At 30.9% G+C, this 57671-nt stretch carries 57 protein-coding genes, 2 pseudogenes, 1 riboswitch and 1 other annotated feature (1 of these 61 running past the window's edge); of the genes and pseudogenes, 9 read left to right on the top strand and 50 right to left on the bottom strand.

The features are described from left to right. Positions 1-85, bottom strand: partial view of a lantibiotic dehydratase gene (locus tag HMPREF9131_RS08880; RefSeq protein ID WP_009345567.1) — the start only. 146 nt of this gene lie to the left of the window's left edge; only the first 85 of its 231 coding nucleotides appear in the window; it begins with the start codon at positions 83-85; the stop codon falls past the left edge of the window. A 564-nt stretch (positions 86-649) separates the two neighbouring features. Continuing rightward, positions 650-877: a binding site (T-box leader), on the top strand. Positions 878-960: 83 nt separating this feature from the next. On the opposite strand from HMPREF9131_RS08880, the gene HMPREF9131_RS04070 reads away from it, so the two are divergent. Then, on the top strand, positions 961-1506 hold the full coding sequence (locus HMPREF9131_RS04070; protein WP_009345504.1) for a tryptophan transporter: 546 nt from the start codon (positions 961-963) through the stop codon (positions 1504-1506). A gap of 200 nt (positions 1507-1706) precedes the next feature. Here the strand turns inward: HMPREF9131_RS04070 and HMPREF9131_RS04065 are convergent, their stop codons facing one another. The 16 genes from HMPREF9131_RS04065 to rplU all read right to left on the bottom strand — a co-directional run bounded on the left by HMPREF9131_RS04065 (position 1707) and on the right by rplU (position 20394). Then, positions 1707-2522, bottom strand: coding sequence for a class C sortase (locus HMPREF9131_RS04065; RefSeq protein WP_036744363.1), 816 nt, complete (start codon positions 2520-2522; stop codon positions 1707-1709). Beyond that, positions 2512-3408, bottom strand: coding sequence for a class C sortase (locus HMPREF9131_RS04060; RefSeq protein WP_036744350.1), 897 nt, complete (start codon positions 3406-3408; stop codon positions 2512-2514). The genes HMPREF9131_RS04065 and HMPREF9131_RS04060 overlap by 11 nt, the downstream gene beginning before the upstream one ends. Beyond that, positions 3395-4279 (bottom strand): class C sortase, encoded by an 885-nt coding sequence (locus tag HMPREF9131_RS04055; protein WP_009345597.1) that lies wholly within the window; start codon positions 4277-4279, stop codon positions 3395-3397. Before HMPREF9131_RS04055 ends, HMPREF9131_RS04060 begins: the two co-directional genes overlap by 14 nt. An 88-nt stretch (positions 4280-4367) precedes the next feature. Beyond that, entirely contained in the window at positions 4368-5564 is a 1197-nt protein-coding gene (locus tag HMPREF9131_RS04050; RefSeq protein WP_009345512.1) for a collagen binding domain-containing protein, read from the bottom strand. 18 nt (positions 5565-5582) lie between these two features. Continuing rightward, entirely contained in the window at positions 5583-7364 is a 1782-nt protein-coding gene (locus HMPREF9131_RS04045; protein ID WP_009345523.1) for a SpaH/EbpB family LPXTG-anchored major pilin, read from the bottom strand. A 176-nt stretch (positions 7365-7540) separates the two neighbouring features. Further along, positions 7541-14503, bottom strand: a complete 6963-nt coding sequence (locus tag HMPREF9131_RS04040) for a SpaA isopeptide-forming pilin-related protein (protein ID WP_009345633.1) — start codon at positions 14501-14503, stop codon at positions 7541-7543. 454 nt (positions 14504-14957) lie between these two features. Beyond that, positions 14958-15332, bottom strand: a complete 375-nt coding sequence (locus tag HMPREF9131_RS04035) for a RidA family protein (protein ID WP_009345543.1) — start codon at positions 15330-15332, stop codon at positions 14958-14960. A 1-nt stretch (position 15333) separates the two neighbouring features. Then, positions 15334-15702 carry a ribosome silencing factor gene (gene rsfS, locus HMPREF9131_RS04030; RefSeq protein ID WP_009345634.1) on the bottom strand — a complete coding sequence of 123 codons (369 nt, stop codon included), beginning with the start codon at positions 15700-15702 and terminating at the stop codon, positions 15334-15336. 13 nt (positions 15703-15715) lie between these two features. Then, positions 15716-16588, bottom strand: a complete 873-nt coding sequence (locus HMPREF9131_RS04025) for an LCP family protein (protein WP_004825585.1) — start codon at positions 16586-16588, stop codon at positions 15716-15718. Further along, positions 16585-17151 (bottom strand): bis(5'-nucleosyl)-tetraphosphatase (symmetrical) YqeK, encoded by a 567-nt coding sequence (yqeK, locus tag HMPREF9131_RS04020; protein WP_009345614.1) that lies wholly within the window; start codon positions 17149-17151, stop codon positions 16585-16587. The genes HMPREF9131_RS04025 and yqeK overlap by 4 nt, the downstream gene beginning before the upstream one ends. A gap of 1 nt (position 17152) precedes the next feature. Further along, complete coding sequence (gene nadD / locus HMPREF9131_RS04015) at positions 17153-17755, bottom strand: nicotinate-nucleotide adenylyltransferase (protein WP_009345493.1); 603 nt, start codon at positions 17753-17755, stop codon at positions 17153-17155. Between the two features lies 1 nt (position 17756). Next, positions 17757-18050 (bottom strand): ribosome assembly RNA-binding protein YhbY, encoded by a 294-nt coding sequence (gene yhbY / locus HMPREF9131_RS04010; RefSeq protein WP_004825470.1) that lies wholly within the window; start codon positions 18048-18050, stop codon positions 17757-17759. Positions 18051-18059: 9 nt separating this feature from the next. Beyond that, positions 18060-19325: a GTPase ObgE gene (gene obgE / locus HMPREF9131_RS04005; RefSeq protein ID WP_009345487.1), complete on the bottom strand. Its 1266-nt coding sequence runs from the start codon at positions 19323-19325 to the stop codon at positions 18060-18062. 148 nt (positions 19326-19473) lie between these two features. Continuing rightward, positions 19474-19770: a 50S ribosomal protein L27 gene (rpmA, locus tag HMPREF9131_RS04000; RefSeq protein WP_004825429.1), complete on the bottom strand. Its 297-nt coding sequence runs from the start codon at positions 19768-19770 to the stop codon at positions 19474-19476. A gap of 1 nt (position 19771) precedes the next feature. Beyond that, a complete protein-coding gene (locus tag HMPREF9131_RS03995; protein WP_009345596.1) occupies positions 19772-20089 on the bottom strand; it encodes a ribosomal-processing cysteine protease Prp in 318 nt (105 codons plus the stop codon). Continuing rightward, the gene (gene rplU / locus HMPREF9131_RS03990; RefSeq protein ID WP_009345513.1) at positions 20089-20394 is read right to left on the bottom strand and encodes a 50S ribosomal protein L21; all 306 of its coding nucleotides are present in this window, start codon (positions 20392-20394) and stop codon (positions 20089-20091) included. Before rplU ends, HMPREF9131_RS03995 begins: the two co-directional genes overlap by 1 nt. A 157-nt stretch (positions 20395-20551) precedes the next feature. Here rplU and HMPREF9131_RS03985 point away from each other — a divergent pair, with 157 nt between their 5' ends. After that, a complete protein-coding gene (locus HMPREF9131_RS03985) occupies positions 20552-21550 on the top strand; it encodes an ornithine cyclodeaminase (protein ID WP_009345526.1) in 999 nt (332 codons plus the stop codon). A 51-nt stretch (positions 21551-21601) separates the two neighbouring features. Here the strand turns inward: HMPREF9131_RS03985 and brnQ are convergent, their stop codons facing one another. From brnQ to HMPREF9131_RS03965, 4 genes are all read right to left on the bottom strand, one after another. Beyond that, on the bottom strand, positions 21602-22912 hold the full coding sequence (gene brnQ / locus HMPREF9131_RS03980) for a branched-chain amino acid transport system II carrier protein (protein ID WP_009345630.1): 1311 nt from the start codon (positions 22910-22912) through the stop codon (positions 21602-21604). 104 nt (positions 22913-23016) lie between these two features. Next, on the bottom strand, positions 23017-23667 hold the full coding sequence (locus HMPREF9131_RS03975) for a TrkA family potassium uptake protein (protein ID WP_009345602.1): 651 nt from the start codon (positions 23665-23667) through the stop codon (positions 23017-23019). 3 nt (positions 23668-23670) lie between these two features. Further along, on the bottom strand, positions 23671-25032 hold the full coding sequence (locus HMPREF9131_RS03970) for a TrkH family potassium uptake protein (RefSeq protein WP_009345541.1): 1362 nt from the start codon (positions 25030-25032) through the stop codon (positions 23671-23673). Positions 25033-25262: 230 nt separating this feature from the next. Then, a complete protein-coding gene (locus HMPREF9131_RS03965; RefSeq protein ID WP_009345611.1) occupies positions 25263-25775 on the bottom strand; it encodes a folate family ECF transporter S component in 513 nt (170 codons plus the stop codon). Between the two features lie 36 nt (positions 25776-25811). Beyond that, positions 25812-25905, bottom strand: a riboswitch (THF riboswitch). A 51-nt stretch (positions 25906-25956) separates the two neighbouring features. On the opposite strand from HMPREF9131_RS03965, the gene HMPREF9131_RS03960 reads away from it, so the two are divergent. After that, positions 25957-27225 (top strand): folylpolyglutamate synthase/dihydrofolate synthase family protein, encoded by a 1269-nt coding sequence (locus HMPREF9131_RS03960; RefSeq protein ID WP_009345550.1) that lies wholly within the window; start codon positions 25957-25959, stop codon positions 27223-27225. A 139-nt stretch (positions 27226-27364) separates the two neighbouring features. Here HMPREF9131_RS03960 and HMPREF9131_RS03955 read toward each other — a convergent pair whose 3' ends face one another. Genes HMPREF9131_RS03955 through HMPREF9131_RS03945 form a run of 3 tightly spaced genes read right to left on the bottom strand, consistent with a single transcriptional unit; the run spans position 27365 to position 29843 of the window. Next, a complete protein-coding gene (locus HMPREF9131_RS03955) occupies positions 27365-28000 on the bottom strand; it encodes a hypothetical protein (RefSeq protein ID WP_009345495.1) in 636 nt (211 codons plus the stop codon). Beyond that, positions 28000-28992 carry a flotillin-like protein FloA gene (gene floA, locus HMPREF9131_RS03950; protein WP_009345632.1) on the bottom strand — a complete coding sequence of 331 codons (993 nt, stop codon included), beginning with the start codon at positions 28990-28992 and terminating at the stop codon, positions 28000-28002. The genes HMPREF9131_RS03955 and floA overlap by 1 nt, the downstream gene beginning before the upstream one ends. 14 nt (positions 28993-29006) lie before the next feature. After that, on the bottom strand, positions 29007-29843 hold the full coding sequence (locus HMPREF9131_RS03945; RefSeq protein WP_009345499.1) for a serine peptidase: 837 nt from the start codon (positions 29841-29843) through the stop codon (positions 29007-29009). A gap of 333 nt (positions 29844-30176) precedes the next feature. Between HMPREF9131_RS03945 and HMPREF9131_RS03940 the strand changes: the two genes are divergently transcribed. Beyond that, positions 30177-30635 (top strand): VOC family protein, encoded by a 459-nt coding sequence (locus HMPREF9131_RS03940; RefSeq protein ID WP_009345571.1) that lies wholly within the window; start codon positions 30177-30179, stop codon positions 30633-30635. A gap of 36 nt (positions 30636-30671) precedes the next feature. Here the strand turns inward: HMPREF9131_RS03940 and HMPREF9131_RS03935 are convergent, their stop codons facing one another. The 12 genes from HMPREF9131_RS03935 to HMPREF9131_RS03880 all read right to left on the bottom strand — a co-directional run bounded on the left by HMPREF9131_RS03935 (position 30672) and on the right by HMPREF9131_RS03880 (position 41314). Continuing rightward, positions 30672-31115, bottom strand: coding sequence for a GatB/YqeY domain-containing protein (locus HMPREF9131_RS03935; RefSeq protein ID WP_009345559.1), 444 nt, complete (start codon positions 31113-31115; stop codon positions 30672-30674). A gap of 12 nt (positions 31116-31127) precedes the next feature. After that, positions 31128-31307 carry a 30S ribosomal protein S21 gene (rpsU, locus tag HMPREF9131_RS03930; RefSeq protein WP_004825452.1) on the bottom strand — a complete coding sequence of 60 codons (180 nt, stop codon included), beginning with the start codon at positions 31305-31307 and terminating at the stop codon, positions 31128-31130. A gap of 118 nt (positions 31308-31425) precedes the next feature. Then, positions 31426-32832 carry a sodium:alanine symporter family protein gene (locus tag HMPREF9131_RS03925; RefSeq protein ID WP_009345548.1) on the bottom strand — a complete coding sequence of 469 codons (1407 nt, stop codon included), beginning with the start codon at positions 32830-32832 and terminating at the stop codon, positions 31426-31428. An 85-nt stretch (positions 32833-32917) separates the two neighbouring features. Further along, complete coding sequence (locus HMPREF9131_RS03920; RefSeq protein WP_009345566.1) at positions 32918-33544, bottom strand: V-type ATP synthase subunit D; 627 nt, start codon at positions 33542-33544, stop codon at positions 32918-32920. After that, a complete protein-coding gene (locus HMPREF9131_RS03915; RefSeq protein ID WP_009345546.1) occupies positions 33534-34922 on the bottom strand; it encodes a V-type ATP synthase subunit B in 1389 nt (462 codons plus the stop codon). Before HMPREF9131_RS03915 ends, HMPREF9131_RS03920 begins: the two co-directional genes overlap by 11 nt. Next, positions 34919-36691: a V-type ATP synthase subunit A gene (locus HMPREF9131_RS03910; protein WP_004825514.1), complete on the bottom strand. Its 1773-nt coding sequence runs from the start codon at positions 36689-36691 to the stop codon at positions 34919-34921. Before HMPREF9131_RS03910 ends, HMPREF9131_RS03915 begins: the two co-directional genes overlap by 4 nt. Next, on the bottom strand, positions 36688-37308 hold the full coding sequence (locus HMPREF9131_RS03905; RefSeq protein ID WP_009345506.1) for a V-type ATP synthase subunit E: 621 nt from the start codon (positions 37306-37308) through the stop codon (positions 36688-36690). The genes HMPREF9131_RS03910 and HMPREF9131_RS03905 overlap by 4 nt, the downstream gene beginning before the upstream one ends. A gap of 10 nt (positions 37309-37318) precedes the next feature. Beyond that, positions 37319-37624, bottom strand: coding sequence for a V-type ATP synthase subunit F (locus HMPREF9131_RS03900; RefSeq protein WP_004825552.1), 306 nt, complete (start codon positions 37622-37624; stop codon positions 37319-37321). Beyond that, the gene (locus tag HMPREF9131_RS03895; protein ID WP_009345532.1) at positions 37624-38046 is read right to left on the bottom strand and encodes an ATP synthase subunit C; all 423 of its coding nucleotides are present in this window, start codon (positions 38044-38046) and stop codon (positions 37624-37626) included. Before HMPREF9131_RS03895 ends, HMPREF9131_RS03900 begins: the two co-directional genes overlap by 1 nt. An 11-nt stretch (positions 38047-38057) precedes the next feature. Further along, positions 38058-39992, bottom strand: a complete 1935-nt coding sequence (locus HMPREF9131_RS03890; protein ID WP_009345593.1) for a V-type ATP synthase subunit I — start codon at positions 39990-39992, stop codon at positions 38058-38060. 4 nt (positions 39993-39996) lie between these two features. After that, positions 39997-40998 (bottom strand): V-type ATPase subunit, encoded by a 1002-nt coding sequence (locus HMPREF9131_RS03885; protein ID WP_009345496.1) that lies wholly within the window; start codon positions 40996-40998, stop codon positions 39997-39999. Further along, the gene (locus HMPREF9131_RS03880) at positions 40991-41314 is read right to left on the bottom strand and encodes a hypothetical protein (protein WP_009345629.1); all 324 of its coding nucleotides are present in this window, start codon (positions 41312-41314) and stop codon (positions 40991-40993) included. Before HMPREF9131_RS03880 ends, HMPREF9131_RS03885 begins: the two co-directional genes overlap by 8 nt. A 243-nt stretch (positions 41315-41557) precedes the next feature. On the opposite strand from HMPREF9131_RS03880, the gene HMPREF9131_RS03875 reads away from it, so the two are divergent. Further along, positions 41558-41887 carry an Abi family protein gene (locus HMPREF9131_RS03875; protein ID WP_009345610.1) on the top strand — a complete coding sequence of 110 codons (330 nt, stop codon included), beginning with the start codon at positions 41558-41560 and terminating at the stop codon, positions 41885-41887. A gap of 257 nt (positions 41888-42144) precedes the next feature. On the opposite strand, the gene HMPREF9131_RS03870 is transcribed toward HMPREF9131_RS03875, so the two are convergent. From HMPREF9131_RS03870 to HMPREF9131_RS03820, 11 genes and pseudogenes are all read right to left on the bottom strand, one after another. Next, the gene (locus HMPREF9131_RS03870) at positions 42145-42558 is read right to left on the bottom strand and encodes a DUF5301 domain-containing protein (protein WP_009345599.1); all 414 of its coding nucleotides are present in this window, start codon (positions 42556-42558) and stop codon (positions 42145-42147) included. A gap of 129 nt (positions 42559-42687) precedes the next feature. Beyond that, positions 42688-44235, bottom strand: coding sequence for a hypothetical protein (locus HMPREF9131_RS03865; RefSeq protein WP_009345505.1), 1548 nt, complete (start codon positions 44233-44235; stop codon positions 42688-42690). Continuing rightward, positions 44232-44942, bottom strand: a complete 711-nt coding sequence (locus HMPREF9131_RS03860; RefSeq protein WP_009345518.1) for an ABC transporter ATP-binding protein — start codon at positions 44940-44942, stop codon at positions 44232-44234. Before HMPREF9131_RS03860 ends, HMPREF9131_RS03865 begins: the two co-directional genes overlap by 4 nt. 66 nt (positions 44943-45008) lie before the next feature. Then, positions 45009-45317 carry a DUF1648 domain-containing protein gene (locus HMPREF9131_RS03855; RefSeq protein ID WP_009345621.1) on the bottom strand — a complete coding sequence of 103 codons (309 nt, stop codon included), beginning with the start codon at positions 45315-45317 and terminating at the stop codon, positions 45009-45011. After that, on the bottom strand, positions 45314-45898 hold the full coding sequence (locus HMPREF9131_RS03850) for an SdpI family protein (RefSeq protein WP_009345530.1): 585 nt from the start codon (positions 45896-45898) through the stop codon (positions 45314-45316). Before HMPREF9131_RS03850 ends, HMPREF9131_RS03855 begins: the two co-directional genes overlap by 4 nt. Further along, positions 45888-46163: an autorepressor SdpR family transcription factor gene (locus HMPREF9131_RS03845; protein ID WP_004825167.1), complete on the bottom strand. Its 276-nt coding sequence runs from the start codon at positions 46161-46163 to the stop codon at positions 45888-45890. Before HMPREF9131_RS03845 ends, HMPREF9131_RS03850 begins: the two co-directional genes overlap by 11 nt. 142 nt (positions 46164-46305) lie before the next feature. Then, a pseudogene (locus tag HMPREF9131_RS03840) lies at positions 46306-48148 on the bottom strand (DUF4368 domain-containing protein). A gap of 92 nt (positions 48149-48240) precedes the next feature. After that, positions 48241-48858, bottom strand: coding sequence for an ATP-binding protein (locus tag HMPREF9131_RS03835; protein ID WP_009345552.1), 618 nt, complete (start codon positions 48856-48858; stop codon positions 48241-48243). Between the two features lie 632 nt (positions 48859-49490). Next, positions 49491-49829, bottom strand: coding sequence for an SdpI family protein (locus tag HMPREF9131_RS03830; protein ID WP_009345627.1), 339 nt, complete (start codon positions 49827-49829; stop codon positions 49491-49493). A gap of 307 nt (positions 49830-50136) precedes the next feature. Next, positions 50137-50307, bottom strand: a complete 171-nt coding sequence (locus HMPREF9131_RS08465; protein WP_009345494.1) for a hypothetical protein — start codon at positions 50305-50307, stop codon at positions 50137-50139. Positions 50308-50574: 267 nt separating this feature from the next. Continuing rightward, positions 50575-51840, bottom strand: a complete 1266-nt coding sequence (locus HMPREF9131_RS03820; protein WP_009345600.1) for a Glu/Leu/Phe/Val dehydrogenase — start codon at positions 51838-51840, stop codon at positions 50575-50577. Between the two features lie 307 nt (positions 51841-52147). Between HMPREF9131_RS03820 and HMPREF9131_RS03815 the strand changes: the two genes are divergently transcribed. After that, the gene (locus HMPREF9131_RS03815; protein WP_009345486.1) at positions 52148-53029 is read left to right on the top strand and encodes a YitT family protein; all 882 of its coding nucleotides are present in this window, start codon (positions 52148-52150) and stop codon (positions 53027-53029) included. A gap of 131 nt (positions 53030-53160) precedes the next feature. Here the strand turns inward: HMPREF9131_RS03815 and HMPREF9131_RS03810 are convergent, their stop codons facing one another. After that, the gene (locus HMPREF9131_RS03810) at positions 53161-54480 is read right to left on the bottom strand and encodes a hemolysin family protein (protein ID WP_009345616.1); all 1320 of its coding nucleotides are present in this window, start codon (positions 54478-54480) and stop codon (positions 53161-53163) included. Between the two features lie 127 nt (positions 54481-54607). Here HMPREF9131_RS03810 and HMPREF9131_RS03805 point away from each other — a divergent pair, with 127 nt between their 5' ends. Together HMPREF9131_RS03805 and HMPREF9131_RS03800 are read left to right on the top strand one after the other, a co-directional pair. Then, positions 54608-54979, top strand: coding sequence for a zinc ribbon domain-containing protein (locus HMPREF9131_RS03805; protein WP_009345585.1), 372 nt, complete (start codon positions 54608-54610; stop codon positions 54977-54979). A gap of 10 nt (positions 54980-54989) precedes the next feature. Beyond that, the gene (locus tag HMPREF9131_RS03800) at positions 54990-55586 is read left to right on the top strand and encodes a DUF4230 domain-containing protein (protein ID WP_009345508.1); all 597 of its coding nucleotides are present in this window, start codon (positions 54990-54992) and stop codon (positions 55584-55586) included. Positions 55587-55625: 39 nt separating this feature from the next. On the opposite strand, the gene HMPREF9131_RS03795 is transcribed toward HMPREF9131_RS03800, so the two are convergent. Together HMPREF9131_RS03795 and hpf are read right to left on the bottom strand one after the other, a co-directional pair. Further along, entirely contained in the window at positions 55626-56504 is an 879-nt protein-coding gene (locus HMPREF9131_RS03795) for a DMT family transporter (protein WP_009345622.1), read from the bottom strand. A 91-nt stretch (positions 56505-56595) separates the two neighbouring features. Beyond that, positions 56596-57126, bottom strand: coding sequence for a ribosome hibernation-promoting factor, HPF/YfiA family (gene hpf, locus HMPREF9131_RS03790; RefSeq protein ID WP_009345580.1), 531 nt, complete (start codon positions 57124-57126; stop codon positions 56596-56598). 165 nt (positions 57127-57291) lie between these two features. On the opposite strand from hpf, the pseudogene HMPREF9131_RS03785 reads away from it, so the two are divergent. After that, positions 57292-57671, top strand: a pseudogene (locus tag HMPREF9131_RS03785) (hypothetical protein); the annotation flags it as partial.

Genomic DNA, 57671 nt, shown 5'->3' with positions numbered 1-57671 from the left:
TTGCTTGATCTTTTTTATCATCTTGTCCTATTTTTAAAATTGCATGATATAAAGATGGACTAGATATATAAAGTGCCTCAAGCATATACTCATCAAGACCTAATTTTTTTATAATTCCATACTTCTTTTTTATCTACAGTATATAAATTTTCAGCTACACTTAGTGGGAGTGCTGGTGTTCTGATCATAAATATATCATGGCATAAGTAAGTCATATAAATCCCTCTTTTTTTATAAATAATAAATATTTTTTTTGAAATTGTTTTATAAATATTATTTGCTATTTAATCATTTATTAAATTTTTAGTCTATCTCTTGCTAAGAATAAAATGTTTTTAATGATCCATTATATTTTTAATATTTTTGAAAACCTTTTATCATAACTTAATCCGAATGTACTTACCTTTTTGAATAATTATATAGGCATCATCTAAAAAATCAGATGCAAAATTATATACTTGGAAATAATAATTTTTTATACATAACAGTACACTAATAAATTATCAAGTCCAATATACACCTCTATATTTTTTTGTCAATATTTTTTATAAGAATTTTTTTCCAATAAGGGGACTTAAACAGTTAAAAAAATTAATTTCTCATAAAAATATATTGACATTTTGAAATAATAAGGTAAAATGTATGTAAGTAAAAAATGTTGATTAGAAAATAGTAGCTTTAAGTTGATTTTTAGAGAGACAATGGTTGGTGAAAATTGTTATGATGCTTTTAGTGAATGGGTCTATGAGTGCAAGGCGAATTATAGTAGCCGAGACGGGTTTCTCCCGTTACAGAGATAGGATATGAATGTATCTGAAAGAGGTCTATATTTTTATAGAAATAGGATGGCACCGCGAATTCACCATTTGCTCCTATATTAGGAGTAAATGGTTTTTTTATTGCCTTCGTTAAATCTTAAATCAAATTTTTACTAATTTATAAATAAGATAGGAGAAAATTATGATGACAACAAGTAAATCTTCAACAAAAGTATTAGTGACAAGTGCAATTCTTATGGCTTTGGGAACAGTCCTACACACAATTATACCTTCATTGGGAATTAAACCAGATTTTATGCTGGCTTGTATGTTTGTATCTCTCATACTTACAAACACCAATAAGGAAATGGCTGTTATAGGAATTGTAGCAGGAATAATAACTGCAATGACAACAGGATTTCCTGCTGGGCAAATACCTAATTTAGTAGATAAAGCTTTAACAACAATTGTTTTTGGTATATTTCTTAGAGCTTTGCAAAAAAGAGGGGAATTAAAATTCTATCATTATGGCATACTATTTTTCTTAGGAACTATGTTTTCAGGAAGTGTATTTTTAACAGTGTGTCTACTGATGGGAAGACTGTTAGGTTTATCAGAAGTAATACAAATATTCCAAGGCGGATTAATACCAATGTTTGTTGCCGTAGTATTCCCTACAGCCTGTGCAAATGTAGTTTTCGGAACACTTATGGTAAAAATAATTCAATTAATGAAAAAGACAAGATGAAATAAAACACTTAAAACTATTTTTAAATAAATTTAATAAATTTTTTAGATATAAAACTAAGACTATAGGCTCAATGCTTATAGCCTTTTTTACTTTATTTTTATTATAATACATATATTGACTTCCACACAAAAAGAAAGACTCGAATTAACGAGCCTTCATGTATTTGATATAATTTCCAAAATGTCGACATAATAAATCTATTTACTTTTTCTCAAATAAATTGCAAACTTGACTAAACTTATGCACAAAGAAATGACAAGAACCCCTGTAATAAATAATATAGAATTGTTGAGTTTTTTTACATTAGGAGATACTTTAGTATCATCTGTTATAAGATCAGCTTCTTTCTCTTTTTCCAAAAGTTCCGCATTAACAAGAAGTCTTTTTGGTCTTGGTGGCAAAAGCGGATCACAGGTTAAAAGAGTCAAAATATTTTTACTCTCCACCGGATCTAGTTTATCCCATTCCCATGGGCTTATAATTTCCTTTGATGTTACTTTATACTCCAAGGTCCTATCCTGCCATTCTAGATAAATTTTATCTCCCTCAAAAAGCTCATCCAAGTGTAAAAACATTATAGCATCATAATAGCCTCTGTGTCCCGCTATTACCGAACGAATCCCCTTTTTCACTCCAGGTAAGTCCGTTCCCTCAATATGAGCCACTCCCATCGCCATATGCTTATTAGATGCATCCATATACACAGGCTGAACAAGGTCAAGCTTTGGAATCTTCAAGTAACAGAAAATAGCATCGGGATCTTCCATAAAAGAATAGTTTGAAGTATACTCTTCGGTGGCAAATGGGTCTACAATAACACTTTCTTTTCCAATAGAATTATTATATCCTTCCATTTTATCTTCCAATTTCGGGTCAACTTCACTTGCCATAAACTTTCTATACTCTCTTTTGTCAAGAACTATCCCCCTACTTAGTCCAAAAAATCCGTATAGTGGTAATAGTATCCCTATGATGATTAAAATATAACCAAAAACAATTCTTCTATTCTTCATGATATCTGTCCTTAAATTTTTTAAAATAATTAAGCTTTTTAAGTTTCTTTTTTTTCTTTCTGTAGTCATTATTGAAGTATATCATAAAAATAAATACCAAAACTGCAAGAGGAAAAGCAAAGGTTAATGCATCTTTATAATTTAAGTTAACAAAATTAAGGGTTTTGGACTCTTCCTTTACAGGTGGTACATAGTCAATCCTATGCCCGCGCACCAATAACCTGTGGGAATTAATCATATAGGGTGTACAAGTCAAAAGAGTAGCGTAATCCTGTCCTTCAACTACCAAAACTTTTTCAAAATCCGAAGGTTCTACAGTAAGAATCTGATCCACTTCATAAGCAAGTACCGTTTCAATATTATGAATATAAAACACATCTTTGAGTTTCAACTTATCCAAATCTCTAAAAAGTTTTGCCGTGGGTAGCCCTCTATGAGCAGTTAAGACAGTGTGGGTACTTAATCCTCCTATAGGAAGGCTAGTACCTTCCAAATGGCCTACACCCTTTTGCAAAACATTTTCTCCTGTACCTGCATAGATAGGTAAGACTTCATCAATCTTCGGTATCTCAACAAATCCGATTTTTTCAGCCACTTCAATCATTCTGGCATATTCAGCTCTACCTGCCTTCTCCTTTTCAGTATAGGGATCGGCAAGTTTAGAAGGGTCTAGAGAAGAATTATAACCCTCAGCCAAATTCATTCTCCTTAAAATTTCGTTCTTATCCAACTCCTTAGTCTTATCCTGAAATTCCATAACTTCATTGCCTGCTTCAATTTTATAGTAATATTGACTAACCAAAGGATACATCATAATCAAAAATCCTAAAATAAACAAGAGAATAAAGGGCCATATTCTTTTTTTCTTAATTTCAGTTTTTCCCATGATACACCTCATCTTCTGCCTTCTCCAACGCTATTATCTCTTTAAGTAGCAAGTTAGACTTTTTCCTATAATACCTTATTAATATCAACATCAGAACTATAAAGAAAACTATTCCTATAAACATATACTTGTACATGAATTCCCTTTGACTGGATAAAATAAAATTATCGTCAATAGATTCACTGTATGGAACTCTATGACCTCTTACCAAGAGCCTGTGTGAGTTTATCATGATAGGAGTACAAGTTAAAAGAGTTGCATAGTCATGTCCAGGCACAATTAAAAGGTTGGAAAAATCATCTGGCAAAACTGTAAGAATTTGGTCAACTTCATAAACAATAGTTTCTTTTAAATTGTGAATATAAAACCTATCTCCCAGCTTAACCTTTCTGAGATCAGAAAAAAGTTTTGCAGTAGGAAGCCCTGAATGAGCTGTTATGACGGTATGACTGGAATTTCCTCCTATAGGCAGACTCGTCCCCTCCAAATGACCTGCAGATGTTTGCAAAACCTCTTCCGATGTACCTGCCCTGATGGGGATATTAACATCAATAGATGGAATTTGAATGTGCCCTATCTGCTCATGTAATTCTAACATTCTAGCATACTCAGCCCTGCCCTTGTCATGCCTTTTTTTAGCATAAGGGTCCTCTGTAACTTGATTCACCAAAGAATCGTTAAAAGCCTGTGCCAAATCTATTCTTCTCTTTACTTCTTCGTCTGTTAAATTTTCCTTTTCCTTATCAAAGTTTGAAACCTCTTGTGTTGATTCCACTCTGTAATAAATCCTTGAAACTTGAGGGTAAATTAAAATTAAAAATCCCAAAACAAAAATCAATTTAAAAGGCCATGTTCTTTTCTTTTTCTTCAAAGTTTCTCTCCTAAGTCTTATGTAAAAATCTCCTATCATTACAAAGTAATCATAGGAGATTAAATAGGTTGTTGATTAAAATCTCAAACTATTCTTTTTCCTTAACCATCTTAATTCCCAAAATAAAACTAATAAATCCTGCTACAACCATCACTATAAGGGTAATATCACCAGTCTTTGGAATCTTAACGGGAGTTTTATCTTGAGGACTGGGTTGATCAGGTATAGGAGTCGGTGGATGTATAGATTTTTTCTGTACCGGTTTGTTTTTAATGTATAAGTCCTTTTCATATGATAAATCATCAATAACAAACTTCACATTATCAGATAATTCCTCATAACCCACAGGGGGTTTAGTTTCCCACAAGTAATATTCTCCATAAGGTAAATTCTCCACATTGAAAAATCCATCCCTATCTGAAAACAAAACCAAATCTTTCCCGTCCACTTTAATCCTCTCATAATATAAATCATTTTTTCTTGTTACGACAAACTCTGCTCCGGCAAGTCCCTCTTCAGTATCGGAAGAAATTTTTTTAAATCTTTTTCCTCCTTCATCATCCTTATAGTTATAAACCTCCACATAGGTGGTCTTTGAAGATGAAACATAAAAGTAGGTCTTTTCTTTCTTAATCTTATAGCCAACAGGAGGCTCTATTTCCTTAAACATATACTCTCCGGGCTCCAAGTTATTCACATGAATCTTACCTTGAGAGTCAGTTACAAAGTCATAAAAATTGGTTGAAGACTTTATGGGTATCTCCTTGCCATCAACTATTTTGTAGAGTCTAAATACAGCACCGGGAAGAGCTTTTCTGTCCTTGGACAGTTTCAAAAGTTCCACATTCCCCGGTGGAGTATCCCCATGACCTTTGGGATAAATTATATCCCCATCATGAATCTCATCTACAACAAAGACAAAAGGATAAATATTTTTTGCTCCTTCTTTGAACACAACTCTTACATAATATGTTCCCTCGGAAAAATCATGAATCAATTTACCATCTTCATCGGTTTTAAAGCTTGTCTTAGAATAAACTTTAAGGCTATCGATGGACTTATTTTCCAAATCCTTCACAAGCTTTTGCTTTTCCTCATCGGTATAAACCTTATCGCTTATCTTCCAAATGTTTAAATTTCTATTTGCTATGTCTTCTTTATTATCGCCTATACCATTAAAGTCCAGGGTCATAGTATTGGCATAAACACTGTTTGAGAAAATAACCATGCTAAATAATACAAGGACAAATAGCATTTTAAATATTTTATTTTTGAACTTTAGCATGGCTCACCCTCTTTCTTATTATTCTTCAGCTGATCTTTTCTTAATAGCTACAAAAGCACCGCCCATTAAAGCAATACCTGCTACTGCAAAGATTACAGTACCGATACCACCTGTTGGAGGTATAGTTAAATCTTTATTCTTTACAAGCATATTGCCTTGTGCATCATGAGTATTTTCAGGATATCCTGTAGCATCAGTCTTATAAGAATCTTTATTTACTGTAAATGGAATTTCAGTATCTTTATTTCCTGCATATCCTTCAGGGAATTTAACTTCCTTTAGTTTGTATTTATGTGTTATTTCTGTTGTATCTCCGTTAAGTTCTGTCTTTTCCCATTTAGAGTATTCAAGACCCTTTATTTCAAATAACCCGTCATTATTTGATTTTAGATAAATTGGCTGTCCAACTTCAGGAGTATCATTATCAAATCTTTCTCCTTGGTCATTTTTACAGAACTTTTCTGCATCTATTGCAGCTTTATTTGCATCTATTAAAGCTTGAGTCCATACGATTTGAGTATCTCCGTCATAAATGGTAAATACTGCTCCTGCTAACTTTTTAGTAACTTCTGTTTCAGAAACCTTAACAAACTTCTTGCCTCCAGTGTTTACCTTCGGATTATCTCCTGGCTTATTAGTCTTTTCTTGTCCGTCCTTAGTCTTAAATTTTAAGTCAAATGTGTTGGGGATGTCTGTTCCCATTTTTGCTTCTTCGTTAATTACAGTATCAACTTTTACATATAATTTTACAATTACAGGTTTTGCATCTGTTTCTGGACCCTTAACTGTTTGATAATTGTCTGCAAGTTTTTTAATACCTGCTGCAGTTAAAGTTACGCTAAATTCTTCTCCGTTAGGAGCTGTAATAGTTTGTGTTAAATCTGCAGGAATTTCTGTTGAAAACTTCTTATCTACTTGTGGTTGAACAAGAGTATAATCTGCAGGTGCTTCAAGTTTAACTTTTTTACCTTCTTCAATTCCGTCATAGCCCATGTAAACTTCAACATTTCCTTTATAGGTTAATCCCTTAAAGAATACATCGCTTAATACAAGTTTTTCATAGTCTGCTATATTTCCAGGGATTGTTGCTTGTAGGAACCATGTTTGAGTATCTCCCACATTATGAGATTCATTTAAATTCACTTCGTTTCCTACAGTCTTCTTAGGTGTAGGTTCGTCCCCTGTTACGTTCTTAGGATAAACGTGAACTTTCTTTAAGTAAACTGTTCCGACAAGTTCACCACTTTCAAGTTCAGTTTGGTTCATTACAGGAATTGAAATTCCGAAAGGTACAGCTATAGATGATGATACAGTTTTTGGTTTACCTGATTCTACAAACCAGTAGTATCCGTCAGTTAATGTAACTTTAGCACCTTGTCCGTTTGCAGTAGTAATAGTATTTACTTTTTGAACACCTTCTACTTGTTCTACTTTTTCAGTAGTATCATATGATTTTGGTGTCTTTTTAAATAATTCAAGTTGTGCAGCATTCTTTAGCTTATAGTAAGTAAAAGTTACGCCGTCAAGTTCTTTTACGTTAGTTCCTAAGGTGTTAAGTTGATTTTGGTCAAGCTTTCCGCCATTATGAGCATATCCATTTTCAGGTACCTTGTAGCTGTCTGCTTGCAATTTGTGCACTGTTACCTCAGTACTGTCCGGTTTAGTTTTTTGATAATCATCTGTTGTTATTTTACCTACAGGACCTACTGTTTGGTCTGCAAATGCACTTAAAGGAGCTACTACTCCGATTATCATCACTAAAGTCAAAATTAGTGACAAAAGTTTTCTCTTATTTTCCATTGTCTTCCTCCATTCTTATTTTTAAAAATTTTATAAATGCGTGGCTCTCTTAAGCCATGCTATTTAACTTAACTCTTTCGAAGATTTTAAGTCTTGCGTCAAATCTTCTTGACTTATATGCAGCTATTCAATCTTCACATACATTACTCCCTTGTAAAGGAGGGATTTGTAAACCATCAGTATCCCCCCTTTCCCATGTATTCATTTAACTTCTTTCTTTTATCTATAAATATCATGGCAAGAGTCATAAGTCCTATACCCCCGATATAGAATAGCGTAGTTCCCAATCCTCCAGATCTTGGAAATTCACCTTGAGGGTCAAAGACATCTATTGAAACGATTTGAGTATCTACTTTAATTTTTCCACTTGCATCTACCTGCTCCCTATATAGTGGTGCCGGGTTTGTAGCTGTAAGTGATGATTCTGTTGCGGCTCCCGGAAGCTTAAATTTATATTCCACAGGTTTTCCTTGAGAATCTTTTACACTTATAAGCTCTACGGTTCTTTTTTTAGAATCAACTTTTATTCTGTAGCTTAGTCCATTAACTACATAGCCTTTAGGAGCAGTGGTTTCTGTAAGATTATATTCTCCAGTCATACCTGCGGGAATTTCAATCTTTAAAGGATTGAGAGGATCTAAGGTTTGATTAGATAAATCAAAGGTGATTTCCTTTAAATCATCAGGTACAGGAGTTGAGTCCGGATAATCTTCGGCTACCTCCATTTTGAATTTTACTTCTCCCTTATTGATCATTTTCTTTTTGGTATCCCTTTTCCACAGATTAAAGTACATAGGATCCTTTTTCTTGTTAAATGCCAGTACTTCACCTTCAGTTAAGTCTGTTTGAGAGAAGATATTACTTGGTTTTGTTACTATATTTGTGGTTACAGTTTGAGTATATTGATAGGTTCCCCCATACAAACCTACGTTTTGTACAGATATAGAAGCTTTTTCTTTTTTCAAATCATAGGGTGATACCGTTTTTAAAATCAGGTGAGAATTTGCATACTGATTCGGAATGGCAATTATGCCATTATCAGGCATAGTCCCCGAACCGATAAGAGTATAGTTGGCAGTATCATCCAAGTTAGCTGCAAAGGATCTTGGCATGGTTTGTGACATGTCGCTGTTGTTAGCATCAGCCGATGTAATAGCGGGATTTGGCACAAAATGCGGTTTTTTCACAACATAAAGCTCATAGGAAGTTTTATTGTTCGGCCCTAAAACCCCATCTCCTCTGGTAAAGTAAAAAGTTCTAGCAGTAACCTGATTATTAACGGGTCTACTATAAAATATATTTTGAATTTCTGCATTTTCGTTATCTATTTTATTAATAAATGCACTACTAAGAGATGTAGTTCCCTGATAAGAACCGTAATGGTCAGGTAACCAATAAAATCCACCAAATTGTTGCGGATGAGCACCCGAATAGTCGATACCGAAGGTGTCAGAAGTTGTAAAGGACTTTCCTGCAACATTTACAGTGAATTGTGTCCAGGTATCATTTAATACCACCTTCCTGTTAGGCGATAAAGCAATGGTAAAGTTGGAAGTTACATCTCCTATATTTTCTACCGCCTCGGTAAAGGTATATTTAACTGTGTTGGTTCCCGGAATTTTTTCTCCTGTTGCAAGTACATATCCGTTTAAGGTCATATCAGGAAGATCAACTTGTGCCAAGGTGCCTTCAAGAGAAAGTTTTTCATCTAAGTCAATGGTAAAATAGTTTCCTCTTCTTATGCCATTGGACATTTTTGTTTTAAAGGTCATTTCAAAGAACTCGTTTTTATTCGGATAAATAGTTGTACGAGATTCTGTACTGTCAACCTTAATCTTGAAGTCTGATACTGTAATCTTGTCATTTACATTAACTGGTTCTTCAAGAGTCGGGTCTTCCTCAAAGGTAGGGTTTAAACTTATTAATGTAAGACCTGAAGCGAATACTCTCACTGTCCATGTATGCAGGGTCTTTTCATAACCGTAAGGCGCACTTAATTCTTTTAAGGTGTAGGTTCCCGGTGGTATATCTTGAAACTTCAAGTTAACAAGTTTTCCGTCATGGAGTGTTTCATTACCTATCTGTGAATATGTTGTTGTGGCTTTTGCAAAAGGCTTATCTCTTTCTCCAATTTGATCCCACTTGCCTACATATAAACCGAATTCCGCTCCTCCAACAAGGTTGCTTGTTCCGGCTTCAATTTTACTAAGTTTAATTACACCCTTATTATCTAATGGTGTAACCTCATCCCTTGTGTTTGTTACATTAAAATCAAGTTGTGATTGTTTGGTCTGATCTTCTTCTTTTTTATTAATCTTGACACCTGCATGAGAGTACGCACTGGTATTTTCCCCATATTTAAGTACCCCTTGCATCAAAATAGGTTCATCACCATCATAACTGCCTTCAATCTTTACAATAAATCCTTTAGGACTATAAATACCTTTAAATGTAATGCTATTTTGCGGACCATAATCATTAATTTTTTCATACTTAGTTCGATCCGACAAATCAATTTTAAAATCCTCAGGCATAGGATTTGTTGCATCGGCTAGAATCTTATAACTTGTAAAGGTATCTATAGATGTTGCAGATGTTTTGTCTTGACCAAAGTAGTTGCTATCAATTGAACCTGTATTATAGGCAATATAGGGCCATGCATAAAATTTCGGAGATTGATCGAAGTCGCCTAAACTTATATCTTCTTCATCTTTTAACATGTTCTTTGCTGAAAGATAAAATATTCCTGTGAATTTTTTATTATCTTTGTCTACAGAAACAATCTTGGAAGATAATAAGAATCTATCTTGAACATTTACCCCTCCAAAAAAATTCCTCTCTATATAATCTGCAAATCCTTCAACTCCACTATAAATAGTCTCCTCTTCAGTAATCATATCTTTAAATGTTATATTGGCATCTCCGTCTACAGTGATTTTGTATTCTCTAGCATCTCCACTATAGCCTCCCGGAGATTTCGTTTCTTTTATTACATAGTTGCCCTGAGGAATATTGTCAAAAATTGCCTTGCCGTCAAGCCCTGACACTTCAGTCCAGTCGTTAAGTCCTTTCTTAATAGGTGTTTGGCTTCCGTCTTCATTTACCTTATAAATTGCAAAGGTTGCGCCCGGTAAAATGTTTCCCTTTTCATCTTTCTTATTAACTGTAACTTTGGCTCTCGGATTATTGGTAATTGTAAAGTTATAAACATTTACGTCATCTGTTGACTGTGTCAAAGTTTCTCTTGTATTATAGAATAATTGGTTCTTGGAAGCATTAAAACTTTTTTCATAGTCGCCGCCGGCAAAGTAAGCAGGATCATTCCAATTTGAAGCCCAATATGTTTCGGCCTCAGGTGTTCCTTCTGCAGGTGCTCCTGTAGGATTATTGATACCTAAGAATTGGAACCAGTTTTTAGGTGCAATTGAAGCTCCTGTTACTCCATCAATTAAAGGCCTGTACTTATCATTTTCCACAACTTGTCTCGTTTCTTGAGGGTTCAATTTTATAATAGGCTTCAATTGAACCTTTGTCGCATAGATTTGGTTGTCGGAAATTTGAAGAGGTATATGCTCTGTCTTAGGCTTATGATTATTGTCAAATTCTACCCAAGTACCTTCACCGAAGTAAATCATCCATTGATGGTTGGGTAGTGCATATCCTTCCGGTGCTGCAACTTCTTTAAGCAAGTGGTAGGACGGCACGTTAAGATCTCTAAATTCAGCTATACCGTTAGCATCTGTTGTAACACGATAGATTCTCAAAATTCTGTTGGCATCGTGTCCGTGAAGTTCAAGGGTTACTCCTTCAATTGGCTTGCCATTCTTGTCAATTTTTTTTACTCTAAGATTTCCCTTGTGGTAAGTGGCAGCTACAGTTTTTGTAGTTTGATTTTCACTTACTTCGTTTATATTAGCATTTTCCACTTCATGTACTTCTGTTTCAGCAATTAATCTCTTACTGTCCAAGTCCATTTTTTGGTTATATGTTAATTTAACTCTGTTAACCTCTCCGGTGCTTGGAATGGTTTGATTTTTTTCATAGTCTGCAAGGTCAACATTTACATCTTTAAGGTTTGTAATCTTTCCGTCTGCTCCTACGCTAAATTTCATAGCAAGGTTCTTAAATGCGTATTGGAATACTGATTTTATTTCTTTAACTACATAGTCTCCCGGCGTAAGGTTGTCAAGGGTTACCGTACCGAATTTACCGTTTTTATAGTTAACCATTACAAGTTGACCGTTTTCCATTGCCGGAACTTCTTTTTTAAGGTTAGGGTCATAAACCATTTTGTTGTAAATATTTAACGGTTCATAGTTTCCTGTTTGGTCGTTTTTCTTATAAACTCCATAGGTTGCATCGTGGTTTAGTGCTGCGTCACGAAGATTTCCTATTTCGGCACTTGATGTTCCTCCATAGAAAAGCTTGTTCCCCAATTTGTCTACAGTTTCAATTTTTAAAGTTCCTGTACTGAGCTTTGGCTCTGCTTGATAAACAATTTTTAATTCTGCTGGATTTTTTTCAGATTCTGATTTTATAACTTTTGAGCTTAGTTTTGTAGCCTCTTCCAAAACTTTTGTATCTAAAGTATATCTTTCTCTCTTTATTATTTTTTTCGGTTGAGTCTTTTCTAAGTTTATTTTTTCTTCTATTGAATTTTGTGTATCTAATTCTTGATTTATATCTTCCTTTTCATTATGAGAAATTTCCACAGTCGAATTTTCTGAAACAATTTCTTCTTTCGATGAATATTCCTTTATCTTTTCATTTGATAAAACAAGTTCCTCATCAGATTTTTTAGTCGAAGTTTCAATTTGCCTATTCGTTTTTTCAACTATTAAATTTGAAGCTTCCTTATTTTTATCTTTTGAATTTTCTTCTACTTCTTGTATTTTGTTTTCTTCTATATTTTTATCAAGATATAGTTCTTCTTTAGGTTCAGCTGATGAATCTTCTGTTTCCATAAGATTATTAACATCAATGGCTTCCTTACTTACTCTGAGCTCTACAGAACCTCGAGTTTTTTCATATCCCAAGGGTGGATTATCTTCTTTTAGAATATAAATTCCTTCAGTTACTTGTATAACTTCTTTAGTATTGGTTTTAATTTCGTCCTCTACAGGCTCAAGAGTATCTACACTTGTACTATCTTCTGATTTTAGAAGTTTAGCATCTGCATTATAAGTCTCTGTTACCTCTGAATTATTTTCTCTGTCTATTTCGACTTTAGGTTCTTCTATTATTTGTAGAGGATTTATCGCCTTATTTAAAATATCTTTAGGGTCTAAAATTTTAGCTGGTGTACTCCAAGTTAAAGTATCAATTTTTTCCTCTACATCTGCTCCTACTTTATAAAGCGAATAAACCGCTCCGGTTGGATCAATAACCTTGCCATTTTTCCCAACAAGCTCAATTTCAATAGTGGAAAAACCCCCTTTAGCTTTATAATCTTTTTGTTCTTCCTCAATCTTTTGAAAAGCTTTTGATTTAGGAGATATATCAATTATACTTTCAGCTAAATTTTTACCATCGTAATATACTAAACCATTTTTTACTGTGAAATTTTTCCCAAACGGACCCTCTCCTTCTTTAATAAAGGTGTAACGTCCATCGGATAAATCTGGAAATACTAATTTACCCTCATCGTCTGTAAGATAGTTTCCAACTATTCTATCTTCACTTCTTGTCATTCCTTTAACATCAAGTATATCCACAGTTTTTCTTAGGGTGTATATATATCTTTTTTTAGCCAATTCAGAAACACCGAGAAGATTGTCTCTTGCCTCTCTTGTTATAAGCAACAAATCTTTTCTTGGTGAGGGAACAATATCTGTTGAATTTTTTATTTGTAAGCTTTCTGTATCTTGTTTTGATATCTCTTCCTTATTTTCTTTCTCTTGTAAATTGTTTTGTTGATTTTGCTCTTCAGCAGTTACATTAAAGTTTTCTAAATCTTTTGAATCGTTTCTATCTAAGGAATTTTTATAATTTTTAGGCTCATTTTTATGTGCATCTTCAAATTTAATCGATCTTTCTTCAATATCTAAAGACTCATTATCAAGATTTCTATTCCTTGTAATAGGTTTAGAATTTGACTCTATTACAAGCTCGTCAGAAGACTTTTCAGAATTAAGAATTTTATTTTTATCTTCAGAAACTCCTTGTTGTATTATGGAATCTGAAGAATCTACAATACTCTCACTAGCTTCTTCTTTACTTATTATGGAGTCTGAAACTTTTTTGTCTTCTATTAAAGACTCGTTTTTTACTTCTTCACTATTATCTATTATCGAATCTATTACTTTTTCTTTTTTAGGTTCTAAAAGTGAACTGGTTTTTAATTCCTGTGAGTTATCTGAAACATCTTTAGAATTTTTATAATCTTTTTTATTTTTTGTAAAAATACTAAATTTAGGTTTTTCCTCTATTGTATTCTCATTATTTTCATCCTTAACTTCAATTTTCATAGTGGATTCTTGAGGTTCTATAATTTCAACACCTTGAGGTTCTTCTATGATTACTTGGTCTTCTGTTGAAAAAAGTTTATCATATTCTATCTCATCAACCAAATCGCTTGACTCATAGTAAAACCCTTCTTTTGATTCCACTTCATATATAAGTTCAGTTTTATCTATTTCTTTTCTTGCATTTATGTTAAGCAAAATATCCGTGCCGAAAAGCTCTCTTATCTTGGAAGCTTCATAGCCTTCTTCGGTAAGGTAGAAGTTGATTTTGTCATTATTATAATAAAGATTAATAATTGCTTTTTCTCCATCAACAACTTGTCCTAAAAAAGTTCCTCTTTCATCTTGAGCCTTGCCATTTAAATTAAGCTCTAAATCATTTGGTAGGCTAATAGAAAATACTTGACCCGGTGCAGTGTTTTTATTTACTATCCAAGAAATTAAAAGAGCATAATTATAACCTGAATCATAATTAATTCTTTTAAGATCAACTTTATAAACACCTTCCCTTGCCTCTACAATCTTTTTATTATTCATCTCCAAAAGGTATGTAAAGTTTTTTTCCATATGTACGTCTTTATCATCTCTTTCATATCCTGCAACAGGTTCAATAAAAACTTGTCCCACTAAAACTATTGCTAGGATAAAGGAGAATATTTTTTTCAATTTTTCCATTTCCTCACCCCTATTAATCCTAATATTATTCCTTTTGTATATAAAAAGCTCAGCATTATTATTTTTTTACACAATAATGCTGAGCTAAAATATTTCCAATATTGATTTTGAGCATAAGAACTCATATATATATATATATATATATGCCGTTTATAGGTACTATTGAATTGCTATTACTTAATTCTGTTCTTAGATAAACTTTTCCCATTACATACCCCAAAATATTACACCGTAATTTGTAGATATAATATACACTTTAATTAGTCTTCAATTATATACACCAAATAATTATATACAAACGCTTCCCTTGCATTCAGATATTAACCTATATGCTTATTAAAATGTACCACTTTTATATTGATTTGTCAAATGTTTTTTTTACCACTTTACTCTACTATATTTTTAACTTTTATTCTTCGATTTTCCACAAAAAATAGACTCCTTAGGAGTCTAATTATTTTTCAGCTACTGCTTCTATTTCGATTATGCCGTCTTTAGGAAGTTTTGAAACTTCAACGCATGATCTTGCTGGTTTGTTTGTAGTGAAATATTCTGAGTAAACTTCATTTACACTTGAAAAGTCATTCATATCTTTTAAGAAAATATTTACTTTAACAACTTTATCAAGAGATGAACCAGCTTCTTGTAATATTTCTTTTATGTTTTCTAAAGACCTTGCTGTTGCTTTTTTAATATCATCATTAATCAATTCTCCACTTTCAGGAATTATTGGAAGTTGTCCTGATGTGAAAATTAGTCCATTAACTTCAATTGCTTGTGAGTATGGTCCAACTGCTGCTGGAGCTTTTTGTGTTTGAATTACTTTCATTTTACTTATCCTCTTTTTCTTTTAATTTGAAATTTCCATTTTCTTCTTCTTCTTTAGACCAAAGTCTTTCGATGTCATAATATTCTCTTTCATCTTTATGGAAAACATGAACGATTATATCGCCATAATCAAGGAGTATCCATCTTGATGTAGTCTTTCCGTCAATATTTTCAAGATTTATTCCTTTTTCATCCATTTTTTCTTCGATTTCATCGGCTAAGGCAGAAACTTGCCTTACTGAATTACCTGAAACTATTACAAAATAATCAGCAATTGAAGAAAGTCCCTTGATGTCTAAAACTTTTATATCTATTCCCTTTTTTTCCTTACAAGAATCTTTAATAATTCTTAACTTATCTTCTACCTTCAAGTTAGCCTCCTTATTATTTGAAATTTGTCGCTTTTAAAAGTTCATGGGCTTGATTTTCATCCATAATAAAATAAGATGTTTTATTTATATATTTAGGATAACCTGGAAGTGTTGTTGCTTTTACATTTTCCATTGAAAGTCTTGAACCTGAAACTGCAAGTTTTAATAATAAACTTTTCGGTATATTATTTTGAGTGTCACTTAAATATGCTTTATATAAAAGTGGAGCTTTAACTAGAGTTTTAGGATTTTTCATTTGAGAAAATAAGGCTGCCAAGAAAGCTTGTTGACTTCCTAATCTTTCCAAGTCACTACCTGATTTATACCCCTTACGAAATCTTAAAAAACCTACTGCATCTTGACCTTTTAAAACTTGTTGTCCTTCTTTAATATGAATTGATAAAGGTGGATCAGCTGTAGGGTCATCGTAGTCCATATCTAATGGTACATTAACCTCAACTCCTCCCATGGCATTTACTATATCCATAACAAATTTATAATCTATTGTCATATAATATTTTATATCTGTTCCTAAAAGTTTATTTACAGAATCTAGTGTCAATTCACTTCCACCATAAGCATAGGAGTGATTTATTTTTTGTTTTTTATATCCTTGAATTTCAGCATAAGTATCTCTAGGTATAGAAATTATATTTAGAAAATTATTCTCCAAATTAAAATTTACAACCATTATCGTATCTGACCTTGTATTCTCGGCCTTTTTTGAATCCAAGGAATCAACACCTAATACCAAAAATTGAAAATCATTTAAATTTTTTGCATCCTCATTTTTACTTAAACTGTATAAATACAGACCTATCAGACCAGCGCCTAAAATTACTACAATAAAAATAGTAGTAAAGAAAGCTTTAAAAAAACTTTTCATTCATTCTTCTCCAAATAATAATTTCTTGCTTTTATTGTATCTAAAGCAATATAGTTTTTTAATTCGATTAAATTCTTTATGTTTTCATCTAAAACATAAAACATAGCCTTATCAAGATTAACCTTGGCAATTTCTCTTGCTTGCTTTGCTTGAGGAAAATCTCTTTTTGGCTCTATATAGTCTGCTAAAAATATTATTTTCTCCAAAGTCGACATATTTTCTCTTCCTGTTGTATGGTAAGAAATTGCATTTAATACATCTCTATCTTTGATTTCATATAATTTTTCTGCAAGTTTTGCTCCTAAAAATCCATGTATTATAGCAGGAGCTTTTTTCATATCTTGACTTAATGATAGACCAAATTCTTGGCAAAGTCGTGGATAATCTTCCTTATTTTTTAACTTTGCACAGTCATGCAAATATCCAGCCAACTCAGCTTTTTCTACATCTGCCTTGTGGATTTGAGCAAGCATTTTTGCACTTTGTGCAACTCTAAGCATGTGTTTGTAGCGTTTATCTCCAACTCTTTCTAATATATTGTTCTCGTATTTTTTATAATCCAATTTACTCATCTCTATATAAATTATTTTCCCTAATAAATCTTATTACTTCATCAGGAATTAGATACCTTACAGATTTTTTAGTTTTCATCCTATCCCTTAATTCTGTAGAAGAAACTTGATACAAGGGTCCATTTATAATGGTAATTTGGGTGTTGAAATTTTTTTTCAAAAATTTAATTTCTTCATCAATTTTATCTCTTTCTAGGTATTCAGGTCTTAAGGCAGCAACAAAATGAACTTCCTTGGAAAGCTCTTCTAATTTTCTCCAAGTTTTTAGTTGAAAAATCGTATCTGAACCTATAAGAAAAAAATATTCTCCAGGATGATTTTCTTTTAATTTCTTGACTGTATTTACAGAATAAGAAATTTTCCCACTTTTAGCTTCAACATCAGATATTTGAAAATTTTCATTATTTTTTATTGCTATTTCTACCATTTTATATCTAATGTCTGCGCTTATACTGTTTATTTTATGGGGTGAATATCCTGTAGGCACATAAATCACTTTATCGAGATTTAATTCATCCCTTAAATATTCACTTATCATTAAGTGTCCATAATGAATAGGATTAAATGTACCACCTAAAATACCTATCTTTTCCATTTTATTCTCCAAATTCAATCTTTTTATTTTCTTTTGATTGCCTATAAATTGTTAATTTTGAACCGATTTGTTGAACAAATTCAGCACCTGTTTTTTCAAGTATTTCTTGCACAATCTCCTTAGCTTCTACTGGAGAATTTTTTAAAACTTTTATCTTTACAAGCTCATGATCTTCTAAAGACTTATCTAACTGATCAAAAAGGCTTTCAGAAAGCCCAAATTTTCCTATTTGAACTAAAGGGTCCAAATTATTTGCTAAAGATTTTAAATAAGACCTATCTTTGCCTCTTAACATATACATCTCCTAGTTAAAAAATTCAAATTCATAGCCACCAATATTTACTGATTGACCTTCTTCTATACCAAGACTTTTCAGTTTTTCAATAACATTATTTTTTCTTAAATTTTCTTGAAAATATTTCAAAGATTCGTAATCATTAAAATTGGTAGATCTCATTAATTTATCAATATATGGTCCTTCAACGATGTAATCATCATTTTCTTTTCTAACTGTAATTGCTTCTTCTCTTACTTTATTTTCTACATAAGCTTTATCATAGGTCTTATAATCAATTCCCTTTTCTTGAACCAATTGGTAGGCCTTTTGCATTAATAATTTTACATTTTCTCCCGTTGCAGCAGAACCTTCTATTATTTGATACTTAGATGATAAGGCTTTTTTTAATTTTTCTAAATTTTCCTTACTTGATGGTATGTCTATCTTATTTGCAAATATGATTTGAGTCTTATCTCTAAGTTTTTCATTATAATTATATAATTCTTCATTGATTTTGTAAAAGTCTTCTAAAGGATCTCTATTCTCAGAACCTGAAATATCTAAAACATGAATTAAAACTCCTGTCCTTTCTATATGTTTCAAAAATTCATCTCCTAAGCCAATGCCTTGGCTTGCTCCTTCAATTAAACCCGGTATATCTGCTAGGACAAAAGATTCTTCAGGACCTAAGCTGACAAGACCTAAATTAGGTGTAAGAGTTGTGAAGTGATAATTTGAAATTTTAGGTCTTGCTTTACTAACTTGGGATAAAAGCGTAGACTTTCCAACATTAGGAAAACCTACAAGACCAACATCAGCTAGAAGTTTTAGTTCCAAAATAACTGATCTTTCTTCACCCTTGGTTCCAGCTTGAGCAAAATTCGGTGAACGTCTAGTAGAAGTTTTATATTTAGCATTACCATGACCTCCACGACCACCGTGACAAATTACAAATTCATCATCCTTATTTTTAAAGTCATAAATAACTCCACCTGTTTCTTCATCCTTAACCAAAGTTCCAACAGGTACTTTTAAGATAATGTCTTCTCCAGCCTTACCATATTTTAACTTGTTCATTCCGTTTTCCCCATTTTGGGCCTTATACTCTCTTTTATATCTAAAATCCATTAGGGTATGAAGGCCTTCGTCAGCTTTAATTATTACATCTCCGCCTCGTCCTCCATCTCCTCCATGAGGTCCTCCTGCAGGTTCATACTTTTCACGTCTCCAAGCTACGGCTCCATCTCCGCCTCGTCCTGCCTTTAATCTTATTTTTGCACTATCTATAAACATTTATGACTCCTTCTAATTTATATAAGTATACAACAATACCATTTCTAAACTGTGAAAGACCTGTTAAATATTAGTGAAAAAAAGAGGTCGCCTTTTGACAACCCCTAATACTAATTTAACTAAATATTTCATATATTATATTGAATGTTTATGCAAGTTCAACATCTTCTTGAAAAACATTGACATATTTCTTTCCGCCCTTACCTTTAGTTACGAAAGAAACTTTTCCATCAACCTTAGCAAAAAGTGTGTCATCTCCACCACGTCCAACATTTTCTCCTGGGTTTATTTTTGTTCCTCTTTGTCTTACAAGGATAGAGCCTGCAAGCACATAAGAACCGTCACCCTTCTTAACACCAAGTCTTTTAGCATTAGAATCACGACCATTCTTAGAAGAACCAACTCCCTTTTTAGAAGAGAAAAGTTCCAAATTAAACTTTATCATATCACACCTCCAATTTTAAATAACGGGGATAAGTTTCATCTATCTTCTTAAGTCCTAAAATTAAATACTTAAAAGCAAATTGAACCTTATCATCTATATAATTTTCACAAATTTTTATGCTTAAAAAACCATCTCTGACTTCTTCTTTTATGTCCTCATCACGAAAACCTAAAAGTTCTATTAAGGAAAAGTAAAAAGTTTCAGTAAGGGCAGATATTCCTGCACAAACTATTCTTTCATACTCTCCACCATCAGCATGACCACTAGCTTTAAAGCCGTAATAATAATCTTTTTCTTTGAAAAATTTTATCTTAGTCATTAACCTATATTTTCGATTTCAACTAGGCTGAAAGGTTGACGATGTCCTTTCTTACTTCTTTGATTCTTCTTAGCTTTATATTTGTAAACAACAACTTTCTTATCTTTTGCTTGTAAAAGAACTTTGCCTTCTACTTTTGCTCCTTCAAGGTATGGCTTTCCAACCTTAATACCATTATCAGAAATAACTAAAACTTTATCAAAAGTTACTTTTTCTCCTTCTTTGATATCAAGTTTTTCAACCTTAATCTTATCACCTTGACAAACTCTATATTGTTTACCACCTGTTTCAATTACTGCGTACATTGTAGCACCTCCTCATTACAAGACTCGCCATAAAGGTAAAATTTTTGACCTTTTCTGTGCGGTTACATTTAAGTATAATAGCATAAATAGCCAAAAGTATCAAGAAAAATTTTACAATTTTCCCTTCTTTAGTTATTATAATACTAAGGAGGGAAATATGAAAATATTATTTTTAAATAAAGATTATATTCTTAGGGCTATTTCCATGAAAGAAGTTATAGAAGAAGACGAAAAAGCTTTTGTTATCACTTCAGATAAAAATGCAAATATTCCCTTAAGGACAAATGTTGATATAAAAAAATACAAGGGTCAAGCCTTATATATGCCTGGTTATATACCTGAAGAAGAGATTTCTGGTCAAAAAATTATTTCAATTTATCCTGAAAATATTAATAAAAACTTACCTTCGGCTCCTTCAACTATGATTCTTTTAGATGCACAAACAGGTTTTGTAAAAGCAATTATTGATGGAACTATACTTACAAGATTAAGAACAGGGGCAATGTCTGGAGTTGCATCAAAATATCTTTCAAGAAAAGATTCAAAAATATTTTTACTTATAGGTACAGGTGGACAGGCTCAAGCCCAACTTGAAGCTGTCTTGACAGTCCGTCAAATTGAAGAAGTTTATGTATCTGATACTAATTTCAAACGTGCTCAAGAATTTTCTTTTGAAATGCAAGAAAAATTCAAAGATAAATTTGATGTAAAAATAATGCCTATAAAATCTCCTAACGATATTGTACCTAAAGCCGATATAATTACGACTGTAACTACTTCAAAAACCCCTAGCTTTGATGGCAAGCTAATAAAAAAAGGAACTCACATAAATTCTATAGGCTCCTATACACCTGATGCTCAGGAAACTCCTGTAGAAGTTCTAAAAAAATCTTCAAAAATCTATTTTGATGCTTATGAGGCTGTTTTATCTGAATCTGGTGATGTTATTATTCCTATAAATAAGGGAGAATTTTCTAAAGATAAAATTACCGGTGAAATAGGTCAACTCATAAAAGGAAATAAAAAACCTAGAGAAAACGATGATGAAATAACTTGGTTTAAAGCAGTAGGAACTGCAGTTTTAGACCTTGTTGTTGGAGAAAAGATATATAAAAAAGCTATAAAAAATAATATAGGAGAATTTTTAGAATTTTAAAAAAACGGCTGAGTCTTTTATAGACCAGCCGTTGATATTTATATTTGATTTTTAAGCTTCTTCTGCTTTACCTTCTTTAAATTTTGAAATTATAAGAGCTATTAATACACCCACTATCATTGGCACAACCCAATATAAACCGAGTTTTGTTAAAGGTAATATGTCAAAAAGTTTTTGCAAGGGGCTTGAAATTCCACGTTCAACAAAGGCTGCCAAAAATCCCAAAATTAAATTAATATATACTGGAATTTGATAAACTAAATCATCTTTTATCCACTTGTTAAACATACCAAGAATTATAAGAGTTGTAATACAAGGATAAATTACTTCAAGAATTGGTGCAGAAATTTTTATAATTTCAGAAACTCCCAAAACTGATATGAATCCACTAACAACAGCCGCAACTACAACTAATTGCCTATAAGAAAATCTTCCATTTAATAGATTAGTAAAATAAGAAGCAGTGGCTGATACAAGTCCTATTGCTGTAGTTAAACAAGCAAGAAGAACAATTATTGCAATTACATAAACACCAACTGTACCCAAAACTCTGTTAGTAATATCTACTAATAATTTTGTATTATCTATATCAATAGGTACAAGCATATTTCCTGAATAAGTTGCACCGATATGAGCAAGACCTCCATATACAAGGGCTAGACAAATAGTTGCAGTTAGACCAGATAAAATTGTCATTTTAAATTCTTTATTTTTGTCATTTAATTTTAAAGTTTTAACTTCACCGATAACTACAAGGGAAAACATACAGCTTGCAAGTGCATCCATAGTTTGATAGCCGTCACGAAGGCCCTTTCTTATTACACCATCTACAAGAGCCTTATCAGCTATCGGTCCAACAGGATGGATGAAAGCTTTTATAATTAAAATTCCTACAGAAACAAGTAAAGCTGGAGTTAAAAATTTCCCTACAATATCTACAACTCTATTTGCTCTTATTGTTAATAAAATACATACCAAAAAGAAAATAAAGGAAAAAAGATATTTAGAAAAAGAATCACCAAATATTGGAATTATTGCAATTTCATAAGATGTCGCTGCTGTTCTTGGCATTGCAAGAAAAGGTCCAATACAAAGAATTATTGCTAACGATACTGCCACCGCAAATTTTCTATTGACTCTTGAACCAAGTTTAATTATATCACCATCAAAATTAGCCAGGGCTATAATACCAATAAGACCAAAGCCCGCATCAGCGATGCTAAATCCGAGGGTAGAAAGTCCCCATTTGCTACCACTTATGAAGCCAAGATAAGGTGGGAAAATTAAATTTCCAGCCCCAAAAAACATGGCGAAAAGTGCAAAACCAATGACTAAGATTTTAGTCATTCTCCCTTTAATCATAATCTCCTCCTTTATAAAATTTATTCAGTAAGTAAAATGTATAAGGGTTATTTTAACCCTTTTCTAAAGATATTTCAAGATAATAAAGCCACTAAATTGATTTTTTAGTAGGTTTTCTTGATTTTGTTTATATATTTATTTTCACCTAAAACGGTAATTAAATCGTCACCCTCTATAACGAAGTCAAAGGATGGATTAACAAACATTTCTTTTTCTCTTTGAATAAAAAGTATAGAACATTTATATTTTTCCCTAAACTTCAGATCCATTAATTTTTTTCCAATCCAATTTTTATCAACTTCAACTTCAACAATAGAATAATCTTTAGAAAATTCTATAGAATCAATAATATTTTCTCCAGATAAAATATCCGCTAACCTATGCCCCATTTCTTTTTCTGGCTCTATTATTTTATCTGCACCTACACGGGATAAGATTTCACCTGCCCTGTTATTAGATGCTTTTGCAACAATCTTTTTTATGTTAGCCTCTTTACAAGATAAAACTGCTAGGATTTCTGCCTCTAAATTTTGGGCAACACTAACTATTGCCACATCAAAATTGGAAAGTCCCAATTCTTTTACAGCATTTTCATCTGTAACGTCACAGACAACTGCGGTTGTAACATTAGGCGCAATTCTATTGATTAATTCTTCATCCTTATCAACTGCCATTACATCTTGCCCTAATTCATATAATCTTTTAGCAACTGTGGAACCAAATCTTCCACAGCCTATTACTACAAAATTTCTCATATTTTACCCCACTATAATTTTTCCTTTTGCATATTTTGTTAATTTTTTATTTTTTCTCTTCAATACTCCCAAGGCTACAGTAGTTGGACCAACTCTACCTATAAACATTAAAAACGTCAATATTATTTTTGAAATATTTGAAAGAAATGGAGTTATCCCCCTTGTAATACCGACAGTACCAAAGGCTGAAACAGTTTCATAAAGTATATCAAGGAAGAAAAATTTTTCACCTTCTATAAGAGTTATAACCATTGATACAAATAAAACAATTCCTGAAGCTAAAAAGAATATTGTAATGGATCTTAAAATTACTTCCATTGGTATTCTCTTTTTGAAAATTGAAACCTCTTCATCTCCTCTTAAAACCGAGAAAGTACTCATAACTAAAACCCCAAAAGTTGTTGTCTTAATACCTCCTCCAGTTGATGCCGGTGAAGCACCAATAAACATTAGTAAAATTGTTAAAACAACTGATGAACCTTTCATTAATCCTATATTAAGAGAATTAAAACCAGCCGTTCTTGAAGTTACCGACATAAAAAACGAAGACAAAATTTTTTCTTTTTGTGTGAATCCATGCATAGATGGTTCTTTATATTCCAATAGATAAAATGAAATTGTCCCGAATAATATCAAAAATGCCGTAATAGTTAAAGCCACTTTAGAATGTAGGGCTAATTTTCTAAATCTTCTAGACTTATATATATCATAAAAAACTGAATATCCCAAACCTCCAATGATTATTAGAAATGCAATACTTAAATTAATTACCAGATCTCCCTTAAAGTCTACTAAGGAATTTCCAAAAATATCAAAGCCAGCATTACAAAAAGCTGAGATAGAATGGAATAAAGAATATATTAAGCCTGTAAAAGAACCATAAATTTGATTAAGTCTTATATATAAAACTAAAGCTCCCATAAATTCTACTACTAAAGAAAATATAATGATATTTTTTGATAATTTAACTATGCCGCTATAAGAATCCAGTCCTGCCCCTTCTTTAATAAGAAGTCTTTCAGTAAGTCCTATCTTTCTTCCTAATATCAAAGATACTAAAGAAATGATAAGCATTGTTCCAAGACCGCCCATTTGAATAAGTAAAATAATTACAAACTTTCCAAAAACTGACCAATACGAAGTTGTATTAACTACAACAAGCCCTGTAACACAAGATGCGGATGCTGATGTAAATAGGGCATTAATAAAGCCTATTGATTTTCCATTTTTGGATGCAATAGGTAATGCCAAAAGAATCGCACCTATTAAAATTAAAATTAAAAAAGATAGGGATATAATAAGTTCTGGCTTTTTCACCCATCTTTTAATAATAGCTTTAAAAATTTTAAACAATTTATTTTTCATTCAATAAAACTCCCTATGGTCTAATATATACTTAAAATGAAAAAAAAGAAACAGAAATTTATATAATTATTAAATTAAATTTTTGTAAAAAGAAAATTATAAAGCTTATATATAAAAATACTCTGATAAAAAATTAAATATCCAATGCCAAAGCTAGGATATTTACAATTTGATAAAAAAAAATAAAAAGAAGGGTGACAAGAGCCACCCACTTATTATTTTAATATAAATCAATATATTTTTTTTAATAATCTGTTTGTAATTTGTCCAGTAACAATAACCAAAAATGTTTCAATAGCAACCTTTACTACCCTTGTTGGTAGCAAGACTAAAAATCCATTGCCATATAATTGTGATAACCATAAGGTATTTAATAGACAATGAACAATTATAGCTACTGCTATGCACGAAACTGCAATAACTAGATTATCTGACTTATTCTTCATGAAATAGTAGGAAATAAGTCCTGGAATTAAGCCTGTAAGCATTGCGGATAAAGTAAAACCAAAATGTACTGTTCCTTGAGAATTAATAATAATCCCTAATAAATCTTCAACTACACCACAAATAGCTCCGACAAAGGGACCGTATAAAGTACCTGTAAGAACAATTGGCATCCAACCTATTCCTAATCTCAAATTTTCTGTAAGCATCACAGACAAAAACCTAGTTAAAATAATTGCAAGAGCAACTAAAATAGCTGATCTTGTTAAAGTTTTTGTAGACATGACTTGTCTTTGCATAAAAAAAGCTCCTTTCTTAAAAATAAGACAGAGCTAAACAGCGGTCGCAATAAAGAATCATAAGACTCTGCTTTTCGTCTAAGAGCAACTACCCATCTCTTAGCACTTGACGCTCTTTACCTACTCTGTTAATATCCATTATAGAATAAAATAAAAATTAAAACAAGTAACAGAGGTTAATATGACATATATAAAATGGTTAATAGAAAGAAAAACACCTATGGTGGATTTTACTGTTGAAAATGTAGCCTTTCTTCTAGAAAAATTAAATAATCCTCAAGATAGGATTAAAACTATCCATATAAGTGGTACTAATGGCAAAGGCTCATTAGTATTTTACCTAGAAAATGCTCTTTTTTTTAATAATTATAAGGTAGGAACTTTTACATCTCCTTATATGACAGATATTAATGATTCTATTGAGATAAATGGACAAAAAATTTCAAATGAAGATTATGAAAATGTATTGGCAAAAATTTATCCAATTGTTTTAGAAATGGATAAAATTAATAAGTATGTAACAGGATTTGAAATACAAGTTGCAGCAGCTTTTCTTTATTTCTATGAAAAAAAAGTTGATGTTGCAATTATTGAGGTTGGCATGGGTGGACGATTTGATGCAACAAATGTTATGAAATCACCTCTACTTAGTGCTTTTACAAGCATATCCCTTGACCATGCAAATCTCTTAGGAAAAACTTTAAAAGAAATTGCATGGAATAAGGGAGGAATAATAAAAAAATCTAGACCAACTTTTTTGTACCCCCAAAAAGATGAAGTTTACAAAGAGTTAAAAGAAATTGCCGATGGAAATAATTCTGAGATTTATAAGTTTGATTTTTCAGAAATTAATATTATAAATGAGGATATAAATGGAAATGAATTTTCTTTTAGAGAATATAAAAATGTTAGGACATCATTAATTGGTCGACATCAAGCCTACAATGCATCTCTTGCCCTATCAATACTTAGCTATTTAAAAAATTTTTTTGTACTTGATGATGAAAAAATAAGGCAAGGCATTTATAAGACAACAAACCCAGCAAGGTTAGAAATCATATCAGATAAACCTTTGATTTTAATGGATGGCTCTCACAACGAAGAATCCATAAATTCTCTGATATCAAACTTAGATAAATTTAATTATGAAAAATTAATTCTTGGCTTTTCAATATTAAGGGATAAAGAAAGAGAAAAAATAATAAAAAAATTGGCAAAATATGCAGATACAGTTGTTTTAACAGAAATTGATTCTGATAGAAAATCAGATATAAATGATTTATGTAACATTTTTAAATCTTATACTGATAAGAAAATTTATATGGAAACTGATATAGAAAAAGCAGTTAATAAAACTCTAGAGCTCTCCTCTAAAAAAGATTTAATATTGTGGTGTGGAAGTTTATATCTAATGAAAGATATAAGACATTTTTTAAAAAATCATAAATAGATAATTAATTAAAGAAAAAAGTAGCAATATGAAACTGCTACTTTTTTTTAATAGAAAATTAAATTAATTATTTTTTTCAAGGCTTGTCCTAAAGAAAAGTCCCCGAAATAAACTTATTTAATAAGAAATTTGTATCAAATTATCTCAAAGATAAAGGCTTGTCTAAAATTTCTTTTAAAATTACAGCATTTGCCAGGTCTGAATCCAAAAAATGCAAATCAAATTCCCTCGAATCAGTTTTTTCACTATCTTTCCCACTAATTTCAACGTCATCAGAAGCTTTTTTGATTTCCATTCTGTAAGCTTCTTCTTTTTTTTCTAACTGGTCATAGTATGCCTTTATCTGATTTTTTTCCTCTTGGGCCTTTCTCAAATATTCCTTATTGTCAAATTTTTTTACATTACTGTTTTCCTTCTTTTCAAATAAATTTTTAACAAAATCATGTGCCATTTCTCTATTTGAATCAACTCCATGGGATAAGATGTCCCTCAACTCTTGAAATGCACTATTATATTCTGGACTTCGTGGTTCTTTTTGAAGTTTTTTATTTGTAAGAATAGGATTTTTAGAAATGCTCTTTATAATCTCCCTATTTCTTTTAGCACTTTCAGATGAGAATTTTACTTCTTTTTCTTTATTTTCTTTAAGTTTTTTGGAATATTCAGTTTCCTTAGAAGATGTTTTTACTCTTCCTCCCGTCTTCTGTTTCTTTAAAATGTTAGACAAAGAAAAAGCGTAAGCAACAAGAATTATAAAAATAAAACTTTTTGGCATTATTTATTTTCCTTTTTAGTTTTATCACTGGTCTTAGAGATAGAATTTCTCATATCTGTATCTGAATTTAAATTTTTAATCTTATAATAATCTATAGCTCCTAAATTTCCAGATTTTAAAGCTTGTGCCATTGCAATAGGAACTTCTGATTCTGCTTCAACAACCTTAGCCCTCATAGCTTCAACTTCAGCCTTCATTTCTTGTTCACGAGCAAGAGCCATGGCACGTCTTTCACTAGCCTTTGCTTCAGCAATTCTCTTATCAGCTTCAGCTTGATCTGTTTGAAGCCTAGCACCTATATTTCTAGCTACATCTACATCTGCAATATCAATTGATAAAATTTCATAGGCTGTTCCAGAATCAAGTCCCTTTTCCAAAACTACTTTTGAAATTGAGTCCGGATTTTCCAAAACTGATTTATACGATTTAGAAGAACCTACAGTTGTTACAATACCTTCACCAACTCTAGCTATTATAGTTTCTTCTCCAGCACCACCAACAAGTCTATCAATGTTTGCCCTTACTGTAACTTTTGCTTTTACAATAACTTCAATACCATCTTGAGCAACCGCTGAAATATTTGGAGTTTCTATAACTTTTGGATTTACAGAAACTTGCACAGCTTCCAAAACATTTCTACCAGCCAAATCTATAGCTGCAGCTCTTTCAAATTGAAGAGGTATGTTTGCTCTTTGGGCAGCAATTAAGGCATCTACAAGAGTATTTACATTTCCTCCTGCTAAGTAGTGGGCTTCAAGACCAGAAATATCAAGGTTAAGACCTGCTTTTGTAGCCTTTATGGATGGATTTACAATCCTTGATGGTCTTACACGTCTTAACTTCATACCTACAAGATCAGAAATTTTAATTCTTACACCTGAGAAAAATGCCGTAATCCAAAGTCCCACAGGTACAAAAGAAAAAAACATTATTAAAAATACGAACACTAAGATTATGATTCCTAAAGAACCAACTTGAAAAATATTAGTCATATACACTCCTTTAATCAATTTTTTTCAACAAAAATTTTTGAACCACTAATTTTTATTATAACAACTTTTTCATCTTTATCTATATAAGAATTTGAAGAAATAACCTCAAATTCTCCCTTACATCTTTCATCTTCCTTATTATTTATAAGTCTTGCCTTTCCTACAGGTCTTAAAGGGCTTATAGTTAAAAGAATATCTCCCACTTTTACACAAGGACTATCAACGCTTAAATAACCTTGTTCGCTTGAAGATTCTTTTTTTAGTAAAAATTTGTCTAAAATTTTCAAATTATAACCCAATTTAAAAAGTATAAATCCAAGAATTAAGGAAATTATCAAAGCTATAGCCAAAGATACTAGGGCAAAGGTAAAATCTCCCATTGAATTAATTAAACCTAAGGCTAAAAGAATCATACCTGAAATACCGGGTAGACCAAAACCAGGGACTAAAAGTTCTATAAAGATAAGGATGATACCAACCATAAACATAACAAAACTGCTTATACTAGCACTTCCTGCCGAAAAGGTACCTAAAAAGAATAGGAATATACTTATTATTGAAATGAGTCCACCTAGACCAAACCCTGGACTAAAAATTTCAAAGACAATAGCCATCATGGCAATAGTTAGTAAAATTCTATGAACATTTCTATTTAGCAGTAGCTTCTCTAAAGTGTTTGCTAAAGAATTATCTTCATTATTTCTATTTGAAGAATTAAGATCACTATAATTTTTTGAGCTTACATAAGATAAGGTATAAGATCTATCCTTGTCAAAAATTTCTTGGGCAAAAACATTTGAAAAAGAAACTGCAAAAATTAGCATTAAAATAATTGCTATAAACTTCTTCATATAAACCTCCTATTTATTTATACCCATAAAAAATACCTTCTAAGAAATTTTTATTCTAATAGATATTATATATTATTTTCTTGTTACAATGTGTAAATAATAAAAAAAGTATCTATAGTTTTGAAAAATCCATATTAAATTAAAAATATTTTCTAATATTCCTACCACTATATTTCCCCTTAATATAAGACAATCATATATGTAATAAATTTATTTTAATTCCAAGGGCAATTTGAAAATCCAAAATTTATCAATTTACTTTAAAATATATTAAGTTTTTTAACAAATATCATTATCTATAATCTATAATATAAGCGTATAAGGAGGTTACTTATGTATATTAGAAAAGTCAGTCATATAGGTCTTACAGTTACAAATTTACAAAGGTCTATAGAATTTTATAGAGATATATTAGGTTTATACTATAAGGGTCAAATGGTGATGGAGGGAGCTTCTTCAGATGAGCTTTTCCAAAAGAAAAATATTTACGCAAAAGTAGGATACCTTTCTTATTCAAAAGAAAATTCTCCAGCCGATATAGAGCTTATTGAGTTTGTTGGAACTCCAATTACAAAAAGAAGTCCTAGTTTATTTGAAACTTCAATTTCAGAGTTATGTTTTGAAGTTTGGGATATAGAAAAATTTTATGAAATGCTCAAAGCCAAAAATGTAAAAACTATGTCTAGTCCTCAAGAATTTGATTCTACAAAGTATGGTATGGGAAAAAGTAAAGCCTTATATTTTTATGACCCTGACGGAAATATATTAGAAGCAATAAGGCCAATAGATTAATACTTATAATAAAAAAACCTAGGATATTTTCCTAGGTTAATTTAATAATTCTCTTGCTATTTTATTAACAGCGTTACCGTCAGCCTTTCCTTTTACTTGCGGCATGACAGCTTTCATCAATTTTCCAATGTCTTTCATTGAGGAAATATTTTCTTTATCAATTGCATCTTTTACAATTTCTTTTAAATCTTCTTGGGAAAGCTGTTTTGGTAAATATTCCAACAGAATTTTCATTTCGTCTTCAGTTTGTTTTACTAAATCTTCCCTATTTCCTTTTTTGAAATCTTCAATTGATGATTTTTTCTCTTTTAACTGCTTTGATATAATTGTGAGAATATCTTCGTCAGTAAGCTCAATACGTTCATCAACTTCTCTTTGTTTAATGGCTGAGCGTATTAGAGTTATAACATCTTTTCTTAATTTGTTATGGCTCTTCATTGCATCTTTAAGGTCTGCCATTAACTTGTCTTTTATAGACATAATTCACCCTCTTTAGAATCTATGCTTTTTACGACGCGCTTCTTCAGATTTTTTCTTTCTTCTTACGCTTGGTTTTTCGTAATGTTCTCTTTTTCTAACTTCTTTTAAAACTCCACTATTGGCGCATTGTCTCTTAAATCTTTTAAGAGCATTGTCTAAAGATTCATTTTCTCCAACCCTAATTTCTGACAAAATATCCCTCCTCTCATAGAAAAGAGTCGCCTCTCGGCATCAGAAATATTATATAATAAATTAATAGAAACTTCAATATTATTTTACAAATTCCTATAAAATCAATATTTACAGATAATTAATCTTCATATAAATAATTATATGATAAAATCTCTCCATTGTTATTTCTTATGTCAAAATCTCTATATATCTTTTTAACTTCTTTTAATAAAATAAATAAACCTATTATATTTGGTATTACCATAAGACCATTAAACATATCCGCCATTTCCCAAACTAATTCAATTTTTAATACTGAGCCTAAAATTATAAATAAAAGTACCAAAAATTGATAAATTCTCAAACAAACTTTTTTCTTGAATAAAAATTTAATGTTTGATTCTCCAAAATAATACCAACCTACAAGAGTGGTGAAGGCAAAGAATGTTAAAGAAATTGCCAAGAAAGATGAACCAACTTTTCCAAAAGCAATTTTAAAAGCTTCCATTGTAATCATTACAGATTGAAGGCTGTCTATTTGATAAGTCTTTGTTGCAATTACAACCACTGATGTTGCAGTACATACAAGCATAGTGTCAACAAAAACTCCAATCATTGCAACGCAGCCTTGTATTACTGGATGATCAACATGGGCAACCGCATGAGAATTTGGTGTTGAACCCATACCAGCTTCATTGGAAAAAAGTCCCCTTGCAATCCCATATCTTATGGCAGTTTTAACAGCAATACCTGTAGCTCCACCTAAAAGTGCCTTAGATGAAAAAGCACCTTCAAAAATTGCTTTAAAAGTAGGACCAATCATATTTGAAAATCTTACCATTACAACAATTGAACCCAATAAATAAATTACAGCCATAAATGGCACAACTGTTTCTGCAAACTTTGCAATTCTTCCCATTCCACCTATAAAAATAAATGCAGCAAAAATAGAAATAACAAAACCTATTATAATTGCAGGCATATTAAAAGCTTCTGCCAAAGCAAGGCTTATGGAATTAGATTGAACCATATTACCAACAAAGCCTAGGGCTACAACAATTAAAACTGCAAAAGTTGTTGCTAAAAACTTTCCTAGATTTTCAAAACCTTTATTTTTTAGTCCTTGTGATAAATAATAAGCAGGTCCACCTACTAAATCACCGTTCCTTCTTCTCCTGTATTTTTGAGCAAGAATTGCCTCTACTGAAATTGTAGACATACCAAAAATTGCTGTCATCCACATCCAAAAAACTGCTCCAGGACCTCCCATTGAAATGGCGGCAGCAACTCCACCTATATTTCCTGTACCAACTTGAGCAGCTACTGCTGTTGCCAAGGCTTGAAAAGATGACATTGAGCCTTTTTTAGTTTTTTTCTTATTAAAAATTCCTCCAAACGTCGATTTAAAACCTATAGGCAATCTTTTCAACTGAGGAAATCCTAAATAAATAGTGGAGAAAATTCCAAAACCTAGCAATATTATCATCATAGGTGGTCCCCACAAAATACTATTAATATTTTTAACAATATTAGTTAAATCAAGCATATATCCTCTCCTTAAAAAATTATAAAAAATAGCATGCAAAATCTTGCATGCCATAGATTATAACATAACTTTTAGTTTTAATAAATTAGTTCTGTACTACTTTTTTTCTTTTCTTAACTTTCTTCATTCTAAAAAAGTCTTCTCTTTCCTTTTCTCCTAAAATATCTTCAATATATTTTACTGTATTTTCAAATCTCGGAATTTGAATTTTGTCTAAGGCATTAGCTCTTTTTACTGTTTTCTTAATTTCATCAGCAAGCCTTATACATGAAGATTCAATCTGAGCCAATTCATAAATCAAGTACAATAAATTTTGCATATTTATAGAAGTATCATCTAAATCCATAGTTGAATCATGGAAAGAATATTCTGTTTTAACTTTTTTCTTATTAAACTTTATTTCAGGAATATCAACACCCATAACTGAACGATTAATAATTTCAAAATCTTCTTCAGGTGCCACATCTTTTGAAATTTCAGAAAGAAGCTCACTACCCATTGATACTGTTGCTGATTTTAAAGAATCATATGTCTTATCAAAAGTCTTTGAAATTTCTTCCTGCAAATTTTCAGCCTTTTTATTTAATTCCATTATTTCCTTAATAAGAACAGTTCTTTTTCTGTCTAAAAGTTCATAACCTTTTCTTGCAAAAGAAAGTTGAGCCTTTACTGCTAAAAGATTAGCCTTTGTAGGAACTACCTTAGTTGCCATTTTCATCACCTAAATATTTTTCCACATATTTTGGGCTGATTCTGTCCAGATATTCACGTGGTAAAATTCTAAGCAATTTCCAACCTAAATCTAGTGTTTCACCAATAGACCTATTTTCATCTTGTTTTTGAGATAAAATTTCCTTTTCAAAAGCTGTTCCAAATTCCAAAACTTTCTTATCTCCATCGGATAAGTCATCTTGTCCAATAATTTGAGCCAAAGCCCTAACATCTTGAACCCTAGAATAAGATGAGAAAAGTTGGGCAGATAAATCTGCATGGTCTTCTCTTGTGTATCCTTCACCTATACCATCTTTCATTAATCTTGAAAGAGAAGGTAGAATATTAATAGGTGGATAAATATCGCTTCCTTGTAAGTCACGAGAAAGAACTATTTGTCCTTCTGTAATATATCCTGTCAAGTCGGCTATTGGGTGTGTAATATCATCTGAGGGCATTGTCAAAATTGGTATAAGAGTTACTGAACCATCAATTCCTTTTATCATTCCTGCTCTTTCATACAAAGCAGCCAAATCTGAATAAAGGTGACCTGGATAACCCTTACGAGAAGGAACTTCTTCTCTACCTGATGAAACTTCACGAAGCGCTTCAGCATATGATGTAATATCTGTCATAATAACAAGCACATGAGTATTTTCTTCGTAAGCTAAATATTCAGCAGCAGTCAATGCACATTTTGGTGTTATAAGTCTTTCCATAATAGGATCGTCTGCGTAATTGATATACATTACAACCCTTTCATTAACTCCAGCATTTTTAAAAGCTTCTCTGAAAAAATCAGCTTCATCATGTTTAACTCCAATTGCAGCAAAAACTATGGCAAAATTTTCATTTTTATCTCCTGAAATTTTAGCTTGTCTAACTATTTGCGCTGCTAATTGATTGTGGTCAAGTCCTGATCCTGAAAATATTGGAAGTTTTTGACCTCTAATTAGAGTCATAAGTCCATCAATTGAAGAAATACCAGTTTGAATAAAGTTTCTTGGATATTCTCTGGCTACTGGATTAATAGGTCTACCACTAACATTGTAGAATTTACCTGAATAAATATCTCCACCTCTATCTATTGGTTTTGCAATACCGTTAAATACACGGCCTAATATTTCTTTAGATAGAGGAACTTCAAAAGGAACACCCGTAAATTCCAAGCCAGTATTATTTCCAGAAACTCCCATATTTGTTCCATAAACTTGAACAAGAGCTCTGTTGTCATCAATTTTTACGACTTCACCAACTTGTGTTTCATCTGTGGTTTTTGATTTAATCTTAACAACTTCTCCATAAGAAACTTGGTGAAGATTTGTAACTTCAATCAATGAACCTTCAATTTTTTCTAGTGTAAAATATTCTTTTTTCATTCCGTCACCTCATACTTCACCATAAGATTGGAATAAAAACTTCTAACTTTATTATTTAATTCTACAAACTTATCCATTTGGTCATTTCCAATATTATATTTCATATTAATTACTTCGCCATAAATTTCGTCATTTCTGATTATGGATATTGGAATATTTTCAGATAATGCTTTTTTACCTTCTTCATAAAGAAGATCAATTGTTTTTAGCATTTCAAATTGTTTAGTTAAAGGCACAAAGGTATCTGTATCATTAAAAGCATTTTGTTGTAAAAATCCAACCTTTACCACTCTTGAAATTTCAAGCACTAACCTTGATTCATTAGGTAATACATCTTCACCAACAAGCATTACAATTTCATTTAATTTAGCTTCTTGATGCAAAAGGTCTAAAAATTTATTCTTTAATTTAGGTAAATCACCATCAAGATTTATATCATAGTAATTTTTAAGTGCATCATTATATTGTGAGTATGAATTCATCCAGTTAATTGCAGGATAGTGTCTTGCGTAGGCAAGGTCTTTATCTAAGGCGATAAATACATTAACAAATCTTTTTGTATTTTCAGTAACTGGTTCAGAGAAGTCACCACCGGCTGGAGATACAGCACCAATAAGTGTTACTGAACCTTCATGTCCTGAAAAACTTTCCACATAACCAGCTCTTTCATAGAACTCTGCAACCCTTGATGGTAAATATGCTGGGTATCCTTCTTCTGCAGGCATTTCTTCCAAACGTCCAGAAATTTCTCTTAAAGCTTCAGCCCAACGTGATGTAGAGTCAGCCATTAAAGCAACGTGATATCCTTGATCTCTAAAATATTCAGCGATAGTTACCCCTGTATAAATGCTGGCTTCACGAGCAGCTACTGGCATATTTGATGTATTTGCAATTAAAATTGTTCTTGCCATCAAAGGTTTACCAGTATTGGGGTCCATTAATTTTGGAAAATCTTCAAGAACTTCTGTCATTTCATTACCACGTTCACCGCAACCGATATAAACAATAATATCAGCATCACAATATTTTGCAATTTGGTGTTGGGTCATAGTTTTACCTGTACCAAAGCCTCCTGGTATTGCTGTTGTACCACCCTTAGCTAAAGGGAAAAATACATCAAAAATTCTTTGTCCTGTAACTAAAAGCTTATTTATTGGAAGTCTTTCTAAGCATGGTCTTGGAACTCTGACTGGCCAATCTTGGCTAATTTTTACAGAAATTTCATTTCCTTCCTTGTCCCTAACTTTAAGAACTTCTTCTTCTATATTGTATTTACCGTCACTTTTTACTGAAACAACTTCTCCCTCAACTCCAATTGGTATAAGAACTTTATGTGTGATTATATCTGTTTCAGGAACTTCAGCAAATATTTGACCTTGGCTAACCTTATCTCCTACCTTTACAAGGAAGTGAGTTTGCCAAAGTTTTTCGGTGTCAAGAGAAATTAAGCCTATACCTTCTGGCATAAAATTGCCATGCTTATCTTTAATATTTGTAAGAGGTCTTTCAATACCATCAAAAATATTTGATATCAGACCAGGACCAAGTTTTACAGATAGTGGAGCCCCAGTTGAAACTATTGGACTTCCAGCTCTTAAGCCTTGTGTCTCTTCATAAACTTGTACTGTACCCAAGTCTTTTTCTATAGATATAACTTCCCCAATTAACTTTTCTTCACCTACTACAACCATTTCACGGATTTTAAAATCCTTCATGTTGTAACCAACAACTACGGGGCCATCAACGCTTTTTATATAAGCTGTATTCAATCTTCCACCTCTTTCATTATCAAATGTAACATTGAACCAATCTTATAACGACTATCTTCAATTTTTTCAGATAGACTTAGATTTATTTCGTAGTTCCCATTTTTATCAGAAATTATTAATCCACCAATTAATTTTTCAGGCAATCTTTTAAATTCCACTGAAATATTATGGCGTTTAGCCTCTTCCAATATTTTGTCTTTTAAAGCATCGCTCTCAGCATCTCTCAAATACACATAGATTTCATCATCATCTAAATCTTCTAAGGCTTTAGCAAAAGTGCCAAGGACATACTTGCTATAATTTTCTGTTTTTGTATAATCTTTTAATCTTATCCTTACCTTTTCCAAAAGTTGATCTAATTGTCTTTCAGCCTCAAAAAGTTCGGCAATACGATTTTCTTCATGAGCTTTTGAGACTAATTCATAACCATTTTTGTTAGCTAGATCAACTCTTCTTTTTACAATTTCAGAAGCTGTTTTTTTAAGCTCATCTTCTTTTTCTTTTAGTTTTTGATTATATAAATTCTTTTCATCCTCTAATTTTTTTCTACATTCTTCACTTTTTTTGGCATAAACCATATGTGTGAAAATTGTAATTTTATTTTCTAGTAAAATCATATTAACCTCATCAACTTATTTTAATTCCTATGGAGTCCTTAATATATTTAAGAATAAAATCTTTTTCCAATCCCTTCTTCAAATCCGGAATTGTAACTACAAGAGGCATTTTTTGTTCTTTAACTTTTATTAGCTCATCTTGGATTTTATCTTCAACTCCTCTTGTTAAAATAATTATTCCAATATTATTATCATGAGTAGCTGCATATAAATTCTTCTTAAGGTCCTCTTTATCCTTGCAATATACTCCTTTGACTCCAGCCAACCTAAGACCTGTTATTATATCTTTGCTGTCAGATAGAAGTATAGATTTCATTATAGTCTACCTAAAATCATTATAGAAATAATAAGTCCGTAAATTGCAATACCTTCAGCTAGTCCAAGGTAAATCATAGTCTTACCTAAAATTGATGAGTCTTCAGAAATAGCACCAATTGCTGCGGCACCTACTTGTGATACTGCAAGACCAGCACCAATTGAAGCAAGTCCTGTTGAAAGTCCTGCTGCTAAAAATCCTAAACCGCTACCTTGTTGAGGTGCATTTGTTGCTGCCCTAGTAATTTCTGGAACTAAAGTAATAACTCCAAATACAATTACTGGTACAAAAATAATCAAGTTAAGTCTGATAAAAGCTCTAATAAATTTTTGTGACTTCTTTTGTTTAGAAAGAATTACATAACCTGTGCTTGCGAATATAGCAACTAAGGCTAAAATTGATAAAATCATTAATTTTTCCATAATACTCTCCTTTAATTTTCTTTTAAATTTACATAATCTGGGTTGAATTCATATCCATCACCCTTATAATATTTACTAAACATTTCATAATATTCAAGTCTTAGAGATTGGATAAATACAATAAGACCTTCAAGGCATATTATAACAATATTACCTAATATCAAAATTAATAAATTTCCTGGGAATTTACCTATCATTTGAGCTAAAGTTTGAAAAGCTAAGAATAAACCAACGTGGTTAATAGCAAAAGCACCAACCCTTATGAAAGAAATAATTCCACTCATTGTAGATAAAAGTGCTTCAAGAAGTCCAAACGCTCCTTCTATATAGTAATCTCCAGCAGAAATTTCAGGTATTTCTTTAGTTACCGCAGATTTTATAGCCCTCTTTAAAATCATAAGCACAAGAGCTAATATTATCAAAGCTAAGGAAACACCATTATTAATTAATCCTTGGGCTCCCATAACATTCATACCTATATTAATCATAGCAAAGAATATTATGACACCCATAAATCCTTCCTTGTCAAATATGGCATCAAAAGTTTCCTTTCTAAGAAGCCTATTAACAATTCCCAATATATAAGATATAAATAAAAGACCTATACCAAAATAAATGGCAATAACAAGAGTTTTATTTATATTATCAAAAGGTTTAAACCATAAACCCTTTAATATATCTTCTCTTCCAAAAACTGAACCGTATAAAATACCGAATATACATGATGAAAGACCCATTCTCATCAAAAGTTCTCCGAAGTTTTTGCTTTTTCTTGCTAAAAGAATTCCTCCTATAAAAAACACAGCCCCTTGACCTAAGTCCCCAAACATAGCTCCAAAGAGTATCATATAAGTAATCGCTAAGAAAGGTGTTGGGTCAATTTCACGATAATTAGGAGTTCCGTACATATTTATTAAAAGTTCAAAGGGTTTAAAAAAATTTAAGTTTTTTAATTTAGTAGGTGGATTTACACTGTCTTCCGGCTCAATAAAAGCTACACTTACATCATCATAAGCATATAATATATTAGCCAGTTTATCTATATCAGAAACCCCAACCCAGCAGGACATATAAAAGTACTTTTTACTCTTTGTTAAATACTTTTTAACCTCTTCAATCTTTTCATAAACAAGCATTGAAGCAAGAGTAACCATCAATTTATCCCTCTTATTTGTATACAAATCTTTCTTAAAAGATTCAATATCAAAAAGTTCCTTCTTTAAATCTGTTTCAGTTTTCTTTAAATTAAGAAGAATTTCTTTAGCTGTTCCCTTTTCATTTACAGAAAGGTCAATGTCCCTCCAGTTTAATGACTTTAGAACCCTATCCATTTCGCTTTGCATATCATTAGGATAAATAGCAAGATAGATTTCATTGTTGTCAATAGTTGCTGTATGGAAAATCATAGCAACAATAGTATCATAAGATTTTTTTAGCCTTAACCTTCCATCTTTATCTAAAATCCCGAATCTAACTGTAAAATATTCCATGTTGGAGATTTCAGAAAGATCTAAATTAACATTTTTAAATAATTTATAATTTTCCTCTATACTTTCAACAGCCTTTAACTTTTCACGAGTTTCTGTAGATTTAACCATTTTTTCTCGCATTATTTGATAAAACTTTTCAAAATCAATAGATAAATCAATTTTATCTAGAAATTCTTCATCAATTTTATCAATTTGCAAAAATTCCATAATTTCTCTGGCTCTTTTTACAGTTTCTTGATTTTTAATATTACTTTTAAAGGTTGTTATATAGTTTAATTCTATATTCCTTTCAAGATTTCTTTCATCTTCAAGACTGAATACAAAATTATTTTCATCTAGTTGTGCTTGAGAAGAAACAAATTTAGCCGATTTTACCTTTAGAATATCCAAGATTATATTATCCATATCATCTAAAGGTGCCATGGCATTCATCATTCTCATTTTTTCAACTGCCATAATTTCACTTCCTTACATTTACAAGGTAATCACTAACTTTACCTTTGCCAATATCAAGTCTTTGGGCTTCCATAAAGATTTTAATATCCCTAAGTTGGGCCTCAAAAACTACTATAAAACTCAATAAATGACCAAAATTACTGTGAGTTTTTCTGAATTCTTTGCACGCAAAGTCATAGCAAAGCCTATTGGCGCTAACAGAAACATTTGCTATAGTTTCTCCATTCTCATTAAATAAAAAATCATAAGGTGTCTTACTAAGAATAGATTTAAAACCCTTAATATTATCGAGATGCGATAATTCCCTTAAAGTTTGGAAATTTAAGTATTTGCCACCAAATATTATAAAATTTATCAGTTCTTCATCTAACAATTTGTAATTTACAGAACCTCTATAAATCCAAATAATATTTGCTATATCTATTTTTCTGCCAAAAATTTCTGTAAACTCTTCTTTGTTTTCTTTGGAAAAGGCTTTTACGCATTCAATAATCCTTGTATAATACAATTTATCAAGGTTCATTTCCATATAGAACAATATTTGATCACTTGGTTCATCAATGTAGGTTCTTAAAGTTCTATAATAAATAGAATTTTTACACTTCTCAACAAAAGTTTTTAAATCCATATCGGCAATATCAAAAGTCTTACCATTTAACGAAAATTCATAAGTTTCCTTATTTCTATCTCTTACAAGAAATCTAAGAGCTTTCTTAAGGTCATTATATTCCTTTACTCTAATATATTCATTAAGAAAATCCCTATAAGGACCACTTAAATAAGAAATAAGTCTTTTAAGTTGCTCATACAAAAACGTATCTAAAGCACTTTCAGCTTCATTAGTATTCATTCCAAAATTTAAGTCTTTAAAAAGTTCCTTCGATTTTAAAAATTCAACAGTATCCTTAAAAGAATTTGTTGAAATTAAAGGTTCAAAGTCCTCAGGGCTTAAAAGTTTAGAATACATAGCATCAATTTTTGCATTAATAGCTACAAAATTACTCATAATCATCCTCATCTAAGATAATTTTTAAAGCCTTATCAATTAAATGGTTTTCTTCCTTGTTGTAATCATCTTCAACTTTTTTAAGCTTCTTTCTGTTCTCGCTTAGAATTAAGGAAGCTTTATCTTCAAATGATTTTGTGATTTCATTATATTTACTCTTTGCAAGGTCCTTTGCTTGTTCAAGAGTTTTATTTTCCATATCAATAATCCTTTTTTGTAAATCTTCTCTGAGATCAAAGATTTCTTTGTTGGTTTTGTTAACCATTTCCTTAGTCTTATTGTCTATGGCAATTATACTATCTATGCTCTCTTTCAAACTTCTCCCCTTCCTTTAAAATAAAATTACGCCAATAATATGATTATATTCTTTTTATTTAATTAATCAATAGGTTTTGAAAAATTTTTTTTATGGCGGTTAAACAGTTGAAATTTAGGGATTAAAAGCCTCAAATAAATGATTAAAAATAAGCTCAAGCTGGCTTGAGCTGTCAGTATTTATAAAATTGTGATTTTTTTCTTCTATGCCCCGTTTTGAGAAACTTCTAAAAAAATCCTGTGCTTGTCATTTTCAGACTTACACAGAGATGGACTATATCCTTACTTAAAAATTGAAAATTATTCTACATCAAAGCATCAACTAAATTATGTTTTGAAAAATATAGGAACATCATCTAATGCCATAAGTAGAGAAAATGAAAATTCAAATGGTAAGAAATCTATTAAGCATTATATAAAAAAGCATGACATTATTCCTCTTTTGGTTCTTATAAATTTCCTTACTTTTGGAAATATATCTTATTTTTATAATTACCTAGATGAATCTCTTCAAAATAAAATTGCTAGAGCTTTTGGTGAGAGATATAAAGAAAGTTACCAGTATCTCAATTGATGACATATTTGCAATTTCAGGATTTCATAATAAGTGGTTATTAACTTAGCTACTTATTTTTTATTTGCTCACGATTATCTTCAATTTATTAAACGACTTCATCATATTCATTTCGATTTTCCTATTTTTTCAGCTAATTTTAGTATAGATGAAAAGCTCTTTTCCTACTCTAAGGTATTAGCAGACGTTTTACGGATTTCATCTAATAGAAACTCATAACTTGCAAAGCTCGATAAGCATGGCTTTGTTGATTATCATTATTTAATCATGTTACCACTGATTTTATCAAATATTTCTTCTCTTAATTTCCAAATACCTGAATATGGCTGTTCAATATAGCTAATGTTTTTGTCTTTATATAAATACGCTATGCTTGGACTATCTACTGCATTTTTGTGATGGAATTTAAAGATAAGATAATCATTAATATTTGTGGGCTGGTCGTTAACACTTTCCCTACCGGTATCATTGGTGTTTCCCTCAATGTCTGCAATGATGACTGCAATTTCATCTTGATTCTCAATTTTCAAACGATCTTCTGAAGTATTTTTCATAATTTCAATTTCTTTTATTTCTTCGGCTTTTGGTAGATTTATTTTTTTATTACTACCACATGCAGTTAATGACAAAATAGTGATTAAAACTAATGCCATTCCAAGATATTTTTTCATAGTTTTCATCTCCTTTTTCTATTTATTGTAATTCTCCCTCGGTACAATTCTACACTTTGGCGTAAAAGGTCCTCTTGGAATTATTTCTGTATTTAGTTTTACTATTAAGTCATGAGTATTTTCTTCGCATCACTTGCACAAATTTACAGATAGAGTAACTCTATATAATTTTTGACAAACAATTAGCATTAAGGTGCATATTATAAGCATCGTTACTTGATATGACAAATGCAAGAAAATCATCATTATAACAGGAACTGCAATCATAAATATTGCAATAAAATTGGTTAGTATGGCTGCTGTACTATGCTTTATTACACTTATCTCATCATTCCATTTTAATTTCATATATCTTATGTTAAGATACAGTCCTACTACAGAAATAAATAACGAGTAACATATCGGAACAACCAATACCAAAATCATTTGAATCACATTTAATTTAACTTTCAAGAAAATCATTGTAACTGCGAAAAAATATCCTATAGAGTGTATTAAGATATTTACTGCTATTTTGCTGTTTACAACTTTTGCAATAGACACTGGTGATGATTGCAATATCCATAGGTTGTTGCCTTCTAACGATATAGAGGATGATGTTGTGCAAGACATTATTAGAAACGAAGCAATGACCAATGATCCGTATTGAGTGAGGATTAATTCCAATGAGCTTATTCCAAACAGATTTTCTATATTAGAAATTCCAAATAGAATACATCCACACGATACAAAACACAAAACCATAATTCCCAAAGCAGTATTTATTACATAACTGCTTGAGCCTAAATACCGTCTCAATTCTTTTTCAAACAATGCTCTAAATGGTGTCTTTATCTTAATAGTTAAGTTAGCATCTCTTTTCCCTTGAAAACTTCTATTTAGAAACAGGTGTATTTTATCATAATTTTTCATCGTCAAAGTGCAATACAAACCGAATATTACAGCTGAAGCTAACACGAAAATAGCAAGTCCAATGTATAAACCTTCTCCTATATAAAATAACTTTGCTAAAGGAAATATTTTTATAAGCTTATTCTCAATAATTTTTTCTAACGCTGAATATTTCACCCCACGATTCATTGATATAGCTATAAAATATCCCATGAAAAGCAAGAATGATAATATGATATTCACAATATTTTTTCTTTTACATAAACTACCTAACATCTCGATTAAAATCGCTAAACCAGAAGCTACACACATAGGGATGATAGGGATAATTATGCTTGTTACTAAAAAAATAAAAAATAGCTCAATTGAGATGTATTGTTTAAATACTAATAACATCACATCCGGTAACAATATGCTTTCGCATATAATTAAATCTATTAAATATAGTATAAAAAACTTACTTGCAATGATTTCAGATTTTTTTATCGGGAAAGAACTAAGCATTTCAAAGTCTTTGTTATAAAAGAAAATAGAATTACTTTTAAAAATCGTTGCTAAAACCACAAAGAAAAATGATATGGAGACCCCATATGATACAGCATACTTATATAAACCCATTTCTATAATCGATTTTATTGAAAAAAAATTATACAAACAAACCAACAAAAATACAGAAAATAAACTTAATGAAGTATATATCAATGTTTCTTTTTTATTTCTCTCTTCGTTTCCGATATTAAGGAGATTAATAACTTGATTTTTTACAAGTATGATAGTATTTTTCATTTTTTAATCATCTCCATAAAATATTGCTCTAATCCATCAGAATTTTTTAATATTTCTGTTGTTTCCCCCTCAACAATCAAATGTCCATTATCTATCATGGCAATCTTATTACACAACTTTTCTGCAACTTCTAAAACATGTGTTGAAAAGAAAATTGCTCCACCATTTCTCGCTAATTTTCTCATTTCTTCTTTTAGTAAATATGATGATTTAGGATCTAATCCCACAAAAGGCTCATCCATTACTAATAACTTAGGGGAATGAATCAATGCTGAGATAATTACAATTTTTTGTTTCATCCCATGTGAATAGGATGAAATTCTATTGTTTAGAAAGGATTTCATTTCAAACAAGTTTGAGAAATATTCTAACTTTTCTTCTCTTATATTTTTTTCGACCTCGTATAAATCAGATACAAAATTGGCATATTGAAATCCTGTCAAGTTTTCATATACATCCGGATTATCCGGTATATAAGCAATATCTTTTTTATAAACTTCATTTTTTCTGTTTACTTTTTTACCGTTAACAATGATTTCACCATCAAAATCATGGATTCCCACGATAGCCTTTATAGTTGATGTCTTACCTGAACCATTAGAGCCAATAAAAGCATATATATCACCCGCTTCTACTGTTAAATTTAAGTTAGCAATTGCAACATAACCATTACTATAGGTTTTCGAAAAATTACTTATTTTCAGCATAATTCCTCCTAAAAATAGCCCCAGCAGAATAATCTGTCTGGAGCTATTTTACTCTGCACTATGTTCTTATCTCAAAGCTAAAAATATTACCAAGAAACTAATTGCTATTACACTTAATGGTACAAGATAGTATTTCCATGTTGCTTTTTCACTTCCTTGAAACTTCGCAAATGCAATAAAGTTAATAAGTAAATATGCAAATGGAGCTCCGTAAGTTAAATAAGTTTTAGCAATCGTACCATTAACATTTCCAGATGAATCCCAGTGTACCGGTACTACATCAGGTAAATTTTTACCAAATACCAAGAAAATGCCAACTGTGGCTAAACATAAAATACTACTGATAATCAGGTGCTTAATCTTTGATGATTTCATTTTTCTCCTCCTTTTCTTTTTTTTAATAACACAATGGAATATATCAACGGAATGACATATAGCAGCGTTGCATAACCCACTATCCAAAACCATTTATTTGAAACTCCAAAAGAGAGCATCAAAACTCCAGATAAAATCCACAAATAACCTGCCAACCTATGCACTTTAAACCATAGTACAGGTTTATCTAAAAGCCAGAAAAATTTTAGACCTATAAACCGACTTGGCTTTGTTTTAGGCAAATAATTTCCAACTGCGATAATAATTAAAGCTACTAATACATGCATTATTTCCTGAGTATAGTTTTCATTCGATTGATCAAGAATATACTTCCCATATTGTGATATGGCAAATAGCACAGGAACGCTCATTGCAATTGGCAATATTAATTTATGTGGCAGCCTATCCTTTTTCGCAAGTCTTCCACCTATAATGTCTAAGCCTATGCTAAATGCTGAAACTATTATTGGTAATATATACAACTTATAAAAACCAATTTCTCGGTTTCCAGTAGTTAATAGATAGATACTTGCCGAAAAACTAAGCAGTATTATTACCACATACCATTTTTTATTCTTCATTTTCCACCCCTTGAAACTGTGATAACCAAATTATCATTTCCTCAAATACGGATATATTTATGTCATAGTATATGAAATTCTTGTACTTTCTCTCTGTTACCAACTCTGCCTTTTTTAGTAAGGATAAATGATAAGATATGGTTGAGTTAGATAAATCATATTTTTCAGCAATTTCTCCCGCTGTAAGTGATTTTTGCTTTAAGGAAAGTAAAATATCACGCCTCACAGGATCTGCTAATGCTTTAAATGTATTCGGAAATCCCACTAAATTTACCTCTTCTAATCTATTTTAATGCTCGTCATAAAACTATTTCGATTTATTTCTAAATAGATTGTACTACCTTTCGCAAACAATGTCAATTCTATTTTGAAATTTTTCGAATTACCTACATACTATTCGATCACTATTAGCTATTGCTAATACGCTCATATTCTTTTCCCGGTATCCCTGCTCTTTTCAAAACCTTTAGCTTTTCCTGTTTTTTCTCCTCTCGTCTTGCCTTATACCTTTCCTCATATTCCTGTTGTTTTCCGTTCGCTTTACGCTTCAAATAATTTTGGTGAAGCCTGTCTTTTCTCTCATTGATTTTTTGTTCTTCTTCCTCAATCTTTAGTCTTTCTTCTTCGGTCAGTTCTTCTTTCGGCGGTTCATAGTTACCGATAAAATTAAAATATATTTCTATTTTTTGCTTGGATGTTTGACTGCCTTTTCTATCCCTTTCATGAATGATAATCTTCTCTATAAACTCATTTATCATTGTGGTTGTGAGTTCATCAAAGTTTTCATAACGACTGATAAGAGATATGAATTTTCTTGCTCTGTCTGTTCCTTTTTCACATCTTGATATTGCAATTTCTAAGTCTTTAATCTCTTTGCTTAATGTAAGTTGCTCTGTTTCATATTGGTTATTTAGGATTTCATAGCGATTATTTGGTATCTTATTCAGAATCATATCTTCGTAAATTCTGCACATCAATCGTTCGAGTTCCTGAAGTCTATTTTGGCTTTCCGTTAATCTTATCTTTTTCTTTTCTATCTCTACTTTTTCCTTTTCTTCCATTTCATTTTGAATGGAACGGATAAAGGCTTCGTTATCTTCATCAAGGTATTTTTTAATATCTTTCAGTGTTTCCCTAATAAGGTTTAATACCACTTCCGCCTTTATTCGGTGTCCTGATTTACAAAGTGTTCCACAAGGTACTTTCGTGTAGGCACTGCAATTGTAATAAGGGATATTCTTGTAATTATTTGTCCTATGAACATACATCTTACTACCACAATCAGCACAATACATTAGTCCTGTCAGTGGGTGATATTCACCCCAACCATCAGGATACCTTTTTACATTTCCTCTTATCCTTTGCACATTATCAAAGGTTTCTTGGTCTATGATTGCTTCGTGGGTATTTTCAAATATCAGCCAGTTATCTTCGGATACATATTTACTTTTCTTATCCTTGAAATGCTTTCTTGTTTTGAAGTTGACTGTATGACCTAAGTATTCTTTTTTCTTTAAGATACTTGCAATGGTAGAACTGCACCAACGATAAGGATGTTCAAAATTTTTGCTTTGATGTAGTCCATATCCCAATTTCTGTTGATGATAAGCGGGTATATCTATCTTGTCGGCTTCCAATATTTTTGCTATTCGATACGGACCATTACCTTGCATGGTCAGGTTAAATATTCGTCTTACTATCTCGGCTGCTTTTTCATCTACAACCCACTTATCTTTGTCTTTTTCATCTTTGATATAGCCATAAGGTGGAGTGCTTGCCGTATGCTTTCCGCTTTCTCCTTTTGATCTAAATGTAGATTGTATTTTTCTTGAAGTATCTCTTGCATACCATTCATTCATAATATTTCTAAAAGGGGTAAAATCATCTTCTCTGTAAAAGCTGTCTACATTGTCATTGATAGCAATCAGTCTTACGCCCTTTTGTCTTAATATCTCCATACATTGACCGACTTTGAGATAATCTCTGCCGAGTCTACTCATATCCTTTACGATGATACAACCGATTTTTTCCAGTATTTACTCCATTCATCATTTCCATAAAGCCTGGTCTGTCAAACTGTGTTCCGCTTATTCCGTCATCTGTAAAATGGATGATGTTGGTTAAATTATTCTTACTTGCATATTCTTCAAGGATTTTCTTTTGATTAACGATTGAGTTACTTTCTCCTTCTAGTTCATCATCTCGACTTAATCTCTCATAGAGTGCTGTTATCTTTTCAAAATTCCTCACTTTTTCCTCCTTCCTCTTAATTTCTTAAATAAAAAAGAATTAAGAAGTACATATATCACTAAAACAGTGATTAAGTGTTCTCCTTAATTCTATTACTCCTTTAGATAATTCATCTTATCTTCATCTATTTTCATTAAAGCTCCAGCGGGTAAACCGCCGTAAACTTGATATTCAGCAAAAGCATCTTCTTTGTCGCCATCATAAGTTTGAAGAAATTCAGAAAATACAAGGGGCATAATATGGATCTCATCACCCCTACCTGCAAATTCAGTAATGACATCTTTAGATAAGAATTTAGAATTACTCCCAGTAACATAAACATCAAAATTATTTTGACGCAAAAATCCATTTAAGACTTGCTCAAAAGATTTAAGCAATTGAACTTCATCTAAGAGGATATAAAATTTTTCGCTGTCATTCGTTTGGCTCATAATATAGTCTAAAAACTTTTTAGGATCTACTAATCTTTCACCACTTAGTAGATCTAAATTCATTAAATTTTCGCCAATTTTTAATAAATCCCTAGCCGAATCAAAGGCAAATTTTATAATATGGTTTTCATCAGCTCCACTTTGGGTCAAATAATTATAAAATAGATTATTAAGCAAATAAGATTTGCCACTTCTTCTTATTCCTGTAATAATCTTAATGAACCCATTGTCTTTTTTTCGTATTAATTTATCTAAATAATAATCACGTTTTATTTCCATACGCCTACACCTCTTCCTATTTAGAATTATTTCCGTTTTGGAACTTAATCTAAGTATATTGTAAAGTGTAAGGTCATATAATTCAAATCTATTTAGAAATAATTCCATATGGGACATGTTTTTAAATTAGTGTTTAGCCCTTCCATTCAAGTATTTGTCCAGTTTTTATTCAAGTATTTGGTAACTATTCTATATTTAAATCTTTATGATATAATTCCTAATGAAGAAGCCCTTACCATACATGGCGGGGCTTTTTTGCAATCAAAATACCCGATCTACACCGCTTTAAGAGGTATGTCGGGTTCTGTTGGTTTGATTGAATATTTAGTTTTTATTCTTGTCAATTTTCTATTTCAACTTAAACTGAAGATTTAAATATTACTTTAAGATTTTCATCATAAACTATAATCTTTTATATTCGTTAATTTGTAATTGAATCCACCGCTACCTTCACTATTACATTAGCATTAATAATTGTATTTACATTTGTGTTCATACAACAATTGCATTAGCAGCTAAAATTATAAGAATTAATCCTACACCCCTAGACTCAATGTCGTCACCTTGTATTACCGATTTATTTTTTCATTTTCAATATACACAACTTTATCTTTTTTTAATTCTTATAGATTCTAACTATTTTCTTTTTTCGCCAAAGCATTATTAACTTTATATAAAATGATGAAGTAGAATAGCATTTGCAATACAACTATGATTGTCATAGTTGTATTAGTTAGACTATTACTAAATATTATTATAATATTTAGTAATATAAAAAATATAGTATATATGCGAAAAAGTTTAGCTGCATACTTATGGGCATAATTCCAGTTTTCTTTTGATTTCATACTTAATGCTGTTCTAAATCCACTATACTTACTGATATTTCCATTTGCTTTATACTTATAAAAGAAAGACAAAAACAATCCTGCTATAGGTAATAAACTAATTACAATTTTTTCAAAATTCATACAAAACCCTCTAAAAATCCTAAAAGCTACTACTTTCAACACTATTATAACCTATAATCTTATTTTTGACATCAGTACTACACTCTCCATATGGCTATAGTTGCCAGTATGAATAAAAATTTATATTTCTCAAAAGCTTCGTATGTTTGAATATGTCTTTTAATAGGATACCGTCAACTAACTAAAAAACATCCCTATCTCTAGAGCTGTTTAAATTTTACTTCTCTTTTATCCTGGGTTAAACACATTTATATCCATCTTTTGTTAGTCCCAGTAATTTTTAATAGTCAGATAAATTTGACTTCTTTTATTTATTTTTTAACTTTTTATACTTATCTCCACTTCCTATACCAAAAAGCATTGAACCGATGATCCATGCATATTCAGTTTTCCCAGTTTTATAGGACATATATATTGAAGCTATAAGTGCAATAAATGCTAAAATTGTTATTACTAACCACAGGTTCTTTTTTCCCATTTTTATTTCTCCTCTCCCTTAAAAAAATCTATAAAATCTATCCTATTTTCTTATTTAAAATTTTTCTATGGATTTCATAGGACATATCCCAAAAATAAATCTATATATTGGAAATTTGTTATAATAATATTATTTTATATAATTATTGTCAATTTCACTTTTGCCCTTGTTTATTTCATAAAAAATTTGTTAGTAAAAATATATAACTTTTAGAACATAAAAAAAGAGACCGCCTAAACGGTCTCTAAAAATTCAAATTAATAGGAATTAATACCATCCTCTTAATTTCATAGCTTTAGCTAGTGATTTAACACCATACATATAAACAGCTTCTCTTGGAGTTACTTTGTATTCATCAGCTATACCAAATACTCCATTGATAGCTTTCATCATGTCAGCTTCTTGTTTTTCTTCAACTTCTTTTTCAGTCCAATAATATCCATATTGATTTTGAACCCATTCATAGTAAGAAACAAGAACTCCACCAGAGTTAGTTAAGATATCTGGTACTAGTGGAATATTAACTTCTGCAAGTCCCTTATCTCCTTCTGGAGTTGTAGGTCCATTAGCTGCTTCACAAACTAATTTTACATTAAGTTTTTTAGCAACATCATAAGTGATTACATTTTCAAGAGCTGCTGGTACTAAAACATCATATTTTCCAGTCCAGAATTCATCAGCAGAAATTTCTTTTGCTCCTGGGAATCCTAATACTGTGTGGTGTTCATTTTTGTAAGCAAATAATTCTTCATAGTTAATTCCGTCTTCGTTATAAAGAGCGAAGTTTCCTTTTGATTTATCCCATTCAGCAAGTGCTACAACTTTTGCACCTTGTCTAGCAATGTTTTTAACTGTGAAAGTACCTACGTTACCGAAACCTTGAACAGCTACTCTTGCACCTTTCATTTCGATGCCGTATCTCTTAGCAGATTCTCTAACTACTATAGAAACACCAAATCCAGTTGCTTCGTTTCTTCCTTGAGAACCACCAAATTCTACTGGCTTACCTGTGATACATCCAAGATCCATCTTGTCGCCATTTACTTTGATATATTCGTCCATCATCCAAGACATGATTTGTCCGTTAGTATTAACGTCTGGTGCTGGAATATCAATTCTGTCGCCTAAGTATCTATAAAGTCCTCTGATATAACCTCTAGAAAGTTGTTCTAGTTCTCTTTCAGAAAGTTCAGATGGATCTACACAAATTCCACCTTTTCCTCCACCATATGGAAGACCAAGTGCTCCACCTTTAAAAGTCATCCAAAGAGAAAGAGCTTTAACTTCGTCTGCGTTTACGTTTTGATGGAAACGAACTCCACCCTTAGCTGGACCTACTGCTGAATTGTGAGCAGCTCTCCAACCTTTGAAAGTCTTAAGGCTTCCGTCATCCATTTTTACTGGAATCTTAATTTCTATAACTCTTTGTGGTTCTTTTAAAAGTTCATAAACTGCTGGATCTTCTCCAAGTTTATCGCAAGCATTTTTAACCTTTGCTTGAGCTGATAACAATGGATTTAAATTATCTGTCATTTTTATACACTCTCCTTATCTCTGTTATGTATTGTATTAACAATTCCATACAATTGGATTATATCATAGGGAAATTTTCTTTTCAAGTTCGCCAACTTTTTTTACGTTTTTTAACGTTTTCTTGACATTATTTTGCGATTTTTAAAATCTCTTCCCTCGCGTAAAGTTATTTCGTAAAAACTGATTATTGCAATAAAGAATTGCTTGAATTTCTTATAAAATTTATACAAATATATATTTAATTTTTTTCTTGATTTTTATGAAATATGTTACAATACATTTAAGTATTTTAACTTTGGGGGTAAAAATGAATTTTTTTAAATCTTCTATAAATGAGATTTTCAACAGAGATTTTTTTAAGAAATTTTTCATTCTTATTATTGGTAATTTCCTAATTGCGTGTGCCATACTATTTTTTATTAGACCCAATGCTCTAATAAGTGGTGGGCTTACAGGTTTAGCTGTTCTTATTAATCAAATTACAAATACTAATCTCTCTATTTTAATTTTACTGCTAAACTTTCCAACATTTTTACTATCCATGTTTTTTTTAAAGAAAGATTTTACATTTTTCTCAGCTATAAGCGTTTTAATTATTTCTTTCATAGTGTCAGTATTAGAAAAAGTTTTCCATGGCCTAGCTTTAACCCATGATCCACTACTTGCTGCCATATTTGGTGGTTTAATTAATGGAGTAGGTGGTGGACTTATGTTTTTATTTGGAACAAGCACAGGTGGTCTTGATATTATAGCAGCAATTTTTAAAAAGTATTTTAATATTCAGCTTGGAAATGTCCTTATGGCTATTAACTTATGTATAATTTCTCTTTCAGGCATTTATCATGGAGCGGACAAAGCCATGTACACACTTATCTTATTATTTATTTCATATCAGGTTATTGACATGATTCAAATGGGTGTTGGCAGACAAAAACAGATATTTATTATTTCAGATTATCACGATGAAATAGCCAAAGAGGTTCATAAAAAAGTCCACAGAGGTGCAACTTTCTTAAAGGGGCAGACTGCATATTTAGGAAAAGATGTGTATCTTGTTTATATTATTTGCTCCTCCCATCAGCTAGTTACTGTTAGAAATATTGTTCATGAAATTGACCCTAAAGCCTTTATGGCAATTTCCGATACATCTGAAATTATGGGAAAGGGATTCAAGTCCATTAATTTTTAAAGAAAAGATATTTTAAAAAGGCTTTTATAAATATAAATCTCTTGGGAATATATTTTATATTTTCCTATAATCGAATACTTTTATATAGTAAATAAGGATGATGCAAAGAATTTTTTGCATCACCCTTTATTTTATTTTTTATTATCTAAAATTTTTAAAGCAGCCTTAACAATTCTTTTATCTTTTATTGCAAGGACTGTAAGCATTACACCATTAGTCTTAACCTGTAATTTTTTCTTTTCATTTTCTTCAGGTATATATCCTAATTTTTCTATTATAAGACCAGATATAGTTTCATGATTTTCTGAAAATAGTTTAGTATCTAGCTCTTCATTTATATCTTCTATAGTCATATAGCCGTCAACCATGTATTCGTTGGGACCAATTTTTTCCATACTGGGAGTATTCCTGTCATATTCATCCTCAATTTCCCCAACAATTTCTTCAACTATATCTTCAACTGTAACCATACCTGAAAAACCACCATATTCATCTATTAATATAGCTACATAATTCTTGCTTGTTTGAAGTTCTTTGAGTAGCCTATCAATTTTTTTAGTTTCAGGAACAAAGTATGGCGTTTTTAAACATTTATCTAAGTTGAAATTTTGATAATTATTTTTTTCATACTCTATAAATAAATCTTTTATATTAATAATCCCTATAATATTGTCTGCATTTTCTCTATATACAGGCATCCTTGAATACCCTGTTGCCAATATTTCAGAAATTGAATCCACGCTAAATTCATCATAATCCACCATAAATATAGCTGTCCTTGGTGTCATTATTTCGTAAGCCATCTTGTCATCAAAATCCATAATATTTATTATCATATCTTCACCAGTAGAGTTGATAACCCCCTGTTCTTGAGATACTTTTATATAGGATTTTAATTCTTCTTCAGAAATTTGTTCTTCAACATCTTCTGAATACTTGCCCAAAAGTTTTAAAACTAAAACTGTTGAAATAGATAAGAGTTTTACAAAGGGTGCAAAAATTATTGATGTGATTTTTACAGCATAAACACCTCTTAATGCAACATTTTCAGCATTATAAAGAGCAATTCTTTTTGGTACAAGTTCACCAAAAACAAGTGAGATATATGACAAAATTAAAGTTACTACTATAAAAGAAATGGTTGTTCCGTAAGGGATATTTATTTCCCTTAAATAATCACCAAAAACTCTTGATATTGAAGTAGCTGCTGAACCAGATGAGAAAAATCCCGCTAAGGTTATAGCGACTTGAATTGTAGACAAAAATCTTGTAGAATTTTTTAAGATTTCTAATAGAGTTTTAGCTCTTTTATTTCCTTTTTCAGCTAGTTCCTTTATTTTATTTTTATTAGCTGAAACCATTGCCATTTCTGCAGATGCAAAAAAAGCATTCACCATAGTTAAAAAAACAATTAATATTAGCTTTGCCCAAAGGGCAGCGCCCTCGTCCATTTATATTCCTCCAAATGATATAATATGCTTATTATATCAATAAATTTATATTCTTGCTATAATTTAATATAATTTTAAAAAAATTATTATAGATTTATAAAATGGGTAAAAATCTAGAGGTGATTTAATGTTTTTTATTTGTGGAATAACAAATGGTAAAGATGATTTATCTTATGATGAAGATTTGTTTGTGCACTCCTGTGGCGCCTATGGTCGCTACCAAGTATTTATGACTTATTTTAAACTGAGCTTATTTTTTATAACCATTCTAAAATTCAATAAAAAATATTTTGTTAAAACAACTTGTTGTGATAGAATTTATGGTCTAGATAAAAGTCTTGGTCAAAAAATAGAAAATTCTATAGATGTAATCATTAACGAAGATGACTTAATAGAAATTGAATATGAACAAAATAGTAATTTTAAAATTTGTAAAAATTGCAACTATAAAACCGATAAAGAATTTTTATATTGTCCAAAATGTGGACAGAAATTATAGGAGGTAAATTTTGAAATTTATAAAACGAAAATTAACGCTTTTAATTTTATTAATAACAGTAGGTATTGGAGCTTTTTTCTTTGGAATGAATGAAGCTAAAAGTGATTTAACACCAGAGATTTCCTCTTCTCTAATTTCAAGTAAATTAATAGGTGTAAAGGAGCTGACAACTGTTAAATACCATTACAAAAATATGGGGCAATTTTCAAATCAGTCTACTTTTTATGGTTGGAAAGTCCCCTTTACGGATAAAAAATTTATTGTCGCTTATGAGGGTTTTATTTGTGCTGGAGTTGATTTAGAAAATCTTGACATACAAATTCATGACAAAACAATAAACATTAAAATTCCAAAATCAAAGATATTAAGCCACACAATTGATGAGAAATCCATTAAAGTTTTTGATGAAAAAAATTCAATATTTAATCCCATTAAAATTGAAGACTATAAAAATTTTTCTACTGACCAAAAGACTGTAGTGGAAAAAGATGCGATAAAAAAAGGCTTGTTAAAGGAAGCTGATGAAAAAACGCAAAAAGCTATAGAAAAAATTTTAAATGTTGACGATCTGTTAAGGGCTTATCAGATAAAAGTTTCAATGAAATAATCTAAAAAAGAAAGTAATATTAACAATTACTTTCTTTTTTTATTCATTTACCTTATCTTGCCTTCTCACAATATATATTGCTGCAAGAACTATAAAAATTATTGCAATTATTTTATTTATCCCCATATCTTCACTAAAAATTATAAATCCAGCAATTAATGAAACTATGGGCTCAGCCGTAGATAAAATTCCTGTTTTTGTAGCTCCAATTTTAAATATTGCCAATTGATACAAAAGAGTCGCACCTATTGTTAGGAAAAATGAATATACAAGTAAAAATCCCCATTGTCCATGGCTAAAATCATATTTAATAGGAATTTTTAATACAAGCGCATAAAGACCTATGACAATTGCTCCAAAAAAATTAACATAGAATAAACTTTTCATGACATTCATATTTGGCATATTTGATTTTTCTATGGATACAGAATAAAAAGCAAAGAAAAAAGCTGATAAAACTGCATAAATTACTCCGCTTAGCTCATGAACATCAGAAAAATCTGCCAACATTAAAACACCTATACAAGATAAAATAAGTGCTAGAATTTCAGCTTTACTAGGCTTATTTTTAAAAACAAAAGACATAATAATAAAAATTATGCAAGGATAAATAAAGTGAATAGATTCTGCACAACCTGCACCTAAATATTTATATGATGAAAATAGGGTTATAGATGTCCCGCCAAAAAGAGCTCCTGCCAAAAAAACTTCTATTAAATCTTTCTTTTTTAAAGATAAATCAATCTTTATAATAAATTTACAATAAATAAAGATAGGCAAAAGCCACAAAAACATTCTATAAAAAGATGATGTTATGGGATTTATCCCGAAATTTATTAAAGATTTTGTAAATATTGGCATTATTCCATAAATAATAGCTGAACTAATAGCATATAGATAACCAAGTTTATTTTTCATAAAGCCTCCCAGTAAATCACATAAACAATGATACTACTATTTAAAAATTTTTTCCATTAAAAAAAGGTGCCTAAGCACCTCTAATTTAATATTAACCATCTACCTCAATAATACCGTAATCCCCATCACTTCTCTTGTAGGAAACTTCAATTTTATCATTTTCTGCATTCTTGAAAATGAAGAAATTATGATTTAACAACTCCATTTGAAGTATAGCCTCATCTTCATGCATAGGTCTTAGAGTAAATGTTTTTCTTTTTTTGATATCTTTATCTTCTTCTTTTTGCGCCGGTTCCTTGTCAAAATTATCAAACCTTATTGTTTCATTATTTTGATATCTTTTTTTAAGTCTTGTCTTATACTTTCTAACCTGTCTTTCGAGCTTGTCTACAGTTTTGTCAATTGAAACAAACATATCTTGTGATGTTTCTTCGGCTCTTAAAATTGTACCGGGCAAAAATATTGTTACTTCAACTTTTTGACCATTCTTTTGTTTAGAAAAAACAGCCCTAGCTTGAACTTCTTCAGCAAAATATTTGTCCAATTTGGAAAACTTTTTTTGTGCTTGGTCCTTTAAACCTTCTTTTAAATCAATATTTTTTCCAACTAATTCTAGTAACATATAATGCACTCCTTTACAATGTTCTTATAAAGATTATACCCAAATTTAAAAATTTAATCCTAAAATTTCTTTTAATATACTTTTGACATTATTATTGGTATAATCAAGCATGAAAGAATTTATAACAAATTTAGCTTAAAAGCTTATTTTACAAAAAGGTGAAATATGATTAATAAATTAGATATATTTAGTTTAACAACTTCATTAATCCTTGAAAAAGCAAAGAATAATATTAATTTTAATGATTCCACTTATCCTGACATTTTAAACGAAGAAAAGGAAGAATCCGATATATTTCCTTTTATGAATAAAAGCGCTTTTGCAGGCTGGATACTATTTGATACTAAAAGCAATTTAACCTTTAGCAAAGACTACATCACCAATAATATAGGAGATGATTATATAGATGGCTTTAGTGAATTTAACCTAGATGAATATTTTGATTTTATTTTTTCATCATACTCTTCAATTTTCACAGTAGAAGAAATTGAAGGTTCATATATTTATTTAAGAGATCTGATTTTAAATATAAAGATAAAAGCCTA

Source organism: Peptoniphilus sp. oral taxon 836 str. F0141 (assembly GCF_000179335.1).
GTDB classification, from domain to species: Bacteria; Bacillota; Clostridia; order Tissierellales; family Peptoniphilaceae; genus Peptoniphilus_A; species Peptoniphilus_A lacrimalis.
Note: the sequence above shows the minus strand (reverse complement) of the source record. Positions and strands in the feature narration are given on the sequence as shown.

Bases quoted from the DNA above. Each gene is read 5' to 3' on its own strand.
- HMPREF9131_RS03805 (WP_009345585.1), top strand. From the start codon at position 54,608: ATGTTTTTTATTTGTGGAATAACAAATGGTAAAGATGATTTATCTTAT.
- HMPREF9131_RS03935 (WP_009345559.1), bottom strand. From the start codon at position 31,115: ATGTCTATAAAAGACAAGTTAATGGCAGACCTTAAAGATGCAATGAAG.
- HMPREF9131_RS03965 (WP_009345611.1), bottom strand. From the start codon at position 25,775: ATGCAAAGACAAGTCATGTCTACAAAAACTTTAACAAGATCAGCTATT.
- HMPREF9131_RS04070 (WP_009345504.1), top strand. From the start codon at position 961: ATGATGACAACAAGTAAATCTTCAACAAAAGTATTAGTGACAAGTGCA.
- HMPREF9131_RS03815 (WP_009345486.1), top strand. From the start codon at position 52,148: ATGAATTTTTTTAAATCTTCTATAAATGAGATTTTCAACAGAGATTTT.
- HMPREF9131_RS03890 (WP_009345593.1), bottom strand. From the start codon at position 39,992: ATGGCAGTTGAAAAAATGAGAATGATGAATGCCATGGCACCTTTAGAT.
- HMPREF9131_RS03830 (WP_009345627.1), bottom strand. From the start codon at position 49,829: ATGAATTTTGAAAAAATTGTAATTAGTTTATTACCTATAGCAGGATTG.
- HMPREF9131_RS04050 (WP_009345512.1), bottom strand. From the start codon at position 5,564: ATGCTAAAGTTCAAAAATAAAATATTTAAAATGCTATTTGTCCTTGTA.
- HMPREF9131_RS08465 (WP_009345494.1), bottom strand. From the start codon at position 50,307: ATGGGAAAAAAGAACCTGTGGTTAGTAATAACAATTTTAGCATTTATT.
- HMPREF9131_RS03810 (WP_009345616.1), bottom strand. From the start codon at position 54,480: ATGGACGAGGGCGCTGCCCTTTGGGCAAAGCTAATATTAATTGTTTTT.
- HMPREF9131_RS03870 (WP_009345599.1), bottom strand. From the start codon at position 42,558: ATGAAAAAATATCTTGGAATGGCATTAGTTTTAATCACTATTTTGTCA.
- HMPREF9131_RS03855 (WP_009345621.1), bottom strand. From the start codon at position 45,317: ATGAAATCATCAAAGATTAAGCACCTGATTATCAGTAGTATTTTATGT.
- rpmA (WP_004825429.1), bottom strand. From the start codon at position 19,770: ATGATAAAGTTTAATTTGGAACTTTTCTCTTCTAAAAAGGGAGTTGGT.
- HMPREF9131_RS03975 (WP_009345602.1), bottom strand. From the start codon at position 23,667: ATGAGAAATTTTGTAGTAATAGGCTGTGGAAGATTTGGTTCCACAGTT.
- HMPREF9131_RS03985 (WP_009345526.1), top strand. From the start codon at position 20,552: ATGAAAATATTATTTTTAAATAAAGATTATATTCTTAGGGCTATTTCC.
- HMPREF9131_RS03955 (WP_009345495.1), bottom strand. From the start codon at position 28,000: ATGCCAAAAAGTTTTATTTTTATAATTCTTGTTGCTTACGCTTTTTCT.
- HMPREF9131_RS04065 (WP_036744363.1), bottom strand. From the start codon at position 2,522: ATGAAGAATAGAAGAATTGTTTTTGGTTATATTTTAATCATCATAGGG.
- HMPREF9131_RS04040 (WP_009345633.1), bottom strand. From the start codon at position 14,503: ATGGAAAAATTGAAAAAAATATTCTCCTTTATCCTAGCAATAGTTTTA.
- HMPREF9131_RS03920 (WP_009345566.1), bottom strand. From the start codon at position 33,544: ATGGCAACTAAGGTAGTTCCTACAAAGGCTAATCTTTTAGCAGTAAAG.
- rplU (WP_009345513.1), bottom strand. From the start codon at position 20,394: ATGTACGCAGTAATTGAAACAGGTGGTAAACAATATAGAGTTTGTCAA.
- HMPREF9131_RS03885 (WP_009345496.1), bottom strand. From the start codon at position 40,998: ATGAGTAATTTTGTAGCTATTAATGCAAAAATTGATGCTATGTATTCT.
- HMPREF9131_RS04045 (WP_009345523.1), bottom strand. From the start codon at position 7,364: ATGGAAAATAAGAGAAAACTTTTGTCACTAATTTTGACTTTAGTGATG.
- HMPREF9131_RS03945 (WP_009345499.1), bottom strand. From the start codon at position 29,843: ATGAAGAAGTTTATAGCAATTATTTTAATGCTAATTTTTGCAGTTTCT.
- HMPREF9131_RS03905 (WP_009345506.1), bottom strand. From the start codon at position 37,308: ATGATTTTACTAGAAAATAAAATTACAATTTTCACACATATGGTTTAT.
- HMPREF9131_RS03835 (WP_009345552.1), bottom strand. From the start codon at position 48,858: ATGGAAATAAAACGTGATTATTATTTAGATAAATTAATACGAAAAAAA.
- yhbY (WP_004825470.1), bottom strand. From the start codon at position 18,050: ATGTTAAGAGGCAAAGATAGGTCTTATTTAAAATCTTTAGCAAATAAT.
- HMPREF9131_RS04035 (WP_009345543.1), bottom strand. From the start codon at position 15,332: ATGAAAGTAATTCAAACACAAAAAGCTCCAGCAGCAGTTGGACCATAC.
- HMPREF9131_RS03860 (WP_009345518.1), bottom strand. From the start codon at position 44,942: ATGCTGAAAATAAGTAATTTTTCGAAAACCTATAGTAATGGTTATGTT.
- obgE (WP_009345487.1), bottom strand. From the start codon at position 19,325: ATGTTTATAGATAGTGCAAAAATAAGATTAAAGGCAGGACGAGGCGGA.
- HMPREF9131_RS03960 (WP_009345550.1), top strand. From the start codon at position 25,957: ATGACATATATAAAATGGTTAATAGAAAGAAAAACACCTATGGTGGAT.
- HMPREF9131_RS03820 (WP_009345600.1), bottom strand. From the start codon at position 51,840: ATGACAGATAATTTAAATCCATTGTTATCAGCTCAAGCAAAGGTTAAA.
- HMPREF9131_RS03895 (WP_009345532.1), bottom strand. From the start codon at position 38,046: ATGGAAAAATTAATGATTTTATCAATTTTAGCCTTAGTTGCTATATTC.
- brnQ (WP_009345630.1), bottom strand. From the start codon at position 22,912: ATGATTAAAGGGAGAATGACTAAAATCTTAGTCATTGGTTTTGCACTT.
- HMPREF9131_RS03995 (WP_009345596.1), bottom strand. From the start codon at position 20,089: ATGACTAAGATAAAATTTTTCAAAGAAAAAGATTATTATTACGGCTTT.
- HMPREF9131_RS03970 (WP_009345541.1), bottom strand. From the start codon at position 25,032: ATGAAAAATAAATTGTTTAAAATTTTTAAAGCTATTATTAAAAGATGG.
- HMPREF9131_RS03940 (WP_009345571.1), top strand. From the start codon at position 30,177: ATGTATATTAGAAAAGTCAGTCATATAGGTCTTACAGTTACAAATTTA.
- HMPREF9131_RS04060 (WP_036744350.1), bottom strand. From the start codon at position 3,408: ATGGGAAAAACTGAAATTAAGAAAAAAAGAATATGGCCCTTTATTCTC.
- HMPREF9131_RS03795 (WP_009345622.1), bottom strand. From the start codon at position 56,504: ATGAAAAATAAACTTGGTTATCTATATGCTATTAGTTCAGCTATTATT.
- HMPREF9131_RS03900 (WP_004825552.1), bottom strand. From the start codon at position 37,624: ATGAAATCTATACTTCTATCTGACAGCAAAGATATAATAACAGGTCTT.
- floA (WP_009345632.1), bottom strand. From the start codon at position 28,992: ATGACTAATATTTTTCAAGTTGGTTCTTTAGGAATCATAATCTTAGTG.
- HMPREF9131_RS03925 (WP_009345548.1), bottom strand. From the start codon at position 32,832: ATGCTTGATTTAACTAATATTGTTAAAAATATTAATAGTATTTTGTGG.
- HMPREF9131_RS04025 (WP_004825585.1), bottom strand. From the start codon at position 16,588: ATGAAAAGTTTTTTTAAAGCTTTCTTTACTACTATTTTTATTGTAGTA.
- HMPREF9131_RS03865 (WP_009345505.1), bottom strand. From the start codon at position 44,235: ATGAAAAATACTATCATACTTGTAAAAAATCAAGTTATTAATCTCCTT.
- HMPREF9131_RS03850 (WP_009345530.1), bottom strand. From the start codon at position 45,898: ATGAAGAATAAAAAATGGTATGTGGTAATAATACTGCTTAGTTTTTCG.
- nadD (WP_009345493.1), bottom strand. From the start codon at position 17,755: ATGGAAAAGATAGGTATTTTAGGTGGTACATTTAATCCTATTCATTAT.
- HMPREF9131_RS03915 (WP_009345546.1), bottom strand. From the start codon at position 34,922: ATGAAAAAAGAATATTTTACACTAGAAAAAATTGAAGGTTCATTGATT.
- hpf (WP_009345580.1), bottom strand. From the start codon at position 57,126: ATGTTACTAGAATTAGTTGGAAAAAATATTGATTTAAAAGAAGGTTTA.